This window comes from Rhodopirellula sp. SH410, from assembly GCF_055811895.1.
Map to the genome: position 1 here is coordinate 403700 of NZ_CM147949.1, position 55920 is coordinate 459619.

Sequence of the window (55920 nt, forward strand, 5' to 3'; positions counted from 1 at the left end):
GCTTGCGGTTGGTCACGATCCAGATGTAGGTGCTGATGCCCGTGTTGTAGAACATGTCGGTCGGCAAGCCGATGATGGCTTCCAGTAAATCGTTCTCCAGCACGTAACGGCGAATCTCGCTTTCCCCGCTGCCCGCGTTGCCGGTGAACAGGGGCGAGCCGTTCAGGACAATGCCAAAGCGACTGCCTCCGTCTTTGGTGGAGCGCATCTTGGAAATCAGATGCATCAGGAACAGCAGCGAACCATCGCTGACTCGCGGCAGTCCGGGGCCGAAGCGACCGTTGAAGCCGTCCTGCTCATGCTCCTTTTTGATTTCCTTCTGAATCTTTTTCCATTCGACGCCAAACGGTGGATTGGAAAGCATGTAGTCAAACTGCTTGCCCGGCAGGCCATCGTCGGACAACGTGTTGCCGTGGATGATGTTGCTGATGTCCTGACCCTTGATCAGCATGTCGGCTTTGCAGATGGCGTAGGACTCGCCATTAAGTTCCTGACCGTACATCACCAGTCGGGCATCCGGGTTCTGACCGCTCAGATGATCCTCGGCCACCGATAACATGCCGCCGGTTCCGGCAGTCGGATCGTACAGCGAACGGACAATGCCGGGCTTGGTCAGGGCGTCGTCGTCTTCGATGAACAGCAGGTTGACCATCAGGCGGATGACTTCTCGCGGCGTGAAGTGTTCCCCGGCGGTTTCGTTAGAGAGTTCGGCGAACTTCCGGATCAGTTCCTCGAATACGGTCCCCATCTGCTCATTGCTGACGACTTCAGGGTGCAGGTCGATGTTGGCGAACTTCTCGGTGACCAAGTACAGCAGGTTGGCTTTGTCGAGACGCTGAACCTGCGTGTGGAAATCAAAACACTCGAAGATGTCCCGCACCGCCGGGGAGAATGCATCAATGTAGGCGAACAGGTTCTCAGCGATGTTGTCTTGATCGCCCACTATCGCTTTTATGTCTTTAGGACACGTGTTGTAGAACAGCAGGCCAGACTTCTTCAGCATAAACGGTTCGGGATTGATTCCGGCGTCCTCGCGTTTCTGTTTCTCCTTAAGGACCGCCTCTTTAGTTGGGGCCAATACGCGGTCCAGTCGACGCAGTACCGTGAACGGCAGGATAACTTTCCCGTACTCGGACTGCCTGTAATCACCCCGCAGCAGGTCCGCGACGGACCAGATGAAGGAGGAGAGGTTTTGTTGGCTCATAAGTCAGTCGCTTCCTGCGTCCGTGTTTCGTTTGATTGCCATCATTTCGATTTCCGCGTCACCGGCCTGGCCACTGAGTCGAGGAATGCCTGCAGGTCCTTGCGACGAAACAGCCGGTAGTTGTTCACCGGATTGACCTGCACTGCAATCTTTCCCTGCTTGGCCCAGGCCCGCAGCGTGTTCTGCGAGACGCCCAGGAATTCTGCCGCCTCTGCCGTCATCAAGTAATCGCTCAGTTTCTCGCTCATCTCTTCCCCCGTCAGTGGAGTGAGACCGTCGTGGTTCTCGTCCCCCGAAGGGTAACAGAGTCTGCAAAGAAAAGCAGCTAGGGAGGACGCCGGACGATGGGGCGGGCTTTCAGTTCCGGATTTGAAGGCGGTATTGCTCCGGCACTCGGTGCCGTCATGCCTGAGGAGTGTGTCGCGTCGGTGGCAGCGAGCATGCACTCGGTCAGCTTGAACTGTCACGACCGTCGCGATTAGCGAAAGCAGCGGACTCCAAAGGTCGTCTGCGAAATCGGATGCAAGTCAGTCATAATGCAGGCCACCCTGACTAAGGACGCTGCTCATGATACAACTTCTGCTCATCCCATTATCCCTGCTCGCCATCGCGTCGACTGTTGCCGCTGAGGAACCGGACAAGCCGCAGTCAATCACTCGCATCTGGTTGACGCACAACACGAACGACTACAGCAAGATCGTCGCGAACTGGATGAGTGATCGGGCGGCCGCGTTTGCTGAAATGCTGTTGATTGTTCTCGGTGCCGCTGGTCTGATCGCGGAGAAGTTTGGTTGGTCACTCTCGGTCGCGTGCGCTGAGCCCTGCCAGGTATCCGATGTGAAAAACGTTCCGCATTGCCACGAAAATGAACTCGTCGTCTTCGCCGTCATCGTCGTCGAGTCCTTGGCCATCTGTTGCCAATCGTTGGGCCCGATTCCCCCTGGCCTAAGCAGCTTGGCAAGCAAGGGCTCCTCGACCCGTTCCGATTCGACCGGTGCATCTCTTGGCGAGAGAGGCATCCGCCCAGGTTGCTATCGAAGTCGCCATGATTGTCCCGCGACGTACTCCAGACGTTCGTCGTCCGAATCAGCCTTTTGAATACTCTCGGCAACTATCGCCAATCGTCTGCATCTCCAGTTTTCCGCATCGATCTTGCCGGTCTCTGCCGCAGTGGCACCGATACGAGTTCCGCCTTGCTACCTCTCGGTGCTCGTGAACAACGCACCGTGGGGAAGCTCCCTTCTCCGCTGCCAGGCAGATCGAATCGCGGTTTAAAATCCGGATTTTAAACCACCGGTTGCAGGCGACCGCCTGCCGAGATGGAGGTGCCCCAGACCGCGGAACAGTGACGGATCGATTCCTGGATTCCGTCATGCGTATCGATTTGCGGTCCATCCGCTGGTCACGTGATGAAAAAGCCAACTTGCTGGTTTGACTGGCCGCCTGACTTGCGGATAGCTGTCGCGTTGAACTTTGTCTTTGCACTGCGGACTGCGGACTGCGGACTGCGGACTGCGGACTGCGGACCGAGTAACGCAGCAACAGCGACGATGCTGTCGAGCTATCGCGTAGTAGTTACGAGATTCTGGTCGTGAAGGGAACAACGGGCTACTTTCCTCTAGCGGGGTGCTTTGTTCGAGAACCGTCGCCAGACCGTGGATGGAGCGATCTGGTTGGCCCGACGCACTGACTGATCTATCATTGAATCAGGCACACACCCAGTGGAAATGACCAGGAAGACCGATGATCGCGATTAACAAATCCCCAGAACCTCGCAAGCGACCCGATCCGCCATGGCCGATCGATGCCCACGCCAGTATTTTTGTGGAAGTCATCCAAGCCTCCGGTCAGCGTTTTCTGCATCCGTCGACCGTGCAACTACCTAGCCCGGATCCGTTCAGCTCTGGCGTTAGCCATCCTGATCCCATTTCGCCCTTCACTTCACCGGGACTGGGAACGGAGCCGACCTCCGAACTGACGTATTCCCTGTTTCTCAATCTCGAACTTGGCAACCTGAACCCCTTTCCAATCGCTTTTGAAACCGTGGTGATTCATTTTGATGACGGACCGGTACCACGAAACGAATCGGATGCGATTGAACAAACAACCATCTTCACCGAGAGCGGAAAGATCGTTTCCAACTTTTCGTATTCACGTGTGAATTTTAGGAAGTCTCCGTCCGGAGAAACGCCACTAGCGTTTCAGATCGAGAGTCGAGGCAACATCAGTCTGCCCGCTTTTGCGTTGGGAGCCGCTCGTGAGATTGAGAAGCGATATGCCACGCGAGTCATTCTCCAGCTCTTTCATCAAGAGGTGGCCGTTTCGCGGCCAGTCGTTGCCAGCATTCCGCACGAAGCTCCAATGCCAGTGCATGACCCGGTGCAACACGGCATCTCGCCATTCAGAGGCCTCCCGGTTCGCTTTACACAGTACTGAATACCAGCTCAGGCTGTTGGTCAGCATGCATGTGCCGTTCAGAGCCATACGCTACTTCACATTCGCACGGGATCGAAACGAGGCATCATTTCAACTCAGCTCCGCAACACCGCTCGACTAGCCATCACCACACGCCATTCTTCCGTAGCGGCCAGTGAGTTCGGCGCCCGAGCTCGGCAATCCCTTCAGCAAGGAAGCTGCACGTCGCGAAGCACGATCTACGCAGCCAGCATCGCGACGGGCGTGATGGTTCACCAGTTCACACGCTGGCTCCCAAATATTCCGATCGACGCATGCGCTAGCGTCAATCTGTTATCCGGCGATCGGCCCGTCCGCGACACTCCATTGGCAAACGCTCAAGGCATGTGCTTTCACCACGGCGCCCAGCCCATGGCAACGAGTACTTTGTCGAATTGTCAGTGTTCCAAGTCCATTCGAGGCCATGTCGCGGAGATTGTTTTTACGGAATCTGTCATTTTGGTGAACCATCCGGCCGCGAGATAGTCTATCTCTTCGAACACACAAGTCACATTCACGCCACGAGCGAGTAACGAGCTTTCTGATGTTATCAAATATTCAATCCAGTCGACTCGAACAGAGATACGAAGGCAATGCGTTCGGCGGGCAACCGCTGAATATCAATAATGCCCCGGCGTATCCGCGTCTGATGTGACACTCGCTTTCATTAGCGAACGACTTCTTCATGAAGGCTCGGTGTTACGCAGACACCTGAGCCTTTTTTCGTGCCTGCATCGAACGGGCACCCCCAACAACGAACCCAATTTGGGCTGGTAGCTGAGACGGTCTAGCGGCGGTCTGAAGAACCGCAGACGAGGATTCGAGCGCCTCCCGGCCCACTGACAAGGAATATATGCGCCGACAGCAAACGCTGCGGCGATGGAAGCAACACAACATCGGATACAGGTGCAGATGGAAGCACGCCTGGTTGGGGACCAGGAGACGGTTTTCATTTGTGGGTGGCTCCGCCACGGGGCGGTTCGACTCCGAGGTGTCCGACTTTTGAAACGACAACATGGTAGTCGAGGGCTGGTCGCCCAAATCCGACTGATGCGCGGGTCACGCTGAGTTCGATCCTCGGGGCTACCACTGACGACAACAACACGAAAGGAGAACCAGCATGCTGCCTGTACTGCGATTGAAACGCATAGCCGTGACTGAAAAAGCGGGGCTGTGGTGTAACTGGCAGCATGACGGACTTTTAATCCGTTCGGTGAGGGTTCAACTCCCTTCGGCCCCATTGGCTACGCATCGGCGTGTAGCTCAGGGGTGAGAGCGGCGTCCTTATAAGGCGACGGTCGCGGGTTCAATTCCCGCCACGCCGACTGAAACGAAACAACAACGACGACACATGGGATTGTGGCAGACAAGGTAATACATCGGACTCCTAATCCGAGCAATGTGAGTTTGATTCTCACCGATCCCACTTGAGACATTCTGAAACAAGCACTGATTGTCTAACTGCAAGACTCCTCCGTCGCGAGCGAGGTGATGCGGGTTCGATTCCGGCTCGGTGCTCTTGAACGCTTCGGCGTATTGATCTTTGACAATTTGGTTGTGATGCAATTTTGCGCCCATGATGTAGCGGTAGCCTGCTGCCTTGCCATGGTGCGCCCGGAGATGCGTAACTGTTTTTGCCAACGATGGTTGGCTCCGCTGGAAGAACGCGGATAAAGCAGCAACTTACCTTCGCTCGAAAGGATCGGGGGGACAGTAGCATGTTGTCTAAAAGGCACGTGAGGTTGAACATTAACGACCGAGAAGTGTGCCAGCTAGGCTGTATATGGGTAAAGCTGAACTGCCTGAACTCTAGTTTCCTGAGGCCCAGGCTGCCTATCGGGAATGATGTTGAAACCCGAATTTTCGATGTCGCGGGATAAGTCGTGGCTATCACGCGAACTTCCCATCGAGACGGACCCTCAATGAGAGGGACAAGAAACGAACGGAGGCCCTACGTACAGACCGAAGCGGTTACGTAACCCGGGGATCGCCTAAGGGTGGCAACACCTAAGGTGACGGAGTTCCCATAGTAGTTTGGGGTCGGACCTCAAACGAAGGGGAACAGAACACAGGGCTTCAACGACGGGGATGTTCCGTATGGAAACACAAGCTCTCGAACGATTAGAAGCACTACGCAAGCGAAATGTCGATCGCGATTGGTTGAACTCGGATCTTTACCGACTCCTCTACAGGTCTGACCTGTATGAGGTTGCCTACGAAAAGATTCGCTCCAGTCCGGGAAACATGACTGCGGGAACGGACGGAATCACACTCGACGGTTTTTCATATGCAGCCCTTGGTGGCATCATACGGCAACTGCGAGATGAGAGTTTTCAATTCAAGCCAGCGCGACGGGATTATATCCCGAAAGCCAACGGCAAGATGAGACCACTCGGGATTCCATCACCGAGGGACAAGATCGTCCAAGAGGCCATTCATATGATCCTCGAAGCGATCTACGATAGCCCCCACGGTGCCTATTTCCTGGATTGCAGTCATGGATTCCGACCCAATCGAGGTTGCCATACGGCGTTGCGGGAATTCGGCGGTAAATGGAGAGGGGTGACCTGGATCATCGAAGGAGACATCAAGTCTTGCTTTGATGAAATTGATCACCATGTCCTGATTTCGTTGCTCCGGAAAAAGATTGCGGATGAACGCTTCATCAACCTGATTTGGAAAGCCCTCCGAGCAGGTTATCTGTGGAAACGGGAACGATATCCATCGCTCCTTGGTTCGCCACAGGGAAGTATTTGCAGCCCCATTCTTGCCAACGTCTATCTTCATGAACTCGACTGTTTTGTCGAGGTATTGAAAAGGCGGCATGAACGAGGCCAGCGCCGCAAACATAATCCAGAGTATATGCAGGTTGCCAAGAAGCGGCAACGCTTGCTGAAAAAGAGCGAAGGGCAACGGACATCTGAAATCGACGAGCTTACAAAGCGACTTCGATCATTGCCGTCCAAAGTGATTGACGATCCGGATTTTGTTCGGATCAACTATCTCAGGTACGCGGATGACTGGATTCTCGGAATCATCGGTCCACAATCTCTGGCCGTTTCAATGAGGGATGAGGTTAAATCCTTCTTGAAGGATACTCTTCATTTGGAGTTGAGCATGGAGAAGACCCATATTCGACACGCCAGGACCGAGGAAGCGTTTTTCCTCGGGACCCGATTGACGATAGGGGGATCGAAAACCCAGGAAGCCAAAATCGGAAGTTGCCGGTCATCAAGTGGCCGACGCTACCGAAAGCGGGTAACCGGATGGAACCCCGTGATGAAGGCCCCGACCAGCAAATTGGTCGAGAGACTTCATCAGAAAGGGTTCTGTTCCAAAACTGGATACCCAACATCCAAGTCTGGATGGACGCTGCTCGATGCGGATCAAATACTGAACCTGTTCAACAGCATCAATCGCGGTCTGTTGAACTATTATCGGTTCGTGCATAACTTCGCTTCGCTAACACGCGTCCAGTACATCCTGCGACACTCACTTGCGATGACTCTCGCGCATAAGTATCGGATGACAGTCGGAAATGTCTTCCGGAAACATGGACAAAACTTGTGCTTTCGTTGGCAGCTTTCCAATGGGAAGTTTCGCGAACTTCAGTTCGCGGAAAACACAGACTGGCGAAAAAACACGAACGCGTTCATGGTAAACCCGGAACCCAAAGATATTTTGGGCTGGCATGTTACGCTGCGAGGCAAATCTAAACTTGGATTTCCTTGTCTCATCTGCGGGTGTGAAGAAAACGTGGAAATGCACCACGTTCGACACATTCGCAAGATGGGTGATCGAAAGCCAACCGGTTTTCGATCCGTAATGCGGGCACTGAATCGAAAGCAGATTCCAGTCTGTGCTCCATGCCATCAGAAGATCCATAACGGTGACTACGATGGCATACGCCTGACCGATCTTGCTTACGACTTCAAAGCCCAACCGACGTAGCTGTGTTTGGAGAGCCGTATGCGGTGAAAGCTGCACGTACGGTTCGGAGAGGGGTGGTTGATGTTCCGCGAACTTAACGCGGACTTGGCCATCTACTCTACGCGGAAGTGTGGGTTCGACTCCCACTGGGCGCTTTGCAGAATCCGGTGTGGCCCAATGGTAAGGCGGCTCCCTGTTAAGGAGACGAGTGATGGTTCGAGTCCATCCGCCGGAGCTTGACTGTCGCCGAACACTCCGTGGTCGGTTCTAGAATGGACGGCCACCGAGTGTCCGGCGACTCATGTGTCCTTGGCCGAGCGGCAAAGGTTCCGGACTTCCAATCCGGCTAGGTGGGCTCGACTCCCGCAGGACTCTCTTTTGTTCTGAAAAACTCTCTCTCCGGCGCGTAGTCGCGACGTGAGCCTTTGAAGCTCGCAGGTTGGGTTCAATTCCCGGACGGAGTGCTTTGCAAGTTTGATGTACGCCGGAGTAGCAGTTGTTGGTCGCAGCACCTCGCTCTGCCCAGTAACGATTGGACAGGCGAGTTCATTGGTTCGATTCCAGTCTCCGGTGCTGTGGCCAGATCTGGTGTTGGTTTCCAGAGACTCACTGTGTATGAGTTTGTCGCCGGTTCAATTCCGGTTGGTCACCCTCGCGTGAACATTTTCGGTGGCAATTTCCTCTGGGAAGGAAGCTTGATTGTCTATCAAGTCGCTGCGGGTTCGACTCCCGTTGCCATCGCTTTCAAGAACGCCGCATTCGACTACTGGCTAGGTCGGCTGCTTCTCAGGCAGCAGGAAGGAGATCGAAACTCCTATGCGGTACTCGCTTCGATCGAAGCAACAGAACGGCGTGGTAGATTCTGATGGCAGAATCGTCTGGTTTTCATCCAGAAGTCCGCGGGTTCGATTCCCGCTCACGTCACTGCGTCGCGATCACGCAATACGGAAGTCACCCGGCCGGAAGCAAGGCCTGCCGCCTACCAAGTGGGAGGATGAAGGCAAGGGCCACGGTAGTGAACCGCTTGTCTTAGGAACAAGTGCTTGCGGGTTCGACTCCCGCCCTCAGTACTTCGCCAACTCGTCATGCAGCCGGCAACTTTCCAAGGTACAAGAACGAGCGAACAAGCATGACGACAACGCCAATTCCATAGGTAGCCCCAACGATGCCAGCGTAGACGCCCAAATCCAAATTGGGAATCAAGAACGCGCCAGCAGAAACAACGATTCCTGCGACACCGACCCAGATCATTTGCCAAGCAACGTACACGTTCGCCGGGTACCAGATGTTTGGGTTGCTTAACGTACGACGCACGCGAAAGCCATACCAACGATTCGGTGGGACTTTGCCATAAACGAACGGAAGACTCAAGCCAATGAGAAGTGCACCGACGACGAGAAACAGAAACAACAGGGCAGTGATCATCGAGTTTGTCCGAAAGGTTTCGATCCATGATACCAAAAGCGAGACGATTGCTTTGGTCACCCATCAAATGCGAACAACGATGCGGGTGAGCCAGGCTCATCCGGGCCTCATAAGCCTGGACCGTCGGGTGCGACCCCCGAACCCGCTACTTCAATGCGACAACAACGCGGATGGGCCAGAGCTCAGCCCGGCCTCATAAGCCAGGACCGCCGGGTGCGACCCCGGATCCGCTACTTCATTCGGCCGGGTACGCAAACTGGCAAAGCGACGAGGTCGAGAGCCTCGTGACTTTGTGGGTTCGACTCCCACCTCGGTCATAAAACACGATCGCGTGGTCCAGCGGGCTAAGACGCCTGCGTGACAAGCAGGAGACAGATGGTTCGATTCCATACATGATCACTTTCAAAGATGGGGAGTGTGGGAGACAGGGAGTCTGGGAGAAACCGTGCACGATTCACTTTGACTTCTAGACTCCCCATCTCCCTGACTCCCTTACTCAGAAGCGGAAGGCAGCCGGATACGGTTTGCCGGGCCGCGCTGCTAACGCGTGCCACCTTCGGGTGATGAGGGTTCGACTCCCTCGCCTTCCGCTTGTTTGAAACGGCTCGATGGTGAAACGGACATCATCTCTGGCTTCTAACCAGAAGTTCCGGGTTCGATTCCTGGTCGGGCTACTGATGGAAACAAAGCCAGCCGACGTGGCTCGATGTAGAAAGGCACCGCTCTTGGCTGTCGTTTTTTTTTGGCGTGACCCATGCTGGTGCGAACCCAGTCGTCGGCTCTTGTGACTATGAATGATGAAGACAATCAAACGACTCGCGGGTGTGCTGGACAGCATGGCAGTCTTCGAAACTGTCGGACCAGGTTCGATTCCTGGGCGAGTTACTCGGCTCTGAACCAGAGCCGAGATCGAATGTTCTCGGAGTGTGCCGGGTTCGATCCCCGCCAGCGGACAAGTGTTCGCGAGTAGCTCAGTAAAAACGTCTGGCCAAAACTTCGTCGCCACCCGCACACGATTGACTGCCCAATTGGACTACATCACCTCGACTGTCGTGGGTTCGAGTCCCACCGAAGTGAACCTTGCGTTCGCTTCGTAGCTCAGTTGGTAGAGCATCGAAACGTCTGATTAACAAACTTCGTCAATTGTTTTTACAAACAACACCAGAACAAGGCGACTGCCGGTTCGGAGTACATAGGTAGAGCGCGTCGAGCGATCGACGAGGCCGCGGGTTCAAGCCCCGCTCGGTATCCGCAAGGAACGCCGGTAGCTCAGAAAGAAACCTCCGGCCAAAAACTTCGTCGCCCATCGTACACGACTAACTGCCGTTTCGGAGTACATCTTAATTCGGAGGTTGCGGGTTCGATTCCCGCCGGCATTGCCAAGCGGTGCCGTAGCTCAATTGGATAGAGCATCGAAGTGATTCTGATTCAACCACTTCGTTAGTCGCGTTTTCCCCAATCGTCTCGAGAGATCGAACTATGCGTGTTTTACATTCCTGTTTCGCCATTACGACCGGCCGCGAGTAATCCAAACTCGCTGCCCGACAGAGAACACACCTGCACAATTCAATCTTTCAACGACTACGGAAACATGAAAACCACAACCGAAAGCCGATCGAAAACCGTGACAACCGTCGCGGCCAGGATCGCAGGCGAAGACATCGCCAAGGGTGACTACATCACCATCCTCAGCGAGATCATCGAACTGCCCTCCTTCCTCTGGAGCTGCTCGGGTATCTCGCTACCAATCGACGAACCCGTTCGGACTCGCTACCTGCCGCGTGCAGTCGGTGAGCCGCACAAAGTCGTCGCCGTTTGCTTGCCATTCGTCTATGCGAAGCGACCCAAGGGAAACCTGATCGCCTTCGACACGCGACAGCAACAACTCGTCCGGCTCGACCGAGATAACGGCCGTTCCCTTTGGAAACAAATGCGAAAAGTTGCCAAGAAGAAAACGAAATAGTAAACGCACACGATCGACTGCCGATTCGGAGTACATGCTTCAGGAGCCGGATGTCGTGGGTTCGACTCCCACCGCCCCAACTGCTTTTCAGGGATCGCAGGGGCGTAGCTCAGTGGTAGAGCGCCGTAAATTCTCTGGTCACAACTTCGTCGATCGCGTTTTTTGCATCACAACCTTCTGGCAAACCAAACGCCGCGAGCGTTCTGCCCTGACTTCGTTGGGCGAATGCATCGCGGCGACAAGACACACTCGACTGCCGGTACGGAGTACATGGCAACGACCGAAAGGTTCAGCGAGTTCAAATCCCGCCGCGTCCGCTTGGCAACATTCGGACGTGATCTCTGTCCACCCATTCGTCGAGTGTGTTCTTCGATTCACTTCGTGGAGCCAGCAGCGTGCCGGTTCCACTGCATTTCCGTAGGAGGTCACGATGGCCAACAAGTCTCTCTTCCAAAGCATCACTAGCGTTCTTCCACGAGCGACCGTCGTCAACGAAGCCGGCGGCCCAGCGTACAAGTCGTCCGCGAAGCACGCGCTCGCGCAAATGGCGGCGACCGGCACGTTCGGCAACGTCTACTACGCGTCCGCGCAAAACCAACTCGACGCAATGCGAAAACTGATCGACGAGATTGACGACAACGAGTTCCTGGCAAAGCTGGCTGTCTATTCACGTGAGCGTGCTTACATGAAGGACATGCCGGCAGCGTTGTTGGTCGTACTGTCGACGCGAGATACCAAGCTCATGCACCAAGTCTTCGACCGAGTCGCGGACAACGGCCGCGTTCTACGCACCGTTTTCCAAATGACTCGTTCGGGACAGTTCGGTCGCAGGGGCCTGTCGTCCTCGCTGCAGCGTGCATTCCAACGTTGGCTGAACGACGCGTCTGTTGGCAAGTTGCTCTCAGCTTCGATTGGAAACGATCCAAGCCTGCGAGACATCTTGAGAATGGCACGTCCAACGCCGAAGGATGACGCGCGTCGAGCGTTGTTCGGATGGTTGACCGACAAGCCAGTCGAAAAGTGGGCACCAGCAACAGCTGACCACCTGCCTTCGACGGTTCAGTCGTTGGTCGCTTACCGCGCAGCCGATACGGCCGAAGCCCAAACGTTGATCGCCGGCGATTTGCAAGTTCGATGGGACTTGCTAGCCGACGCAGCCAAGGGACCGTTGGTTTGGAAGGCGATTGCCCGACAAATGGGAGCGCAAGCACTGCGAATGAACCTCAACACGCTCTTGCGTCACGACGTGTTCAGTGTGGCCGAACACTCCGTGGTCGGTACTGTGGGTGAAATCGGCCGCGGAGCGTCCGACCACAATATGATCGACTACGTGGCCGGCCAACTGGCTGACCGCGACGCGATCGCTCGCAGTCGTCAGTTCCCGTACCAGTTTCTGGCGGCTTACATGAACGCATCGGACGAGGTTCCAGCCAAGATCAAGACGGCGTTGCATGACGCTGCCGAGATCGCGTGCGGAAACGTGCCAACACTACCGGGACCAGTCATCATCGGACTTGATACTTCAGGTTCGATGTCGAGTCCGGTCACGGGTAGCCGAGGCCGTGGAGGAACGTCGAAGATGCGATGCGTTGATGTTGCGGCACTGTTCGCAGCAGCGATCGTGCGTCGCAACCCAGACAGCGTCGTCATTCCATTCGACACGCAGGCTTACAAGGTCAAGGTCGATCCAAGCGATTCGATCTTGTCACTGTCAGCACGCTTGTCGAAGTACGGAGGTGGAGGAACGAATTGCTCGTTGCCATTTGTCGAAGCCAATACGCGTTACGCCAAGCAAGCCTTCGCGGGCATCGTTCTGGTCAGCGACAACGAAAGCTGGATCACCTCTGAACGTCCTTTTGGTTACGGCCAAAACGGCTCAACCGGCGTGATGACCCAATGGGAGAAGTTCAAGACGACCCAGCGAGCACACGGCATCGCCGATCCAAAGCTCGTCTGCATCGACATCCAACCCTACGGAACCAGCCAGGCACCGGAGCGAGACGACATTCTGAACATCGGTGGCTTCAGTGACGCCGTGTTCAACGTTGTCTCATCGTTCCTGGAAAACGACGCATCCCGCTTCGTCCGCGAAGTCGAATCCGTCGAACTGTAAGCCGAAAGGGGAACCGAAATCCAAAACGCCCGCGGAGGAGCAATCCCCGTGGGCGTTTTGTACTGATGGGTCGGATCAGCGCCAGATATCGCTATTTCGTCTAGGAGGCGTATAATCGGCTTAGAAAGGTAAAATATGAATATCGATCTCACCACTCCCGCGTTGCTATTCTCAACAATATCACTGCTTTTGCTTGCCTATACCAATCGGTTCCTTGCCTTGGCAACCGTCATCCGCACGCTGCACCGACAGTACCAAGAGACACCGGATCCAGTAGCTGCGGCACAAATCGAAAACCTGCGCCGACGCGTGAACTTGATTCGGGACATGCAGACTCTCGGCGTCGCTAGTCTCCTGTCATGCACAGTATGTATGGGGCTGCTGTTTGCTGGCTTGGTTTTCTTCGGTAAAGTCATCTTCGCGATCAGTCTCGTACTGATGGTCGGATCACTTACCATTTCTTTGATTGAAATCCGCATGTCCGTCGGTGCGTTGAATCTGCAACTAAGCGATATGGAAAAATAGACGTAAGTCCGATTCATCCCGAATCTCGCTCGACAACCTACCGCGGAGGAATCATCGAACACGAATCGTGCTGCTCCATGCCGACATGCGGATAGTAACTGGCCGCTCCGGGAGCCGCCAACAGAATCAAACGAGTGGCCAGCCCGACGTGCTCATGAGTCACGCGAATCAGCTCCCGACCGATCCCCTGGCCCTGGTGAGCCACATCAACTGCCAAGTCCGACAGATAGGTGCAATATGCAAAATCGGTGATCGCTCGCGACACGCCAACCAGCGTCCCATCTTCATCTCGCGACGTTACGACCAAGTCAGCCCCCGCCAGCATCCTCGCGATCCGAGCCACATTTTCCACCGGCCGCCGTTCCGCTAGCGTCGATCGTCTCAACACGTCGATGAACTCCGCGGGCGTCAGATTCGCTTCGATCTCGCACCCGAAGGACTTTCGCCAGGCCGTCACAACGATCATCCGCTGCGGCGGCGATGCCGATACCACCGCCGCGATCGTCGGCGGCATTGTTGGTACTGGCGTCGGTGGTTAGGGTGTTCCCGAAGATTGTGTGGATGCGAACATCTGTTTCGTTCATGGATCAGCTCGCTGCGAGATCCGTAGTCGAAACATCCGACTACTTCGAAAGCTTCTTCTTGGCCGTAGTCAGCCCTTTGGAGATCGTGTCCGCTGACTCCGTTGCGTCCATGCCAGCAAGCACCATAAACGCTTCGCTGAGCACTCGTTTTGTTTCCGCAACCGAGATAGCGGTCTTGTCAGTGTCCACTCGGCGTGACACTTCATTGTAAAAGTCAGTCAGTTTCATCGAATCAATCCAATCTTGGAGAAGTTTGCCAGTCGAACTGGCGTGAGAATATCGAAGTTATTGCCAAACGAACTGCTGCCGCCAACCCATGGGCAACCTCGCAATGGTGAACTTCACACTCAGTGTAGCGAGTCATGCGAACCGGTGGCTGCCGTGCCGCACACGCTCACGATTGATCGCTGTCGCCTGCTTCAAGGTAGACCCAAGCGGTCGGTGTTGCTCCGAGTTCCGACGTGCTGCCTCTCGGTGCTCGTGAACAACGCCCCTTGGGGATGCTCCCATCTCGGCTGCCCGGCAGATCGAAGAGCGGTTTAAAAGCCGGATTTTAAAACGCCAATTGCAGGCGACCGTCTGCCGAGACGGACGTGACCCAGACAGCGTACGCGTGACTGATCGAGTCCGGGATCCTGTCATGCGTAACTGGACACGCTTTCGACTGTTGCATCGCCGCTGGTCGCCGGAGTCAATGCTCTGCATGGCCGGGATCGGGGCAATAGCAAAAGCCTGCGACCCCTTTGGGGATCGCAGGCTCCGTTTCAGCTATCAGAGACTGCCGCTCAGACGGTTCGACTGCAGGCGTCTGCCCGGTTCAAGGTGTGCTGGCAGTACTCCTTTCAAAAGTACGGCATAGCCCCTCGAGCATCGCGTTTGAAGGCGAGGTGCTCGTGGAGCTCTTGCCGTTAGCATCGATCGCTTCACCAATCCTATTACGACGCGTGCTCGATTACGCGCACATCGATTCACCGTCGCTGGAATCCGTCTGCTTACGACTTAACTCTTCCAAGCGTTCGGCTACCTCACTTTCAAACTCCTTGAACTCGATTTCTCGTTGATTCAGCCGGGCTTCGTCATCTAAGCATTCGGCTACTCCGTCCCGATGGAATTCTTGCCGCGTTCTCATGGAACTCCAAGCTGAATCTAGCTGCTTGCGTTCGGAGGCAAGCTCTTGGTGTGCTTTGGCAATCTGCTCATCGACGGAGAGCGTTTCTCCTTCTTCCGATTCAAAACGAACCCCGTCGCTGGCCAAGGTTTCAAACACTTCCTCTGAGGCTCGCCTTCTCGCAGCTTCGTTGGGAAATTGGACACGAATAGTCCCGCGGCCAAAAGCCTTTTCGAAGTCTTGAAGTCTCACGCATGGTTTGGAGAGGGTCGCGATATCGCGTTGGATTCGTGTTACAAATCCATCGTGTTTGGCGATAATGCCTAGCAAGGTTCGTTCGATGCGACCGACTCCGTCACGTCTTTCGTGTTCTCGCGGAACACTTCTTTTCGAGTGTCCGAGTTGGAATTCATAGGAGAAGCAGCGTGAATTCTTTCCCTCGCCAAAAGGGATCGAGCGAGTCGTGTAGTCAAAACGAGTCTTTCGATCTTTGCTCTTAAACTGAATGCCTTTCGCCGACAGGTCATCGATTGCGGTCAATCGATCTTCATGGGAGAGTTTGGCAAACTGTTTTCGAAATTCTTTCTTGTCGAAATTGAAATTCCGAATTTCTTTTTTCGCGTAGTGCACGTCACCTCCTTCGCGATAGGGTTCGGACCTGACTCCATATTGGCCCCATTCAGCTGCCACCTTCTGGATTGCTGCGGTGCGACTTACTTCTGAGAAGAACATGCCGACCAGATGATCGTCGCTCCCGAATCCTTCCTGGAATCCGTGGAAGCGACTGGATGGCTTGTCTAATGGCAGGTATCCAAAGTCAGGTCCGTCGCCCTCTTTGACGACTCCGCCAAGACGACAAATCGTCGCCGCGATGGAGTCTTTCACGTCCTGCACGGCGACCATGGTTTCTTCGTGCGTCGAGAGCTTCTCTCCTTTAAAGCTGAGATAGCCTTTTGCCAGTTCATCGTGGCTGATTGTGAACACCCGCATGATGGGAGTACTGCTGTAAAGGCAGTCTGCCGCTGGGTCCAGCTCCGTGGCTTCGAGTTCGAACTCCCAGAAACTCCGAAATTCGTCAACTCGTTCAGCTTCGCTCATCTTGGGGAAACTGGATTTGATTTTTCGCCAACGGCGAACGACTACGTCTTTGCTGAGTGCTGCCCGCGCCGATTGGTCTTCACGTTCTGATGGCGTTGAACTTGGATTTTGACGTTTCTCTTTCATCATGTATCTCTTCTACGGGGTTTTTGGGTACGGCGTCGCTTCAGTAGCGTACGGACCAGTCATTTCAAACCGCTCCTGCCGTTGACACTCATACCTATCGCGAGGGCGTAACACGGAATTCGAACTTGACTCCTTAAGGCCAAGACACGCCGTGAAAAGCGGAGTTTTCGATGCCGGGAGGGCTACCATGAGGGCAGATGGAGGATGGGAGGTAGGCCGATGTTTTTGCCGCTTCGGGTGTGGCGATGCTCAGGCTGCTTGAGCAATGCGAGCACCGGGAAGCTTCGCCTGACACGCTGTCAGATGAGGAACTTGCTCTTGAAGCAAGCCGAGCACGGGCGGCCGTGTTTGCTGAAATGCTGTTGAGTGATCCCGGTGCCGCTGGTCTGATCGCCGAGAAGTGTGGTTACCGCCTGTCTATGCCAGGCATATCGAAGAGCGGTTTAAAAGCCGGATTTTAAAAGGTCGATTAAAGGCGACCATCTGCCGAGACGGACGTGACCCAGACAGCGTAAGCGTGACTGATCGAGTCCTGGATCCCGTTATGCGTAGCGGATTGCCATGCGTACGAATTGCGATCTATCCGCTGGTCACGTGATAAAAAAGCCAACTTGCTGGTTGGACTGGCCGCCTGACTTGCGGATAGATCGAGCGTTGAACTTTCGCCCCACACTCTGGCCCGTGTGACGAGTGATGCAGCAGCGGCAACGAATATCATTCTATTGCGTAGTATCCGCGGCATTCTAGTTCCGGCATGAACTGGCGACCACTTTGGGAACGCAGATGCACCGGCGGTTTCGCCCATCCAGGGAATGAAAATTCCATCTGATATTTCAAGTATCTTCGCCATTACCAGAGTGCAAAAAGTCGATCCCCCAGGTCTGGTTCGCGAACGATTGAACGTCAACCGTCTCGAAGACATATCGTTTCGCGAAGCTAGCACCCTGATTGACGACCTCAAGCGTGGACCGGTCGACGTGCGGTGCTGCCTATCGAGCATCGCGTTTGAAGGCAGGGTGTCTACCTATCTCAAGCGCGCAACACGGAGACTGCAGAAAATGGAAATCGCCCTGAAATCTAGCGAAATCCGGTGCCACCGAGGGCAACGGCTATCGGGCAGGCAGCTCAATGACGGGCCGCAGGCCGATGTTGCCGCTCCGAGTGTCGGGCTCGGAACTTTGCCGCCAATAGGACGTCGCAGAGAATGGCGGATTGGAATAAACACCCAGCACAATCGCGGCGATGTGTACTCCGAAACGGAGTCCTGCATCCGCCAGATGCCGCCGATGCCACCGTTGAGTTACTTCGCCGTGGTTGTGCGAGTGCTCACTTTCACTGTGGTGATGTCTCGCGAGAGCTTGGGATCAACAGGAATCCTCCGCGTCTTTGTGGATACGGGCGAGAAGACGAGAGCCTTCGTGGTGTCAGCGAAAGTGCTTTGCATCATGTTCAGGGGAGCAATCGTGACGCGGAAATTGTTTGTCTTATTTTGAGGCGTACCGAAAGTCCATCCATTTACGAGCACCGGTTCATCGGGAAGCGGCAGGTGCTGATAGACCGGGGAGACGAGCAGGTTCGGGACACCATTGAAATTGCGATCCGCGGGCAACCCACCTCTCTGAAACGACTGCGGTAGTTGCCAGTTGACATAATTGTCAGCGAACCATTCCCACGCGTCGAGGTCGACTTTGCCTCCGAATTTGTCTACAAACTGCGTCTCGACCCGACGTGACAAAAGTGGAAATGCCATAGGCCGTCCTTCATCATTTGCCTGAGCAGCAACGATTTGAAGCCAATGTTGGCTTTTCGGTTTAACGAACTGCCATCCCGTGCCCTGTACTTCAACTGCGCCAAAATCAACAACGTAGTGCATCCAAACTTGGTACGTCTGAGCACTGTTCCAATCGATCAGCAGCGAGACTATCCCCTGAGTCCCTGCTGTTCGCGGATCACTTTCGATCTGCGGTATCGAGTAAACCGCCGGGATATCTTCCGAGTTCTCTGGTCGAAGTAGTGTCGGACGAACAGTTGTTTTTTGCGGGTCACCAACTGCGAGTGACTCGAGGGTTTGTCTCAGTCGCGGGAGGCTCGCTCGGTAGGCGGCTTCATTGGGAGCCAATCGGACGGTGTAGGCGAGTTCGTCCGTTCCCTGATCGTATGTGGGTGGCTGCGGGACCGTTGCCACCACCATATTGGGGAGTGGCGAAAAGAGTGAGCCCAATTCGTTCGAAACGCCTTGATCCGGCGGGTCAAAGCGAATTGCATCCAGCGTTGCTTTCACGTTAGAGCGTAGCTCTGCAGTTTCTCGTTCCAGGCGAGGGGCAATCTCGGTATTCCACTCTTTTGCAAGAGCGTCGTCGGCCAGCTGCTGACGTGCCTCGAACTGTCTTGTCACTTCATCCTGGACCGCAGATTGGGCAGCAATCCCATTGCCCCTATCGCGGTTGTTCGCGAGAAACACCGAGACGCCCAGCGCTACGACGACCAGAAACGCAGCAGCGTAGAGCAGCGGCCTGATCTTGGAACGCAGCAAGGGGCGTTGGATCTTCTCAAGCTGCGAAATCACGAGTGAGATGTTCTTTGGTCTGGCCCTCGGCGATTTGCGGGTCATCCATTCGGCCAGGGCTTTGAGCTTCTCAAGGGCGCGAACCTGTCTCTTGCTGGTTGAGAGATTCTGTGTTTTGGCCAGCAGATATTTCAACATGCGGCCAGCAGAGTAGATGTCGGATCGATGATCGATCGGCCCGGTTCCGTGTGCCTGCTCGGGCGACATGTAGCCAACAGTGCCAGCAGCGACGCGGGCGGCGGACTTGGCGGAATCTGCCGCCATTGCCAAACCAAAATCGATTACTTTGATCGTGCCGTCGTGCAGCCGATCGCTATCCAAGTTCCTTGGCTATTCACCCGACGAGCCCACGCCGGACCACAGCACGTTGTCGCTCACTCGCGATCGACTTCCGATGGAGATTCACAATCTCGCTTTCGAATTGATACTCAAGGCGACTGCTGATCACGGACTGTTGGCCGGCAAGACGCTGGGCGTCGACGCGACTGATTTAGAAGCCAACGCATCACTCAAAAGCATTGTCCGAAAAGACAATGGTGATGACTGGCAGGCGTACCTCCGGAAGCTGTACGCCGAAGAGACCGGGAAGACGAATCCTACGGACGAAGAACTGCGGCGATTTGATAAGGGACGCAAGTCGAAGAAGAAGGTCAGCAACGAGCATTGGGAAAGCGCAACCGATCCAGATTCCCGCATTGGGAAGATGAAAGACGGGCGTTTTCACCTGAAATACAAGGCCGAGAACGCGGTCGACTTGAAAACTAATGTGATCGTTTCAGCCGAGGTTTACCACGGTGATCGAGGCGACACGAGCACGATCCTGGATACGGTGAATGCGGCAAAAGTGAACTTGAAGAAAGCTGGTACGGACCTGGAAGTGGAAGAAGTGGTTGCCGATAAAGGCTATCACAGCGAACAGGCACTGGATGACCTTCAGAACAAATGCAACGCGCGGACTTACATTCCTGAACCGGAGCGAAAAGGTCATCGAACTTGGACCGACAAGACTCCTGAACGCGAAGCATCGTACCGACGCAATCGTCGAAATACCAAAGGCAATCGTGGCCGCAAACTACAGCGTCTTCGCAGTGAGCGAGTCGAACGCACGTTCGCTCACTTATGTGATACCGGCGGTGCTCGTCGTACTTGGCTTCGCGGCCTCGAGAAGGTGCAGAAGCGATACATGAGCGCAGCGATAGCACACAACTTGGGACAGGTCATGCGCAAACTGACCGGTGCGGGTAAACCAAGGTACTTGGCGGTGCTCGCCGAGCGAGCTTTCTCGCGGTTTGGCGTGTGTTGGGCAGACTGGGCGCCTACTGTGCGGCTCTTGAAGCCATGGACGCATCCAATTGGCATCCATACCGAATTTAAGAACGCGATCGCCGCGTGATCAGCGCCCGAAAGTTGATGTGGCGTTTTATGCAAAAATCAACGGGCTGCTTGGGGATCAAGTCAGCCCAACAAGTCTGGGACTTGGTAAAGTTCTGGTACACCGCCGCGTCGTCGCTGATCAACACTCCGGCGAACGTCCCCTTGTCCAGAATCCTGCCGAGCGTCTGGCCGTCTTTGTGAACGCCGTAAAACAACACGGGCAACTTGTCACTCAGGAAAGCCCAGACGCTGTTGATGCTCCAAGAGGTCTCGTCGGTATGCACCACCGCGCTGGGGGCCAACAACGTGCAGAGATGATCGAACTCGCTTTCCCACGCGGCAGCGAGTTGATTGAGCAAGGCGTCCGCTTGGCTCTTACGAAGCTTCAACTGTTGAAAGAACGACAAGACCGCACAAGCCTTGTCGATCGACAATCCCAGGCAGAATACTTGATAGGCCAATGCGACGATGATTTCGATTCCGAATTCACCACGACCGATCGCACCGGCAGGCTTGCCGAATCGGTTGCCCGACCGGAAGACCTCGTAAGCGACCAGCACGGCTCGTTCGTTCTCCTGTCGCCACATCACCCGGGTGTGGGAAAGGCGGCAGTCTGCGGTGGGCACACCCTCGGGGAAGACCTGCTCCGTTCGCTTGGCGAGCTTGACTTTGTCAGCGGTGCTGATGCGTCGCTGCACGCCCATCTGCCGACGGTTCGGCGAGCGTCTTGGCAGTCCTGCGACATCAGGAGCCACTGGAGGCCCCTGTGAGCGTACTGATGGGGCGGAAAGTGCATTCCTCGTCAATCGCCTCCCTGAGGCCTCCAGTGGGCTTCTCGTGGCCGGGTCGCTCTTTGCTCCCGTTCGCCTTCCCTGTTGAAGTCTGCGATACCAAAGCGTCAACCCACCGGTTTCCCACCACAGGCCTTGATGCGATCCCGCTTTCGGTTGACAAACAGGAACAACGATCCATCGGTGACGTTCTTGCCGAGCGACGTAGTGACGATGCCGGTCAGCCCGTCGAAGCCTTTTCGGAAGTCGACCGGGTCGCTACACAGATAGATTGTCGTTCCGGTAGGCAGTTCGATAACGACCGGTCCTCCGTGCCGCCGGCCGAATTTGAATTGGCATCGTGTTGCGGATCGGTCGGAACTTCGATTCGGATGCGAATCCCACCGGGCAGTTCGATGGTAGTGCAGACACGAGGCGGGTCGTCAGGCTTGGTGGCTTGCTCGGCTTCGGTGACTTGTTCGAGCTGGGCTACTTTGGGAGCGAGCATGACAGGCAGGAATGCAGTGGGCGGAATCTTTGATTTTGATCGGGCTCTACTGGCCAGCCCCCGCAGTCTGCGTCGCCAGTAATAGTAGGATGGCTGGGAAACGGCCTCGGCGGCACAGAATGCAGCGACGGTGGTGCCAGACAGATCAAAGCGCTGCAAACGCTCGTCCCAAAGTCGGGCGGTCTCGGACTTGGACATGGGTTTTCTCCGCTCAAGTGAAACGAAACAAAACCCACCAAGCTAAACTCCGCGCCTACCATGGTTCTGGTGTACGGTTACGTACTAAGACTGCCCCAAGGCAGCCGATTCCGCCAACTGGAGCCAATTCATGGCCCTGAAGCTCTCAACTGCGTCACAGGTGCTTCGGCACTGCTACTAATCCGTCAATCCGAAGTCCGCGATCAGAATTAAAGGAAATAGGCAATATGAAGCCATTGCAGGCCTTTTAACCCGCCTCTTTAGCTTTGCCAGCACAGCACCCTGGGGAAATTTTGGCACTTTGTGTTGCGCCCCTGCGATAGGTATTGGGTGTCGCAGGCGAAGACGACTGGCCAGACACGGAAATCAAGCGTGTCACGCTACGCCGTCCAAACCTGATGGACGTTTCAAACCCTCATTAAACGAAGGTAGTTTTAATGCATCAGCAACAACTCGCTGATCAACTACGGCAATCGTCGAGCGACTGCATCTCGACAGCACGTCGTCACGGATTATGGCGTGGTCGTCATCGTCATCCGTCGTCCAGCGAACACGCGACTCCCGTCGCACTGGAGGCCCCTGGATGCCTCGTCAGTCCGAACCAATGTCTGGTCTGGAGTCACACCGACGAGGGCGGCATCGACGACATCACATTAATCCCGAGAGACTACTGGGTCGCCTTAACAAAGACCCACGGTCGCCGCACTCGGCGAGGTCGTCGACGTCGAGGCGGGAAAGCACTACTCAACTCACGGCGTTCAGTACCCGCATCTCGCCCCTGGCGATTATGACGATGACGGGTTAGCGACATAGTGAAACGCCGGAGCTAACCCTCGACGGGCAGGACCCTACCTTCACGGGTCCTGCCCTTTCTTTCGGTAAGATTAGTGTACTCCATAACTTATAGTTATGGAGAGCTGGACTCGTAAGTTAGTCCATGCGCACACCCAAGAATATAGAGACGGCGTCAGCCGGTCCTCTAGATTCTAGATTTCAACCCACAGTATCTTGCCTGAAGGCTAGGTAAGATGGCACGTTTTTTTGGGGCGTGCCATATTACCTAGCCTTCAGGCGGTCAACGTCGGAGTCCTGAAGGTCGTTTAAAATCCGGCTTTTAAGATGCCTGGTTTTCGACCTTGTTTGCCACCGTCTCTATACCAACACGGATGAGCATGCGGGCATCTTAACGAGCCCACCTCTCCATAACTGTAAGTTATGGAGTACACTAATCTTACCCGTCAACTCCTCTAACCCTGAAGGCTCCCATGCGTAAGCCGTTCGACACTACTGCCCCTGTCGTTATGAAGGGGGCCATTAAGCACATATTTTCTAAACCGGAGTTTCCGGTTCTCGCCAAGACCGCGAAGGTGTGCGTTACTGACCCGTTGGTAACTGATCCTGAGCTGACCTTTGTTGATAGCACTCTCAATGCGACGTTGGCCTTGCAGTACGCGATACGCGGGCATTACTTCCAGGCGACGCAGTTCAACCTGCCGAAGGCGAAGGATTACGCCTACAACATGAACTGTCCGCCCAGTACCTTCCACGTCACTCCGTACACCAAGCTGTGCGGGAACTGCCGAGTGTGCCCTTGGTGTTTCTCTCGGCGGATGTTCAAGGTGTTTTGTGAACTGACCAAGCCGTCACTCGCGATCCGGAAGACGTGCAAGCTTGTGTTTTGGAGGCGTTTCTTCGACTCGACCGACGAGTTGCCGTTTCTCCCTTCGGCTCGTGGCCCACACGACTGGCTTGACGCCTTGGTGACCGTTCAGATGATGCTGCCGATCTTCAACACTCACACCCAATCGATTTACCTGTCCCATGTCGGGATCCAGATGGTCCCGAAAACCACTGACGATCTCTTTCCTCGGTTGAACCGCAAGAGCGGCGACAACCCGCTGACGATTGGCGAAACACCTTCGTGTACACACGCTAACATCTTCAAGGTGTTCAAGAACGTCGCGAAGGTACCTTGGATGGACCTGTACCAACCTGACAACTTCCCTCACTTCATTGACTTACTCGGTATGTTCCCGCGACAGCAGTTGTTGCGGATCAGCCGATACAAACCCTAAGGAGATCTCCGTGGAGATCGACTCACCGCCATTTCCAAAGGACTCAACGAGCCCGGAGCAACTGTTCTGGACATTGAGTGCCCTTTTTGATTGGACACTGAATCAGGAGGCCTGGGCGAACATGGAGGCGTCAAGCCTGAAAAGGCCGATGTGACGGATTGATCGAGCTTCACTACTCAAATACTCATCGAGTCGCTGCACGGATGGAGATGGGCCGGCGGTTCGGCGAGCATCATGGCAGTCCTGCGACACCAGGAGCCGCTGGCGGCCCCTGTGAGCGTCTTGATGGGCCGAAAGTGCATTCCTCGTCAATGGGGCCGATCCCTCGCCTCCCTGAGGCCTCCAGCGGGCTTCTCGTGGCCGGGTCGCTCTTTGCTCCCGTTCGCCTTCCCGTGGTCAGGAGCCCGGCCTGACGGGGCCTGAAGCAGTGCTCAGCTTCGCTCTGCGGGTGCAAAAGCGATCAGCGATGCCGCTTCGACGTAACCGTACACCAGAACCAGTTAGCGACGCCTAGTTGACTTGTTGAGGAGGCGGCGGCGGGCTCGGCGGGTGCGTTTGTCGTCACAGCCGACCGTTTGGTCCTGCTTCAAGACGTTACGCAAGTGTTCGGCAAGCGGACGCAGAGCGAATTCGACCGCCGATTCGATGTTCGCCAGTGTGCTGCGACTGGGCGTCCAGCCGCTGCCGGCGAACAGGTCCTGGTGACGATAAAACGGCAGGTGATAGAAGTGTTTCCAGGCGACGACTTCGACACCGATTGAAACATCAAAACGATCCCTTTCGACCAGCCCAGTGGGCCGCTCGGAGCTGACGACGCTTTTGGTCTTGTCGACTGGACTGGCGTATTTGGTCACGCGGACTCTCAGCTCCGGCGCGGTGAACTCGAGCGTCTCGACTTCGTCGTAGCCAATTAGGGCTAGTTCACGCTGTCGGCCCGCTGGCTGCGATCACTCGCAGTTTGCGGGCTTTTGGTTTGAGGCAGAGCGTGGGCGTGTGACGGGCGTGTAGGGCGTGTAGGGCACTACCATAGGAAACGTGAAGTTCAAAAGCGTTCACGGTTTCCATCGTGACGCCGCCGAACGCCGCGTCGTGTACGTTCCTCGGCGGATTAAACTTTTCGCGACCGGAATCAATCGAGAGCGAGCGGTTGTGGCACCCACTGCGACACTTCGAACTGGGCACGCTTGGCAACTTTTTGGCCCGCCTGCCACGCAAGTTGAGCCTGCTCGTCGCTGAAATGCGACATGTCCAAACCACACTGGTCGGCCAGCAGGCGAATCTGCTCTGCAACAACGGGCACCTGAGCCGCCGAGACGCCCACGGCCTTTTGTGCCAGCCATTGGAATCCGGTGGATGCGACATCTTTGACCGTCAGTGTCTCACCATTATCGCTTTTGCACTGATGCTCCAGCAGTTTGGCTTCGAGCTTGCACCAGCTCGATTCGCTCAAGCTGACTCGCGTCTTCCCATTGGCCCACCGCACGCGGAAACCAATCCAGTCCACGTGGTCGCCTGATGCGAGGTCGTAAACAGCGTCGTCCTGGCTCTCCTTGATCTTCATTCCGATCGCTTCGATGCGTTTTCGGAGTGCCTCGTAGCATTCGACCGCCGCCTCGTGAGTCTCACAGAAAATCGCGAGATCGTCAGCGTATCGCACGAGCACCGTGCCCGGGAAATTCTTGACCCACCAGTGATCAAGAAAGTGATCGATATATAAATTCAGACAGATCGGCGAGATGGCAAGCCCCTGCGGAATTCCGAGCTTGCGTTTCGGGTCAAGCAGCTCTTCGATCAGTCCCATCACCGGTGACTGATGCAGCCGAGATCGTAGGATTTGCAGCAGTCGTTTTTTGGGCACCGTGCCGAAGGCATCACGGATGTCGCACGCGACCATGTGGTGCATGCCATTCTTTATCAGCGACTTGGCAGCCATCACACCATGTGCGGGCGACCGCTTGGGTCGGAACCCAATGCTCAGATCGTAGAAATCAGGATCGAGCAGAGGCGTCAACAAGTTCGAAAGATTGCGTGCAACGATCCGCGCTTCGGACATCGGCACCTCGATCGTTCGGAAGCCCGCTTTGCCAGGTTTGGGAATCTTGTACTTCGTAAACTTCCCGCGTCGAAAGCTGCCGTCGAGGATCCGCTTCTCGATGTCACGCAGCCACTCCCACGGATACCAATTGGCAATGGCTACTCGCGGGTCGTCGCCCAAGATTTTCCTGCGACCGATGTCGTCGAGGGCGATACTCAGCATGCGAGGGTTGGCGACGGTACGGAGCAGCGACTGGCAGTGCTCGTGCGTCCTCTTCTCCGAGGTGCGAGCCCAGTTCTCGACATCGTCCCTGTACGACACCAGTGGCTCGACATCCTCTGAGCGGTTGCCGAGATAGTCGCGCTGCAGATAGCGGTGCCACAGCGGCGAGAGGGATTGGTAGGTCATATTCTCAATTCGCGGTGATCTGAGTGGGTCGTCGAAAAACAACCGGGGCCGAGCAAAACGGCCCAGCCCCGGCTATCGTGAAAAAATGAGGTTCTGGCGGTAGCCAGAGACAAAAGGAGAAAAATGATCGCTTCAATCTCTGAACTAATCCTTAGCCGGCTCCACACATTGAATCACGTTCAACGTGATCAATCTGTTGATAGCGGACTAAAGACCAATGGAGTCACCAACGTTGGTATTCCTCTCCATCCAGGAAATGAAAATGTTCTCCATGTTAGAGTACGTGTGATAAGTGGAATCAGAAACAAAAACTCAGACAGTTGTTCTTTTCAACACCCTCCCTCTTTGAAAGATCTGTTCAACAGACAGAGCGTTCAAAGAACCGCAAGTCTCGAAGATGATCTCGGTTCCCGAGTGTGGCTTCGATCGATGCGGTAACAGATCTAACTCTTCGGTAATCGAATGTTACCGTTGCTGGTCAAGACGATCAGCATGAGTGAGTCCAAGGGGAATGAATCAAGAAAAGCTGTCTTCTTCAATCGGTGCTTTCAGTAATTGGCCTCGTTGGGTTCACGTTCAGGGGATTGAAAGTAAATCGTTAGCCACTAGCTTCATGGCCCGCTTTCTAAAAGCCGGATTTTAAAGAGAGTTAACCAGCTTGCTAATCTTTCCGTCCATCGCCGTGATGTCCTTTTTCGCTTCAGCGACAACGATCGATCTCATGTACTGGTTTGCCGGCATGTTATTCATGCTCGCCACGAGTTTCACGAATGTCTGTTCGTCCGGTGTGAATAAGACTTTCATTAAACGGGTCGGCTTCTTCTGGTCGTTACTTCCCTTCGTTTTCATCTTCCAAGCTTTCCTTGTAATTCTTGTGCTCTCGGTGCCGTAGTGGCACATGTTAAACGCAGGTACTAAATATACCCCGTGGCTTATAACGTGGTCAACAAGATTACTACAAATGCTTTCACTAAACGTAAACCGATCGAGTGAGTCACATCGGCACTGAACTACTGCCATGTCACGTGAGAAGATCAATCGGATTCTGAGCCACAATGACGCTCACGCACCTGACACGAAGGCGAGCACTCACAATGGGATCAAGTCAGGACCGAATCGACACAGCAACTTCTTCACACTGCTCATTGCACAGTGCGATGGCGATCCTTCTTTGGCTTCTCGAGCCACCTGTTCTATCGACGACTGCAAACAGAAGAAGGTTGGTTATCGTTCCTTGCTGAGCCAACCAAAACTCCACGCATCACTCACGCGATCATCGAAAACGATCACATCGTCAACATGAACGATTCACTCACGTGACACGCACGAAAAAGGCCTGCCAGCCCTGACGCTCCCGCACGGCCGCTGCTGCACGCCAAAAAGGATCGCCAGGATCTCGCCTGAGTCGCTCAGCAGGGCTCTGCGGCCCGTTGTGGATCTCCTTGGCAGCGTGTCTGCCTGAGTCTCGTCGTTCTACCGTATGTACGTCGGATCTTGAGCACCGATCGCGTCAATCTTCGGCAGTGATCGTTGGCGGAGGCCACGGCCATTCGTCGTGATCTGTACTGCGAGTCGCACCAACACGCTTCAACCATTCTCGAAATTCGGGACTCGCCCGGCAAACGGCAATGTCAAGCGGCGTGCAGCCCGATGCGTGCACGCTGTTGACGTTCGCTCCGTGTTCGTGAAGTATTTTGGCGGACTCGAACTGGTTGTACGCACACGCATAGCTGAAGGGTGTCTCGCCATCATCGTTCTTCCAGTTGACGTTTGCGTTGAGTTCCAGCAGCACCTTCAACGCAGATAGCTTGCCACAATACGATGCGATAGTGAGCCAGCCACCCAGACTCTCATGAGCGATCATCAGGTTCGACCGAATGATATCCCGCAACGTTTCGGCGTCGTCACGCTCGATCGCTGAAGAAATATCCGAATCGATGTCGTCTTGAGATTTCATTGGTTGGTGAAGTGCCTATGAATCACGTGGTCGCCGTTCTGACCACTCCGGTAAATTTGACTTGGCAACTCAAATGCAACCGATGAGTTGTCGCGTTCCACGGTGGGCGGTTGTACAACGTCCAATCAATTGCGGTCGCGATGGATCATTCTTTGAACGTAGAGTCAGGTTATTAGAATGTCGTTTGGAAACTGGCTGTTCTCGTCTGTGAACCATTCGTCAGGATCACCACCAGCAATGTACCGGCCGTTCCATGTTCGATTGAGGTGCCCGTAAACATGGCCAAGTTGAATGCCAAAGTCGATCACACAGATGTGCTTCTCTGCAACCATTTGGTCGATCAAGTTCCCAAGATGTTCACGAGCATCTTCAAGTTGTTGAATCGTGTTCGCCCATGCGAGATAGTCTGGTTCAGCTGACAGATTGTCGTCGCCTTTGAGCATAAATCTTCCTTCACGTGATTTAGTGGAAACAGTGGGTCATGTATTCAAACCCGAGTGACTCGCTGCTCATCGGTCGGCCCGGTGAAACAGAAATAAATGGCGTTCTCGCCGGCTTCAGCACGGGCATGGTGAGCGTCACCGAAATATTCTCACCGACTCGCGAGATCGCTGAGGTGGTATTCTCGTTCGTGTCCGATACCCCGTCAACAAGAACCGAAAAAGCACTCTCCGCGGTCATCGCTCGTTACAACTGGGTTTCCACTTTAGTAAACCGATTCCTGCACGTTGCCGAGCAGGCAATGCTCGCAAGCGTGCAGTCTCGGCGATGACAGACGGACCTTCGGAAATGCGTTTTAAAATCCGGATTTTACAGATCGTTTTCGAGTATACCGCTGTCCAGAGGTCCGTCTCCTCCGCTCGCCAATCCAACGATTGTTTGGGGGCGATCTCGACCATTTCGCTTGCTGAAGATCGCCTACGGCCCAGCCAAGCTCGGCCCCCAAAACCATAGCTCGCCTGATTCACGATCCAGTTTACCGAAAGCCTTTGGCTTCATGCTGGAATGGCGTGGTGAGATGCCAAAATCCTCCGCTCCGTTGAGCCAAGACGTGAACGCATCAATGAGTAATCTCAGGCCCGCGCCAGTCATTTCAATTGTCACAGTATCAGAGTCATGCCGGACGCTCATGACCCGTAAGTCTTCACGCTTGGGAACAACCATCAGCCGCAAGTTCGACATAGCACGTTCGCGAGAACAAGCGGCGACTGTGAGCTTGCGTTGTGCTGGGCACTTCTCGCCCGTCAGTTCGTTCAGGGCATCGAGAATCGGTGAACCGGAACCCAATGAATCGTGATAGAGGCAAAGCGAAGGTTCTGTGAAGCCAAGCTTTCCGCGGTGGACCCAGAAATCGATTTCAAGATTTGCAAATGCTGGTTTTATATCAGTCTCGCCCCCATTGCCGCAGGCTTCCTATCAGGCTGATCAATCGCTTGCTTTTTCGGCTTCGGGTGAGGGATTTGCAGTCGAGCAACGTTCGCCAGCAGCGGGCCGCGACAAGCGATTCAGGTTCATCCTCTGCGAAAAAACCTTGACACGCGGTCCCGTTGCATGGTTTTTCTATTCGCAGTACTCGTGTGGTGGTTTCGGGCTATTTGTCAATCCAGGATAAAGTGCAAAAATCATACACGATAGGTAAAAGCCGTAGATGTAGCCAAGAAACACTAGATCCGATCTGGTTAAAGCATCCTTCGGCATCACGTTGGTGAGGATGATGACCGCGTCAACCACAGCGAGCACAAGTATCGCACAGCACAACGCCACAAATTGCCCAGATCGAACGATACGTCCGCATCGGTTTATGGAGATGTGCCATACGCCGACTTTGAAACGAAGAAAGAACGCGACAATCGGCAGGATGACAGCCATTACTTCGATGAGTAGTGGGATCTTCGGCACTAGCAATCTAACCGCAAATGGTAGGAGCCAGATTGCCGCTGGAACGAGCCCATCCCATCCGAGAAAACGGATGAGCCACGTCACCAGCGGATGTCGATGCGAACGCTCCATTGCAGTTGTGATGGTTTCCGGCAAATCACGGCAGATAGTGAGCTGATCACACATTCTATCAGACGCCGCAAGCCCTCCGTCTGGGCACGTCATTGTTCTGCCTTCAGCGGTATGTTGAGGCGTCGTGTTCCACTGATGAATATACCACCCGCAACCGACACGCCAACAATCAATCCGATCATCACGATTGCGGGTCCTTGTCCATTGGGCCCTGCGAACAGAAACAAGACCGCAGGAGGCAACGCGACAGCAAGTGCCGAGTAGAGGATTTGCTTTTGACGAATTGTCGGGTCGTGCGGCCAATCGCGTGACCGAATGCGATAGACCAGTCCGCCTAGGATGCACCCGGTGAGCACTACGACGAATCCAATCGGATTCTGAAGTGCGAGAAACGGTATCGAACCAACCCCACCCAGAAATCCGAAACCGGCTATGTAGAGGGCAGGTCCACGACGAGCCCGCTGAGTCGCCGAGTTCAGAGACACAAGCGTCAACTCTGCCGTCGGCGGTGCGTATGGGTTTGTTGTCACAGCAATGTCAGCGTCTTCATGAGAGTGCGTCGGCGATAACCGAGAAAGGTGATCCCAGCGAACGCGTCAAAATGGCGAAACCAACCGCCGTAGCGGTGAGCAAACTATTCCGGTTTATCGCCTCGCTAATCACCGTGTGGGGATTTGGGACGTGAGGCGATGTCATACACCGAGAGCATCAAGTCGATGCCGAGGGATGACATCACGCCCATCAACTCCGCCGGTAGCGTATTGTATTGCCCGATGGTGCCGCGAGGGAAGTTCCAAGACAGATCGCGCGTCAGCTTGCAGTCCGCGGCGACGTCGGCCAATCGCGATATCGCCGCGATGTTCGCTCGAAGGAAGGCGAGGCTTTCGTCAAGTTGAAGCGGAACAGAGTCACCGGGTGCGTCCGATATCGTTAAGTTGAACGTTGTAGTTGGGTAATGTCCGGTTGGATCAAGACGTCGCCTACGTGTTGAAGCGTGAGATTCCTTGAACGAAAGCGAGCAGTCGCTCAAGATGTTTGCGATCGCTTGACGGTTGCCGGATAATCGAAGTACAGCAGGCAGTGTCAAACTCGCAGTAAATGGGCTTCAGTCAAACAACTTGCCTTTCAGCGGTCGGTTGTGTGAAAACAGCAGGAAGCAGCGTTCTCGATATCTTCACATTGGGCATGCAGGGGAATGCCGTCACCGATCATGAGGTCGCGACAAGAGAACTACGATTTTCAGAGAAATTTGACTGCTCCGATCCAGTGCACACGGAATCGCTATTCGCCGTCTTGCGGTTTCAGAACAGTCGCGTCAGACAATACTGAGGGCTCAGCAGTGTCGTCGTCGGTGGGATGCATTTTAACGATCAAGTATTGTTTACTTCCAGCGCCGAGCACGTAAACGTCTTGCGTGACCGGCTTGAACCCGTGACATGAAAAAGAAAACTTTCATTGGCCACCGACTCAGAGGTCCGCATTTATTCTCCCCGGTGCCCACTGCCCCGTCAACAATAACCGGGGGATACACTACTTGCGGAAAAGACGGTCGCTCGCTGCCACTGCGTTCTCACGCTCGTGAACGTTTGAAATGCATCTTTCCGAGCAGGCAATGTTCGTTAACGTGCAGCCTCGACGCCGACCGCCAAACCATCAGACCAGTAGTTTAAAATCCGGATTTTAAACCACGTTTTCTGACATACCTTTGCTCAAAGAACCAACGCCAGTTGAGTCACCGATGACTCGGACTGCGTTGGACGCGACTTCAAAATACCATCGAGAACGTCCGGCCGAGCAATTCCCGTATCCAGATTGGTCGATTGTGCCACGGTGAACTCAGAGGCTCCCAGGAGCAGAGCCCCGGTCATACTTCGTCCTCCCATAAGAGGCCCCTGCCGCCATATACAGCCGACACGGCGTCGCGGAAGGAAAGGCGAAGAGTCGCTCAGCAGGGCTCTGCGGGCCCATTGCGGGGCTTCTAGCCGCATGTTCCCCGAGACACATGGCAACCGGCGGCGAATTACCGCAAACCCCCGGCAAAACATAGGCTCAGTGGAATCCATCGATCATTCGCATCCGTCGGTTCACTTGCGGTTGGCATGCTCTTCGACGAACTGCTCGATTTCGCGACCAGATTCGACGGAAAGTCCGCTCGGAACCGAAAGGGCGTCGAGTTGAATGCTGTCTCCGAGCCAAACATCCACATCAACTCTTCGCCGATCGCATTTGCAGCGACCGCTGAGCACATCTTCAAGCGGGCAGTATCTGCGAACCGACCAGTCGATCGCGAGTTGATTGGAAGCCGCAAGTTGCTTTGAAGCTTGGTCACCAAATCCAGTGGCCGGCTGTTCCTCCGGGCTGTCGACTTGTTTCGCGCCTGCGTGCAGGACGACCTTTCCAAGAGGATGACCCGCAATCTCTGCAGCGAGCGAAGCCAACTGCACGTTGAGCAGTTCAGTATCACCACGGAAATAGGCGATGTTGCCGTGTTCGGAAATCCACCCGCCAACGCATCCAGCACCAGCCTCCGTGACGTCGCGTTGTCCGTACCCCATCGTGAGTGCCTGTGCGATGGTTGCGGCAAGCAGGCACACGATCAAAGAAATGAAAAAGAGCGAGAGGCGTCGCATCGTCTTACATCCCTGCGTGTTGATGAGTGTGCGTTTCGATCGACGAGCGGTGGCGATCCAGGCATTGATGTCAAAATCGCCGTCGCTGCCGCTCGTGGGCAACAGATTGGCTATTCGCCGCTTGGAGTCTTGGAGCTTGAGGAGTCCGGCTCTCGGAGGGAATCGGTGAATTCGTCGAGAGGGAATTCGTCAAACAGCCCAGGTTCGGTTTCGTTCAGCATTTCAAGTTTCGTCGCCATCGTTCCGGGATCGACAAACAGAAGATAGATCGCCATAAACGAGTCCTCGTCGTTGTCGTCGCTAAGCTGGATCGTGAACCCTGCATCTTCCATTCGCCAAATACCCATCGTAGGGTCGTCGGCGAAGGTCGGTTGTTCATGTTCGCCGAACCGAGAATTGATTGCGGAGCGAAGCACCTCAAAAGGCTTCGACCGGTCGTAGTGGACCATTGCACCGTAACAAGCCCCGTCTTTGTAGTCGAGAACGACCTGTTTTGGTGACCAGTCTGCATTTGCCGTCGTCAAGAGCATCGGGATCGCGTCGGTCGGGGAGGAACCAAGTACCGCTTCGTTGAACAGCTGGGCACTCGCATCAGTCGAGGATTGGGCAGTAGTCATCTGATTCGGATCCCTACAGCCGAGCATGAGTGAAAGAACAAAGAGGACGAGCAGACGATTCATTCATGTACGTCGGGTAACTTGTTTGGCAGCGATCGGTCAGGTGAGAATCGAGACAACCAGCGTTGAGTGGACACGAAGTGAGACTAATTAGTATAGCGTTTTCTGGCTGGCCGAGCGTTGAAAACTCGGCAGGCCACGACGGCAGTGTCATCCCACAGGTCACCGGATGGAAGACGCACCAAGTTGACGCAAGCACGTGGAATTGCAAAAAAGTCCGTGCGGGCGACCACTGAGGTCACTCGGTCACATTTTGCGTGATCGAAGAAACCGTCTGACCCGACGAGAATGATGCCATTGAGCGGACCGTGCAAGAATGGAGCTGGCTTCGCGGCCTGTGAACCGAGCAACGGTTTGCGAACCTGAGTTCGCGTCAAGTCGGTAATATCAGGGCCGTCGATCACCCATGCACAACTGTCGCCGACACTGGCACCGAGGATGCGATCCGGGCGAAGATCGACGACTACGGCAGTCGATTCACCAGACGCCACTCGCAGGTCGAGCTGGGGCAGGAACTGCGACCAAGCGGTTGAACTGTCAATTGCTGCGTAGTTTGCTCGCGTTTCGCGGATGACCGTTTCTGCTGCAAGATGGCCGTCGCCGGTGCCGCCCGCACCATCGGCGACGACGATCACTGTGCGTTCGTCGTTCGTGATGACGTCGATACGATCCTCGCACGACTCACGATAGGCTTCGATTCGTTGTGACGTTTCAAACGACGGCATGACTGGGCATCGAGTGTTGAAGTTGACGAACGCAAAGACACAGGTAAGCGGGCGGTGAAGAGCAGGAAATGCCAAGACGCGTGACGCTGGGTGCCCTTGCAGGTCATTCCTCTGTCACGATGTGGGCCATTGGGATTCGATGGCGTGAGTTACCCGGTTTCCGTATCTGCGAACGTAGTCTTTGTTGGAGCGAGCAGCAATGGAAGCCGCATGTTCAAGTCGCTCGCGGTCAAACCGCATGGCCATTGAGAGCTGATCCTTGAATTGTTCATAAAAGTATCCTCCCAAAAGACGGTCAACGATCGCATCGACTAATCGATCGCAGTCGCCTTTAGGCGGTGGATGGTTTTTGAAGTGACGACAAAGCTTCGCACGTGCCCGATTATGCCAGTAACCAAAGCTCTCTGCGATCACGAATGCAGTGGAACTTGAAATCGCCTCCGTGTCACCGCTTTTGACATCAGCGATCAATGATTCGAGGTCGGATTTGGAAAGTGAGCGAATCCAAATTCCTGCATAAGTAGGTCGCATGGCAGTCATGTAAGCAATACGGATTCGAACCAAATAGAACCTGAAGCCAAACCATTGAGGCCAAGCGACTAAACATCGAGAAAAGCGAGATCCACAACTCGAGTGCAATTCTATGCTCGTCGACCATTTTCAAAGTGATGGACCAATCGTGCGACCCAGCAGGTTCACTAGGAGTTCATCATCTCCGCTGGAAAACGATCTGCGTGGAATCACAGAAACATCACGGGTTCCATGATACAACATGTAAAATTCGTTGTCACTCAACCATGAGTGGTAGAGCGACCACTTGAGGTTAGAATCTATCTCGATCGTCTTGAACCCAATTCCATCGTCACGAAACTCAAGTCGATATTCGTTTTTCAACTTGGGTTGGGAGCGGTAAATGAGCGAAGGCAAGATGTAGATCACATAGACAACGAGGGAAACGAGAACGACTCCTGCAAGAAGTAAGCACCAAGCAAGCGTATCCGCTCCGGGCGTGATCAAAAGGTAAACCCCAACTACGATGGCGATCACGCCGCCAACAAGGTCACGCTTTATCTGTAGTTTAGTTTTGTAGTGTCGCCTCATTGCTCGGATGTACTCGCTCCGAGTGATCGTGAACATGGTTGAAATCGATCCTGGCAATTGGCTGCCCTCTTTCAATGAACTTAATTCTCCACCGACTCGTGAGATATTCTCGCGTGTGCCGAACTGTCGGTCAACAAGAGCGGAAAAACGCATGCCTGTCGGACAAACTAACGCTCGCTGCGAAAGCGTTTCCCAATTGGTGACCGTATCTTTGCAGGTTCCCGAGCACTTAACGGGCGGGACAAGACTCCTCTACGCCGACCGCCGAACTTTCGGAAAGAGTTTTAAAATCCGGATTTTGAAGTGCATGTTCGAGCATGAGTTTGTTCACACGCGGCAATGTCAGTCGGACCCACTGGCGGCCCAGGCTACATTCTAGGCTGCTTCCGAATCCTCCGCAGGAGTTGGCAAAGCAATTTCCGCCGAAAGCGTGAGCGAACGTACCGCAGAGAGCTCGGAGATACCTAAGAACAGAGCCCAAGTGATGTTTTGTTCTCCCTTAAGAGAACCCCTGCACACCCGACACGGCGTCATGGCCAGTTAGCCCGTGACCGTCGCTTAATCTCAGCAAACACGCCACAGACCGCGATTTCGGTCAGTACCAATTGCACCGTTATCCGCTCGACGAACTGTTGGCCAGAGTTCGCTTCGACCGATCGTCAACATCACGGAAAGTGGCTCGTCGACGAACTTTGGATTCCATTGGAATTGCGTTCAGATGGCGACGAACAACTTGGATGGTGCGATGTCCGAACTGCCCAAGGTCGATCATTTCCTGAGCCAAAGCTGCCAATTCAAGATTCTGGTCGTCTGACAAGACGGACCCGGATTTCGTGAGAGCGACGTACCGATCCCGCAGCCCACTCACGCGACGCTGTTCCTTACGACATTCGGGGCAGCGAACACAGTCTGCCCCGACGTAAAAGTGGAGTGTCTCGTACCAGTACTGCTGCTCCTCTGCGAAAAAGATGAACGGCCGAGAACAGTCGCGACATCGTCGCTTGAGGTCGACGTAGTGCGTGACCGGGATTGTCGCTTTGATTTGTTGGGACGGTCGAGCTTCAATAGCAGTTTCAGGTATGCGGTCTTCCGGTGATGCCCACCATCCAAGCCGGACTTCCGAGTAAGTGCCGGGTTGAACTGTCATGCCGGTGATCCGTGGCCCCCGCCCGTAGCGAGGGTGGATTACGTAGTCCGAAAAGGCGTCTTCAGTACGCTTCATAGCATGGAATCACGTAGAGGTCACTGGGAACGTGGCATTGCAACGGAGGCGGTGAAATAGCAAAACCATCTGCGCCCACAAGCCCAGGTGTCGATGCAGATTGCGTGTCCGACCGATAATGGCACGCCGCCACGTTGGGGCGTGTGACCGCAAACCATCGTCAAACCGGATTCGTGTGGCGTGGGATTGCCGAACGGCTCCCAATAAAGCATGAAGTCCGGTTGGGCATCAATTGGGATGTCGGCGTAGGCATTTGCGTGCACGAAGAAATGAGTCTTCGTGCAATAGTGCGATCGAAGTGACGTCGCCAGGAAGTCCCAGTGATCGCCGGGAATGTCGTCAACTCGATCTGTGCGATATGACGCAAGCACGGCGTCGCCACCGCACGCGAGCCATTCATCGTGGTGCCGTTCAGATTGTCGGGCCGCGAGCCTCATTTACTCATGGTTGCCGCGTAGTGGGATCAGTCTGCCAGTTGCGCTGCGGTCAATCAACCACTCGATGACACGGCGCGAAACGGGGCCACGGTCGACATAGTCACCGTCCCCATTCCGAATCCGACGGTCCCGACAGCAATGTTCCGTCTTGGTCACTTAGCATGACAACGACAGAATCGACGTCGTCAACCGAGAATCCAATACGAACTGTTGACGTCGGACCCGTCTTTCCAGCTAAATAAATCTCAAAAGCGAATCCGCTGACCTCTGAAGCGTAATGGTCCAGCCCGCTACCGTGCCGGTGCTTGCAAAATGTCAGCCCTATAGCCGTGTAGAACGCGGCGGCTCTCTCGATATCGAAAGACCGAAGTACAATGAGGTTCACGATTGGAGATGTTGCAAACATTTTTTCGTCAAGCGGTAGTCTACTGCGGGCGGTGGCGATTGATTTGCAGACAGACGCAACTGAATGCCCCCGCCGCACCTTCACAGCCCATGCTTCGTCGCTATTGTACGCGAAGATCAAGTCTGAGCGTTACCGATTCGCGTTCAAGAACTATTGTCTCGGGAATGGGATCAGGAGCGAGCCAGACTTCGTACGGCGGGCCATCGCGTTCCGACCAAACGGTTCGATAGTCTCGGTTGGTCAAGCCGAGAACATTCACACGTGGTTGAGTACCAACGTGCGGTCCTTTTAATCGGATGACAAGTTTGCGATCCTTCTCAATCCAAACCTGCACGGGTTCGTATGGTCCGAGTTTCGCACCTTCGGGAACTGAGTATTCGGCGGTTAGGACGCCGCGAGACGTTGCGTCTTCGACCGAATACGACGACGACCCAACGCGGGCTCCATTGCAGCCGACAGTAAAGAGCACAGCGATTGTGACTGTAGTTGACGCTAGCTTCATGCCTTCCTGCTGTCGACGAACGGTAGGGTTTCCGTGCGATACTTCAGATTACCCCGGGAAGCAAGCCAAGAACAATTCCCGCAAACGAATAGGCGCCAAATCCATAGAACGCACCCAGTTCGGCAGATCGCCGTGTTCGATATGAATCGTAGGCCACGCTTGCGGCAGTCATCGGAACTACGATGAACCCGCCGAGAACGCATGTCAAAGCTGTCACCATCCGTGCATTCTCGGAGTTCGCATTCGCCGATGCGATGAATGCCAGGACGCTATCGCTCTTCCGTCATGAGCTTCAGTCCCGCCTTCTGAAAGGACTTCGCTCGCCGCTGTAGAAGCATCTTCAGAATAAAGTAGATCACGGTTGCGGCAAACGGTCCGGGGAGACCGGCGAAATACGCACCGGCTCCCTGTAGCGAAAATAACACTGCCAGAACGACGCACAGACGCCACCACGACGACGTCCGTGCTACAAGCGGTTTCGTCAAAGAATAGCCCCTTTCGTATCGAGACGGACAACGACCGACGTCAGCTGGGACGGCAATTTGCAAAATCGCGATGCCATCCTCCGTGTGCAGGGCATTGTTGTGTCCTCTTATCGCGAGACCTGGCGGTTTCCATCATAGTGGATTGAGCGTTGCCGAACAGCAACCATGTCCCAATCCATTCTATGCGGCGGCGAGAGATAGTGGCGGTAAGCTACCGACATCTGTCGTGCGACCTCGTCGAACGGAACGCCACCAAATCCAGCCCCCATCGCAGGGAAAACGACAGTTTCCATGTCAGCAAGACCTTGGGCCTTGTGTCGATAGACGGCGATGAGCGAAGCCCAGGTCGCGGCATAGACCTTGTCAGTGCCAGCAATTGAACCAGGTACACGCATCGTCGGCGAATGTGCGATGAAAGGATAGTTTGGAGTTCCGGTGGGTTCGATGAATGAAGTACCGATTGGCTGCTCGCCAAGGTATTCGTCCAATACCCTGTTCTGAACGCGTCGCATCAGGTCATCGCCGTGAAAACGGACCACCGCAGCATCGATTCCAGCGTTCATGATGCCGAACGCGTTGGCGGCAGTGACGAAGCAATCGTGTGGTGGCAAGTCCTCGAAGCGGCTTTGGATTACCGTGACACGTGGTAGTCCGTCGAAGCGTGCACGGAACGCTTCGCACATTTCCGGCTCAGGATGAATGAGCCACAAGTCGATCGGTAGTGCCATTCAGTTAAGATTCTCCAAGTGACAGAACGTTGGCCGCAACCGGGCGGCGACGATAGATTGTCCATTTCAAGATCGATCGACTTCGGTTCACGGAATAGTTATGCATCGACTGGTGAAGGCGGCCAACCCCAGAGCTTTCCGATTTCGTCAGCGAACCGCCACCAGCATCGTTTCATTTCAAAGTGCCCCCAATCGGTTGCGGAGTGCCATGATTCTACCCAAGCAGATAGCATGTAAACAGGTTGGGCACGTTGCCAGTAGACCAATTCCCGATCGGCGACTCCTGTCGCTGTTCGACCGCCGCGATAGTCAAGGAATCCAGATTCGATTCCAGCATCGAAGAACGCGTGACATATTTGTCGTGAAGGACCGAGAACCGTTATTCGATGCCGTTCCGAATTTGGACGTGAGCCACCGTAGTACTCAGTTACGTGTCGCGTCCAATCAGGCTTTCGTTCCATCTCCCATTTTGAACCGCCAGTTTGCGTCATGCGAATCGTTCGATCCGATTCACCATGACGATTTTCCGTTGGCTTGCTAGTCAAGATTCCGCGTGTTTCAAAACGCTCCAGCGTCTCGATGAGCAACGAGTCATCCAACCCGTGGGCTGGGCAATTAAATTGAAGCGGAAAAACATCGTCGAAGTACATCGACCGAACGCCGCCGAGCATAGCGACTTTGTCGAGAATTAAGAGTTCCGAATCGGTAAGGTCTGTAACGCCAGTTCGTTCAATTGGTTTTGCCATTTCATAACGGATTAGCCCGTAAACGCGAACGCCACCGATCACGCGGCGGCAACGGAAAAATGTGATATTCGAATCCGGTCGACCGTGCCGCTGACGTGCAGTGGGTTGGTTATCCCTTCGGTTTTTCGGCGTACTTACCAATCCGCTCATAAATTTGATTGGCGGCTTCGCTAGTCTGGACATAATCATAAAACAATTTGTCAGGATCGCCACCGTAGCTTACTTGGCGACCGCCGGTAAGCCGAACGTGATTTAACGGTACGTCTGAGTCTTGAATGTCAGAAATCGATACATCCCAGTCGACGTTGATGAGTGATTGAAGTTCCTCGAATGTCCATGCGTAGTGCTCGGGAACCGCAAGACGATCGTATTCGTCATGTAGGTCCTCCCATCCAGTTGGCCATTCCCCCGTAGTGCGAATGTGTTCAATGACGAACACCGCAGTCCAGTCAGACGCGTATGCTTCACGCGGGATACCAATCACCTGTTTGGCAAAGGATAAGCACATCTGGGTAAGTATTTCGGTATAACTGGCAAGCTTTTTGCACCCATGTTGAGTTGGGAATCCTTTCTGATTTGCTAGCAAATGCTCGATGGTCGAGATTGTGCGAAGCATCATGTTTCTCCCTGTTTCACGAACCGGGAGATTCAAATGGCACGCCCCTCTACAAAATTCGCACAAATTGGCTCAGTCGAGCAAAAACAGCAACTGACGGAAATGTGGAAAAGTCATCATTGCCACTATACGCGAGTTCGTGCGCACGCAATCTTACTCAGCGACCAACAGTACGAAATAAGTTCCCTTGTCGATATCTTTGGCGTGGATCGAGATTCGGTATCCAGTTGGATTGACAGATTTTCAGAAGGCGGCCCCGACGCACTTGAAGACTCCGAGCATCCCGGTGCGCCGCCGATACTCAACGCCTCAGAGCAGCAAACTCTCCGGCGACTACTTCGAAAATACCCGAATCGACCAGCCAAGGTGCTGAAAGAGCTGAAAGAAAAAACCGGCAAGGAAATCAAGCGACCCACTCTGCGAGAATACGCGAGGCGGTTTCGGCTGAGTTGGAAACGTTATCGTCGAAGTTTGCGGCAAAAACGGGATGAAAAGAAATTTCAATTGGCCAAGGAAGAGCTAGCCGAGTTTCTCGAAGAACCGGATTTGAACGTTGTTTACTTTGACGAGGCGGGTTTCTCGCTCAAAGGAGTTGTTCCCTACGGATGGCAACCGATCGGTCGACGCTACGAAATACCCGTAACCGGGGCACACGGCAGCAACGTTCAAGCGATTGGGTTTCAGGGTCAAGACGGTGAAACCCACACCTATCTCCACAAAGGCTACGTGAACAGCGAAATGGTGATTGCAATTTTCGATGATTATTGCCAAACAATCGACGGTCCAACTGTTGTGGTCCTTGACAATGCCTCAGTCCACACGAGCGGAGCATTTCAAACTCGCATGGAAGACTGGGCAGAGAAAGGACTCTACATCTACCATCTGCCGCCATACAGTCCAGAGCTGAATGCAATTGAAATGCTTTGGAAAAAACTCAAGTACCAACTGCTCCCCGCTGGCGCCTGGGAGCGCTTCAGTACACTGCTAAACACACTTACGAAAACACTCAATGAGTTTGGAGAAGTGTCGTATATGCCTACGCTTTTTAATTATGCCGAATAAATTCACCCGACGTGCTTAACGCTTCAGCGATACCGAGGACGGCAAGTACGCAGACAGACAAGGAAACGACGGTAATCAAAAGGCGTCGCATGGAACGTCGGATCGAGTAACCCTCGCTAGCGAACGGCGGAAAACACGTGCAAGCCGACCAATAAACACGACTCCCGTCCTCGCGTGCATTTCACTGGTTACGCGATTCCGCAAATTGTGCAACCGATCGAATTTCAGCAGTAGTCAAAACGTCGAAAGTAGGAAGCAAAGCAGAATTATTATGGCGACAGCGACCAGGATCCACCGTGGTATTCCAAGCGTGGTTGACTGGCGCCCATGTCTCGTTGATGGCGAAAACTCCCAAGCTTCGCCCTCGAAATTGATACCACAGTCTTCGCATTTAATTGCGTGCATGAAGATTCGTTTGCCACACTTTGGGCATCGCACTCGGGTGTCCGCATCCGCAGTTTCTCGGTGTTGATTGAAATTCAGTACGGGGGGATCGTCGTCCATCATGATGTGCAATATTAATTCGCCGTGACCAGTCGTTCAAATGCAGGCACAAGCTTGTACGAGTAACGGTCGCTTTCAGGTGACGGGCGAGTGACATGCAAAATTTCAAGAACAGGCGTCGTCGCCCGCTCGCGTGCGATTCTCTCGTTATGCGATTACAACGGGCCGAGTCTAGTATTCACTCGGCAGCTAGCGGCCGCATTTGCGCACCACGGAAAGTAAGTGTATCGCCCAGATTGCAAGTGTTCCACCAGCGAAGCCGAATGAATCGGCGAAGAACGGTAGTGTCCGGAATCGGTCTGTCACCGAACCATTTTTGTCAACGACGTCAAGCAGGCGAGGCAGGCAAAAGATCGCAATGCCGGCAATAAGCATTGAGTACAGATGCCGAGTAAGCAGCGATCGGTTGAATACCGAAGGCGAATCGCTCGCGTTGTTTGTCGAGGAGGGTTGATACGGGTTCAAGATGGGAATTCAGTCGGATGACGAGGTAACTATCCCCGGTTGGGCCAAGGACAAGAACGAGAGAAAAGCGTGACCGCCGGTTGCACCTTCGGCTGCTTCGGTGACAGGTGAGGTACTCTCGCCGATTCGACGGGGACTTATCACTGGTGCCCCCCGTCTGTCTTGGATTTAGCATGACAAGTTTAGGGTCCGATTGCAAGCAGAATCCAGCGGCACAGGTAGCGAGGGGCGAGCAGGCGCCCGCGTGCACGAGCATCATTTAGAGAGTAGGGGACTCAACCGTCGCGTCGATTAGAAGTTAAGTCCACGCTGAAAATTCGCCGTCTTCGCGATTAGCTGAAACCTCATTGAGCTCGGAGAAGTCTGGGCTCCATGGGTACCTTCGTGGGTCAACGCATGCGGCGTTAGAACAGAGCTTCAGGTGATACGTTGGGCATCAGCTTGGCAGCCAGTTCCGCAATCTCAGCATCCATTAGACGCTGCAGCTTCCATCTGCGTACTAGGCTTGCGGCGTTCCATTCGTCTGCGTACTTCGCCTCAACAAGTCGCCGGGCGTCTGAATCAACTCCTGCGGCGACGTTCGAGTAACCATTGGCGACAATCCCCGAGCGGCAAGCAATCGTCGTTCTGCGAGACGTTGGATCGTTGCCTGAATGTTTGAGCATCATTAGTCTCTGCCATAGGATCAGTGGGATTTTGTACATTTTGCGGCAGCACAACGTTGAGGTTAGGGATCAGGCCAAGCATCAGGGAGTTCCGAGTGAAAAACGTGAGAATCGATTTCGCTGAACAGCGTTGGCCGTCATTGGCCCCCGCGACCGGTCAGCCGTTTGGAAACGCGTTGTCGACGGTTGCGGGTTCGTCGCTTGGTTCATTGGCTTTCAGGCGATCCAAGTACTGGTAGATCATACCATTAGGGTCACCCCAGTATGCGTGCAAAGGCGAACCATCTGGCCTCGTCACGGGCGTTGGGTTCTGAGGATTTGCGGTGTCAAATGACCAGTCGATCTTGATCGTACGTCTCATCCGTCCCATGTAGTCGGGCTCCTCGGGGTGGCGTCCCCGCAAGAACAACTCAGGTTCACTTTCAATGGCGGACTGAAAGTCATCCCAGCTGTTGGGCCAGTCGTTGTTGCGGGAACGCATGTACCAAAGCAGCATGTCACCGGCATCCCACGCAGCATAAGCCTCAGGAATATGCCACCACACGTAGGCAACCCGGCCAACGAACCCGGCACAAAGGGAGAGGATGAACAGTCCAGCGATCAACCATGGCCGTTTGAAAATGTTCATGCACAGACCTCTTCATCCGATGAACTCGTTTCTCAGCGGTCGGCCCGGTGAGAAAGGAAACTATCCGCGTTCGCAAGGCTTTTCTCAGCCGCTCGTGAGATATTCTCGCTGGTGCCTGACCCCCGGTCAACAACAACGGGGAAAGCACTCCTTGAGGAAGGGACGCTGGGTGAACCAGACGGTCTGGGGCCTGCTTCTGAATGGTAGGAGTGGGCTTACCCGGGAGGGTCGCGACGAGCACATCAACGCTGCCGGAGAGATTCTTGAACCGGAGCGTCAAAATCCGGATTTTAAACTCGTTCTCGGGCATTGCCTCTGATCGGAGGCAACAATGCCGGTCTGGATCGCTGGCAAACCGCTCCATGTCGATTCTCGTCAAAGGAGCCCAGCGAAGCGATTGAGTTTCGGTTCAGAGTGGACAGCCATGCTGGTGAAAGAGCGGATCGAGGAAGCGAAACCGGAACTGGTGTCTATTCTCCTCAAGGACGCCGACACACCCGGCACGGTCGCTCGGCTGGAATCCCCAGGCCGCGGTTACGACAGAGGTTGTCATCACCCGAAAGCTCTATCGTGGCATCCACACCGATCAAGTTGTTCAGGATCTACTGGGCCACCAGTTCCCAGAGATGATCGATGTCCCAAGCCGCTGGCGAGACGAAGCGGTGGTGATCAGAGAAATGCCCGTTGCCACCGGAGTCGCTGGAAATAATCAGATCGGCGACATGGCGATGTCAGACTGAAAGAATCCAGCCCGTCATCAACGGGCGAAATGTTTCGAAGCTGGCTTTACTAGTGAAAGCTGGGGAGAACGTGTGAAGCAGCGTCTCGAACGAACGAGTAAGTCCATGATGGGCGGATTACCATCATTTTCCCTACGTTTTCGTGTGATGGACGAGTGTCGGGTGCGATCGCGCGGAAGGCAATCATCGGAGCAGAATCCTTAACTTGCCCTACATCGCCTCGCCGAAACTATACAAATCCGGAGGATCTTATTTACGCATTTTGGCAATACCCTGCTCGCTAATCAACCTGGCCAACCACTTTGATGCCGAAACCAGACAGGTTCGACCGGGTCGATGGCCGCTTTTAGGACTTAGCGACTGTCTTTGGCAGCCACTGTAAAAACACTTTCTGAACATTGTCGCCACGACTGCCAGGCGTTCGGGGCGTGCTTGTCGGTAAGTTCGGTCATGGGATCGCTGGCTGGTTCTGCATCTTCAAAGGAAAGGTCGCGAAGGTGCATGCCAGACATCCACTGCCAACTCGATCAGCATGTCTTGCTGATCATCAATGCCTTTCGCATCCCAACGGTCAAGTGACTGCACCTTTTGTTGATACGATTGATGCTGGAGGATTTTTCGATGACCTTTAACTCAACAATGCTACTTGCCGGGTAGCCTTGGCATTTCCGGCACTCGACCGGAGTCACCAATTTTCGACAACTATCGAATCTTGACTCTAGCACTTAAATTGGCGTTCACTAAACACCGCGCGTGCGGTACAATGTTAAGTGAGTAGATTTTGTATGACCGGGAACTTTAAAGGGTGTAGTCTACGTGGCATGGGAGAAGCGCCAAAGCGGTCGGAAGTACTTTTATCTTTGCCGACGCATGCCGGATGGCCGAGTTCATAAACAGTACTTGGGCAAGGGACTGCGGGCTGAGATGGAATCGCTGCGTTTGGAGTCGAAGGCTTTTCAAAAGCAAATTGACTCGCAGCTTCGAGAGAGAATTGTTGAGCTCGAGGCGATGGCAGAGGATTACGCGAGCTCAACGCGATTACTCTTGGACGCCCACCTTTATGCGACCGGATACCACAACCCAAAAAGCCGAGGATGGCGAAAGCGACGGAGCGTTCAGATGAACAAGTCTGCAGAGTGCGAGAATCAGGAGCAGGGAGACAGCGATCTGGAACCAGGTGAATGGGTTTCCGAACAAGTCACTCTGGATGAAGTGGTCCGCCGGTGTCGTAACGGTGATCAAGACGCGTTAGTCACGCTTCGCCGAGCGACGCAGGAGCATCCAGATCTTTTCAGCCAACATGGTCACATCGCAGCAAAGGTTCAAACGGAATGGATTCGCGCCCTGTCTGGCCATGATTTGTTCGAGCGAGAGGTGATGCTCAACAGGACCCGAGAGCTTCGGCAAGGATTGATCGAAGAAGGCACCGGCAGCTATCTGGAGCGACTGATGGTCGACCATGTGGTTGCCACGCATCTTGAACAGGGCTTTCATGGCCTGATAGAGGCGAGGTGCGTCGGTAAAGGCACTGAGTTGCCCAAGTTCGAGATTGAAGCGTCACAGCGTTCTGCTCGCCGCCATGAGAAGGCTCTCGCGGCTTTGACCACGATCCGTGCTCTTGCCCCGCGAATGGAGTCGCACGCGGAGCTGGTCAGGGAGGAACCCGCTGAAGAAGCGGCTTGCGAGCAATCCACATCTCATGCTTATGCTGAGAACAACCGTATGACAGCCGTTTTCGATAGGACGCGACATCCGGTTCCATTGAACTGATCAAGCCGCGGGCAGCCACTGCGACACCTGGTTTTGAGCACGCCTGGCTAGATGCGAAGCGTTCAAGCCTCGGGCCAATCACGACCGTTACCGGTCTGAAGGCAATCGAGCATTGGCTTTTCACTTTGCTCGATCATTCCTCCGTCGGTCGGAATGGCTTTCGAGCGAGTTCACGTTGATAATAGGATCTCACCGCTTGGTTGGCGTATGTCACAGCGGCATTGCGCAAGAACTCCGCGATCGTTATTTCGAGCTCTGCAGCAGCCATTTTTACGAGCTTGTGCTCGTCTGGCCCCAACTGAACCTTCAGGGTTACCTCTTTGCTCGTCGTCTTCTTGGCGGCTTTTTTAGGGGGCATCTCGCACCTCGATTCTTAGATACCAAATTTAATTTTTCCGAAAGGTCCATCAGGACCCTTTTGACTATTAATTCCTACGGTATACTTTGGATTGTCGATGGTCAATGCTGAGCCAGCGTTGATTTCACGTTCCGAATCGCAAGCTCAAGGATGGAGTTGTTCACCACTTTTCCCGGGGTTTTCAACATGCCTACGTCAGGTCATCAAACTGACGCCGCTCGACTCATGTCAGTCGATGCAGTGGCCGCCATGCTGGCAATTTCTACTCGACACGTTTACCGACTCGCCGATTCCGGTCGAATGCCGCGACCGGTGAAGCTCGGCGGCTCCAATCGCTGGGATCGTGACGTCGTCGAAAACTGGATCAGGGAAGGCTGTCCTGTCGTTCGTTCTGTGAAGCACCCTCGGCGACGAGGAGCGTAAAAGCGTTTCCAGAGACTCGAGTTAAACCGGCAGCCGCCGAGCAAGGGACGGCTCTGCAGCCCGGTACTTTTCTTTCCAATTCAAAACTCGTGCGTACGATAGCGGTGCTCTCAGGGCGACTGGCCAATCCAGTCACAGGGCAAGACGCACGAATTGATCAATTAAGAGGGGATATGCCCAATGGCATCCGTCAAACGAAAAACCGTTACGCGATCGCTGCCCAGCGGTGCTACGATCACGACAAAGAAACGCCCAGCTAACAAGAAAGAGCTAGAGCAGGATCCATCGACGACGACGATCATCGAAGAAATCGCTACCTGGAAGGATCGCAACGGCAAGAAGCGAATAGGAACGGTCGTCGTCGACAAGCGGGGTAAGCAACGCGTAAGAACCAAATCGGAGACCTACTACGCCAAATACCGCGACGGCGACGGCATCGTCAAGGAAGTCGCGACTGGGTGCCGGGACAAACAAGCGGCACAAGCCCGATTGGCGGAATTGGTGGCCGTGTCTGAGAAGGTACGAGGCGGTTCGCTCACTATGCGGGATGTGCAAATCGGCGATCACAGTAAGACACTGCTTGCCGATCACGTTTCCGACTACATCGCCGATCTGAAATCGCGGGGAGTGAATGCTGATCGGATCAAAACCAGCGAAACGCGATTGAAGGCGGCGTGTGCAGGCTGCGGGTTCCGATGGCTGGGAGACTTGAATGCGGAGGCGTTGCGAAAGTGGTTGCGTCAAGAAAAGGGAATATCGGCTGCGACGTACAATTGGCATGCGACGTTGTGGACGGCATTCGGGAACTGGCTGACCGGTATTCGCTTGGAGGGGAAGCGGCCTTCACAAACGGGCGAGCGTCGCTTGGCGTCAAATCCGTTCGACGGATTTGGTAAACGTGACGAAAAATCCGACCGGCGGCGGGTTGCTCGTGCCTTGTCACTTGACGAGATGCGGCAGCTACTTGCCACCGCCCAGCGTCGTCCCTTGCAAGAAGCATTGACCGTGCGACGAGGCAAAAATAAGGGGAATCAGGTTGCAAGCGTCTCTGACGCCAGGCGGGCGGAATTAGATCGCCTGGGGACCGAGCGAGCGTTGATTTACAAAACGCTGATTTTGACGGGGCTACGGGCGAACGAACTGCGGACGCTTCGAGTTGGCGATCTGAGCTTCGGAGATGTTCCGTTCCTGGTTCTGCGAGCGAGCAATGAGAAGAACCGCAAGGGTTCTACCATCCCCATCAAGAGCGACCTTGCCGCCGACTTGAGAGTATGGAGCGAGGGCAAGACATCGAGCGAGCTCGTTTTCAACGTCCCGACCGGGTTGCTTCGGATACTCAACCGAGATCTGATCGCCGCCGGGATCGACAAGATGGACGAGAACGAAGGCCGGATTCACCTGCACGCGATGCGGCACTCAACTGGCACACACCTGTCGGCGGCGGGCGTCTCGCCTCGCACCGCCCAAGCTGTGATGCGGCACAGCGACATCGCGTTAACGATGAACACGTACACCGACGAAAAGTTACTGCAAACATCGGCGGCAGTCGAGTTGCTGCCGGAGCTTCCGGTTAACACCAAGAGAACCGAGGCCGAAAGTTTCGTTGCCCCAGCGGTTGCCCCAGCTTCGTACAAAAGGAGTCAAAACGGGTCAAAATCTGACAAGATGGGAGTTTTATCCGATTCGGCAGGAACACCAAAAAACCCCGAAAAACACAGTGTTTTACGGGGTTCTGAGGAGTGGGCGATACAGAACTCGAATCTGTGGCCTCTGCCGTGTGAAAGCAGCGCTCTAACCAACTGAGCTAATCGCCCGTATGTGTGACATACGGTGGTTTCAGTGCTCCACTTCGTGTGGGCGGCTGCCAGGAACTCGCTCTTGGGATGCATGCTCCTGGCTCTGAAGTGGGCATGATAATGCTCTTGTGACGTGGCTGCAAGATCCGGTTGGTGGGCTCAATAGGTGGGGCGATGGCGCTCCGGTCGTGCTGGTGAACCGATTGCGTGGCGGGCAGTTCGCAAGCAGCGGGGCGGGTGGGGTGCCGTCGGTCTGCTGGGTTGGAACGGAGCCTATCCCGGTTGTCTCGAAATTCCACTATCCTAGTGCTTTTCCCAGGTTCTGATTTCTAGGTTTTGCTTTGTCCCGCCGCTACCAACTGATCGACTTTGGCAACGGGCGCAAGCTCGAGTCGCTCGCCGGACGACTGGTTGACCGGCCCAGTCCGGCAGCCGAGAACCTCTTGCCACGTCAGCCCACAGCCTGGAAAAATGCTGAAAGCCGATACGATGCGGCATCCCATTGCTGGTCCCATCGCACGGCCTGGCCGGAGCGACTGGCGATTGAGGTATCCGATCCGACTCGGCCCGAAGCGGCGGTGCTCCGGATGCCGGTCCAGCCGACGCCCTTTGGGCACATCGGTGTCTTTCCCGAGCAGATGGAAAATTGGCAATGGTTGATGCGAACGGCCCCGGCGGAGGAACTGCCCAGCTCGCCTCGCAGTCGTCAACGGCATGCACTGAATCTGTTCGCGTACACGGGGGCCTCGACCATGGCGATGGCGAGCAGCGGCATGTCGGTCGCACATGTTGATGCCGCCAAGCCCAACGTGGAGGCAGCCAAACGCATGGCCAGCACCAACGGACTGCGGGACGCTCCCGTTCGCTATCTCGTCGATGATGCCGCCGCATTCGTGCAGCGAGAAATCCGACGCGGCAACCGCTATCACACGATTGTCTTGGATCCGCCCGCGTACGGTCATGGCCCCAAGAGCAAACGCAACCCCACCTCCGCGGACAAACGGCCTGCCAAGCAAGCACAGGCGTGGCGGATAGGCCGCGACTTTCCCGATCTGCTCAAGAGCTGCTTCGAGCTGATTTCTGGACGAGCATTTCGCCTGTTGGTTACCGGCCACTCCGCCGAGATGGACCAAGCCGATGTGCTCGATCTCATCCACCGAAACCTCAGCCACCGCCGCATCGGCCGCTTGCAGCCGCACATCGAAGCCGGCCGGATGACGCTCGCCGATCCCGCCAACCGCAAGCTCGACGCTGGCTTCTACGTCCGCTGCCTCCTCACCCCGAACCCCGAACCCCGAACCCCGAACCCCGAACCCCGAACCCCGAACCCTGAACCCTGAACCCTGAACCCTGAACCCTGAACCCTGAACCCTGAACCCTGAACCCTGAACCCTGAACCCTGAACCCTGAACCCTGAACCCTGAACCCTGAACCCTGAACCCTGAACCCTCACCTTCCCTTTTTGCGGTGGCGGTGGTGCAGCATCGTGCGAGCGACGTCGAGGACCGCAAGGGCGACGATAGTGCAGAGCACCATCATGGCGCTCATCCAGCAGCCGATCCACAGCGTCCGACGGTCTGGGGTCGCCAGCGTCGCCCCGAGAACCAACACCCCACACACGAAGAACATGGTGTTGACTCGGCGTCGTGAACGCGAGCGTCGGCGGAGATAGACTTCGTCGTCCGGATCATCGCACGCGTCATGGGGCCATCCGATCTGCTCGGACCGGAACAGCCAAACCGAAAAGAACAGCAAGGTGACTGCGAGGATCAATCCGCCGGCAAACATGAGCTCGTTTTCCCAACCACAAAAGAAAGCTGAAACACTATTCGCCGGTTTCCGATTGCGCGACGATCCACTGATGGACCACCCACGTTACCGCAGCCAGGCTCAGCCCGCTACACTTATCAGCCGTATCCTCGGTGGTATGCCAGTACTGGGGGGCGCGGAAACCCGGCCGCGGATAATCGAAATCGATCAAGTCGGTTGTCGGGATTTTTGCAATTTGATTGAGCGGCAAGTGGTCGTCGCGAAGCTCTTGCATTCGCGTGCGGGGCACGAAAGCCGTCACACCCAGTTTTGCCGCCGTCCGCCAGATCGACTTGGTCACGTCTTTGGCATACCGCAAGCTGGCCCTGTCGTAGAGTAGCTGCAGCTCGCGATCGCCGACCATGTCGAGCAGCACGCCGGCGCGGTACGGCACCGGCGGTGGCGACATCAGGTATTGCTGGGCGAAATGGATCGACCCCAAGAAATAGTCGTCCGCCCCTTCGGCGAAAACGAATTCTTCGGCATCGAATAGCACCACGTCGACACCGACGTCCTGGGGCAAGTCCGCGAATTGGTGGCTCATTTCCATCAACGCCGCCACGCCGCTGGCCCCGTCGTTGGCCCCGACGAACACGCCCTTGGGATCCTTGCGATCTTGATCCGGAAACGGTCGGGTGTCGTAGTGGGCACACAGCAGGAAGCGGATGGGCCGCTCGGGGAACCAAGCCGCGACCAGATTTGCCATGTCGACGCCTTCGCCGGTCAGCGGATGGCGGATTTTTGTCTTTTGCAGCGAGACGTCTGCCCCCTGTTGGGTGAAGAATTCGGTGAGAAATGCCTGTTGCCTGAGCATCGCCGCGCTACCGGTGGGGCGCGGTCCCATGTCCACGATCGCCCGCAGATAGCCGATCGCTCGGTCGGGGGAATAGCTCGGCGGAATCGGGCGCGCGCTCAGCTCAGAGGCTCGCTCGGGCCCGTCAGCGAAGCGTCCCAGGAAGTAAACCGCGAATCCGGCACCAATGGCGAGCCCGATGACGAACAGGGGCCAGTACCGCCGCAACCGCCCGGCAAACGTCCCCCGCCGTCCGCCGCCTGCCAGTCGCTCGGGGGGGGCTGCCGGCGGAGGCTGCTGGGACGAGACTGGGGGAGTCGGCCGGCTATTTTTAAGGGATTTTTTTTGTCGCAAGTGCGTCTGATCCGAAACCGTCATCAAGAAAATCCGTTGTTTTCCGCGAATGAAATCACTTCCCGACGCCTCGTCCGGCAGCCCAGTATCACCCTAGCGAAAGTCGGACGCTTGCGGTAGAGTTTGTCTTCCTAAAAGATGGGTTCGTTTACCGCATCGGTCTTTTGGGATACGGGATGTGGCTCAGCCTGGTTAGAGCGCTGCACTGGGGGTGCAGAGGTCGCAAGTTCGAATCTTGTCATCCCGATCAACGATAAACCCCGGAAAACACGTGCTTTTCGGGGTTTTTTCGTGCTCTGACGACTGCCGTTTTATCTTGCCTATCTTGTCAGATTTTGACCCGTTTTGACTCCTTTTGTGCGAAGCTGGGGCAACCGCTGGGGCAACGAAACTTTCGGCCTCGGTTCTCTTGGTGCCAATCGGAAGCTCCGGCAGCAACTCGACTGCCGCCGATGTTTGCAGCAACTTTTCGTCGGTGTACGTGTTCATCGTTAACGCGATGTCGCTGTGCCGCATGACAGCCTGGGCGGTGCGAGGCGAGACGCCTGCCGCCGACAGGTGAGTGCCGCATCGCGTGCAGGTGAATCCGGCCTTCGTTCTCGTCCATCTTGTCGATGTCGGCAGCAACCAGGTCTCGGTTGAGTATCCGAAGCAAGCCGGTCGGGACGTTGAAAACGAGATCGCTCGATGTCTTGCCCTCGCTCCATACCCTCAAGTCGGCGGCAAGGTCGCTCTTAATGGGGACGGTGGCTATCGCCGCCGATGCCAACATGAGTCTCGAAGAGACGCTCGCTATCCATCGCACGCTTGGAAACATGGGCATCCAGGGCTCGTCGGCTGGTAGTGCCACGCGCCGGCTGCTGACGATCAGTGCCGCAGAATCCGATGCACGGCTGACTACCATATTTCCGTCTGGTAGAATAAGAACAATCGTCGACAATCGCCGCGTTTTCTACCATTGTTTTTTGCTTCATGAACGAACTTCTCCATCTATCAACCAGAGCGTTCGCGGGTTTCTTGTCGATTAGTTTGCCGCAGCTCGGTGAAAATTGGTGGCAGAAGTTTGTGGTTAGTGCGCTGAGTTTCCAGCAACAGCGAATGGTCTCGGAAAAACGCGTTAACGATCTGAAACAGTTTGACTTTGCAGCGTTGGTAAGACTCGTCGATCAGAATTGGTACGAACTTTCACGATCGCTCAATTTGCCGCGTGAAGGTCGTAGTTGGATTAAAGAACTTCAAACCATTCGGAACCGATGGGCGCACCTTTCGTCGGAGGCTGTGTCCGCGAGCGATCGTTATCGAGATGCGGATACGCTGGACCGAGTTCTCGCAATGCTGGACGCCGACGGCATCTTGCGTGGAGAAGTCGAGAAATATAAGAACAAGGCGATTGCTGAAATGTCGTCGCTGAACTCAACCGACGAAACAAGTCCAAGTTCAAATCATAGTGGTTCGATCGATGTCCCCAGTTCAACCTCAGTTGCCGAACCGGATGTTGAGCCAGAGGAAACGACAAACTCTTTTCGCGTAGGCGATATCGTTGCACTACGGTCAGATTGCTCGGTATTGGTTCCCATTATTGGCATCGACAGGAGCGGACGTGAAGTTCGATACACCGTGTTCCACGAGGGAACATCGACTCAGTACTACGAAAGCCAGCTAACGGCAGATCAGCAATCCAGTGCGGAATCCAGTTCATTGACTGCGAAGGATCTGCACGCCTATTTGACAAGTCTGATTCTGCTTTCGCCCTCATCGACGAAGCTGTTCTCTTTGCGCAGCGGGCGAGTGCAATTCGTTCCGTATCAGTATCGGCCAGTCTTAAAATTGATCCGCGCTGATCGTCCTCGATTGTTGATTGCTGATGAAGTCGGTGTCGGCAAGACGATCGAAGCGGGGTTGATTATCAAGGAACTGAAATCGCGGATGGACATTTCATCCGTGCTCATCATTTGCCCGAAGGCACTGGTTGCCGAACGCAAATGGCTCTTGGAGATGAAACGATTTGATGAACAGTTCACCGCTCTGGACGGACCAACACTTCGACATTGTATTCAGGAAACAGATCTCGACGGCGAGTGGCCGCAGCAATACGAGAAGGCGATTGTCCCGTTCTCGTTGTTTGACTCAAACTTGCTGTTCGGAAGTGAGGGGAAGAGTCGCAGGGCAAAAGAAGGCTTACTTTCCCTCGATCCACCACCAAAATTCGATTTAGTGATTGTTGACGAAGCTCACCATTTGCGAAATCCGCAAACGTTCTTGCACCAAGGGGTTCGCTACTTTTGCGAGAACGCCGAAGCTGTCGTTTTCTTGTCGGCGACCCCCGTGCAGCTCGGCAGCGAAGATCTGTTCACCCTGCTAAACGTCTTGCGTCCGGATTTGGTTATCGACCATGCCAGTTTCAATCAGATGGCCGCGCCCAATAAACCGATTAACGCGGCGGTAAGTGAGTGCCGTACCGCAGGAGATGGCTGGCAAGGCCGAGCAGTTGATCATTTGCAGGAAGCCGCTGAGACCCAATGGGGCAAGCTGTTCCTTCGCGAGTCGCCTGCATTTCAATCTGCGTTCGACCTACTTCGCAGCAACGAAATCCCAGACCATGATCGCGTCGCGGTCACTCGGACGATCGAGGAACTCTACACATTCAGTTCGCTTATCAATCGAACCCGGCGGCGTGACATCGGCGAGTTCACGGTACGAACGCCTGAAACGCTCAATGCCCCGTTCACCGTCGGGCAACAGGAGCTTCATGACAAGTTATTGGAAACGATCGCGAACATTCTGTCCGCGTCACATGGTCAGCAGAATGTCAAGTTCATGATGACTACCGTTCGCCGACAAGCGGCGAGCTGTTTGTACGGACTCAAACCGCTCTTGAGCGACATCCTTCGAGGAAAGCTGAGAGACTTGGAGATTACGGACGAATCGGGTGAAATTCCAAGTGCGCTTGAGCCTGCGCTATTGTCTCAAATCAAAGCGAGCGTCGATGAGATCATTTCGCTGGCCGAGAATCTCGATCCCGATGATAGAAAAGCCGACGAGTTACTCCGAGTACTCCGCGACAAGGGCAAGATGCCCAACAACAAATCACTCCTATTCACCACGTTTAGGCATACGCTGAGCTATCTCGCTGGCCGCTGTGAACACGAGGGATTGCGGTTCGGCGTGATCCACGGCGGCATACCTGACGAGGAACGTGCTGATCTTCGCAAGCGATTTTCCTTTGACAAAGAGCGTGATGATGCGATTGACGTTCTTCTTTCGTCGGAAGTGGGATGCGAAGGTTTGGATTTCCAGTTCTGTGACTTGCTCGTCAATTATGACTTACCCTGGAATCCAATGCGGATCGAGCAACGAATCGGTCGCATCGACCGCTATGGGCAAAAGAGCAATTCCGTTGCAATTGTCAACTTGATCACTCCGGGAACAGTGGACGCTGAGATCTATGAGCGATGCTTGCTTCGCATCGGCGTGTTCAACCACTCGGTCGGCGGCAGTGAAGAAATACTCGGCGAGATCACCGGCCAATTGCGAAGTATCGAAGAGAGCTTCGCATTGACGCCTGAGCAGCGCGAGAGGCAGTTGGCGCAGTTGTCCGATAACGGTATTCGGCGGATCCAAGAAGAGCAAACCTTGGAATCGAAGCAAGCCGAGCTATTCGGTTTGAATGTACCGAACCAAACGTGGGAACAGGAGATTGAGGAGGCTGAGTCGTTCTGGCTTTCTGCGGAATCGTTGCAGAAGACGGTAGAGGCCTACCTTGCCAGTAAAATCGATTCGTGTGGAGAATACGTCTTGGGCGAGAAACCGCTCAAGACGCTTCGACTCAATCAAGAAGCTCGCGCCG

At 54.8% G+C, this 55920-nt stretch carries 54 protein-coding genes, 19 tRNA genes and 3 pseudogenes (2 of these 76 only partly in view); 38 read left to right on the forward strand and 38 right to left on the reverse strand.

Annotated elements, in window-relative coordinates; genetic code table 11:
• Both SH410x_RS01515 and SH410x_RS01520 read right to left on the reverse strand, forming a co-directional pair.
• On the reverse strand, positions 1-1204 hold the 5' portion of the coding sequence (locus SH410x_RS01515; protein ID WP_473674026.1) for a type I restriction-modification system subunit M. 539 nt of this gene lie to the left of the window's left edge; 1204 of the gene's 1743 nt are visible here — the first part of the coding sequence; it begins with the start codon at positions 1202-1204; the stop codon falls past the left edge of the window.
• Between the two features lie 41 nt (positions 1205-1245).
• Positions 1246-1452, reverse strand: coding sequence for a MerR family transcriptional regulator (locus SH410x_RS01520; protein WP_473674028.1), 207 nt, complete (start codon positions 1450-1452; stop codon positions 1246-1248).
• Positions 1453-1771: 319 nt separating this feature from the next.
• Between SH410x_RS01520 and SH410x_RS01525 the strand changes: the two genes are divergently transcribed.
• The 15 genes from SH410x_RS01525 to SH410x_RS01595 all read left to right on the forward strand — a co-directional run bounded on the left by SH410x_RS01525 (position 1772) and on the right by SH410x_RS01595 (position 8655).
• Entirely contained in the window at positions 1772-2302 is a 531-nt protein-coding gene (locus SH410x_RS01525; protein WP_473674030.1) for a hypothetical protein, read from the forward strand.
• A 645-nt stretch (positions 2303-2947) separates the two neighbouring features.
• The gene (locus tag SH410x_RS01530; protein ID WP_473674032.1) at positions 2948-3640 is read left to right on the forward strand and encodes a hypothetical protein; all 693 of its coding nucleotides are present in this window, start codon (positions 2948-2950) and stop codon (positions 3638-3640) included.
• Positions 3641-4425: 785 nt separating this feature from the next.
• Positions 4426-4497 (forward strand) — tRNA-Phe (locus tag SH410x_RS01535).
• A 58-nt stretch (positions 4498-4555) separates the two neighbouring features.
• Positions 4556-4657 (forward strand) — tRNA-Pro (locus SH410x_RS01540).
• 168 nt (positions 4658-4825) lie between these two features.
• Positions 4826-4898 (forward strand) — tRNA-Lys (locus SH410x_RS01545).
• 12 nt (positions 4899-4910) lie between these two features.
• Positions 4911-4983: transfer RNA gene (locus tag SH410x_RS01550), tRNA-Ile, on the forward strand.
• 28 nt (positions 4984-5011) lie between these two features.
• Positions 5012-5084 (forward strand) — tRNA-Arg (locus SH410x_RS01555).
• A 20-nt stretch (positions 5085-5104) separates the two neighbouring features.
• Positions 5105-5176: transfer RNA gene (locus tag SH410x_RS01560), tRNA-Ala, on the forward strand.
• Between the two features lie 579 nt (positions 5177-5755).
• Positions 5756-7609, forward strand: coding sequence for a group II intron reverse transcriptase/maturase (locus tag SH410x_RS01565; protein ID WP_473670484.1), 1854 nt, complete (start codon positions 5756-5758; stop codon positions 7607-7609).
• A gap of 142 nt (positions 7610-7751) precedes the next feature.
• Positions 7752-7823 (forward strand) — tRNA-Asn (locus SH410x_RS01570).
• A gap of 68 nt (positions 7824-7891) precedes the next feature.
• Positions 7892-7963, forward strand: a tRNA-Gly gene (locus tag SH410x_RS01575).
• 108 nt (positions 7964-8071) lie between these two features.
• Positions 8072-8161, forward strand: a tRNA-OTHER gene (locus SH410x_RS01580).
• Positions 8162-8256: 95 nt separating this feature from the next.
• Positions 8257-8329: transfer RNA gene (locus tag SH410x_RS01585), tRNA-Asp, on the forward strand.
• A 108-nt stretch (positions 8330-8437) separates the two neighbouring features.
• Positions 8438-8512, forward strand: a tRNA-Glu gene (locus tag SH410x_RS01590).
• A 79-nt stretch (positions 8513-8591) separates the two neighbouring features.
• Positions 8592-8655 (forward strand) — tRNA-Leu (locus SH410x_RS01595).
• 16 nt (positions 8656-8671) lie between these two features.
• Here the strand turns inward: SH410x_RS01595 and SH410x_RS01600 are convergent.
• A complete protein-coding gene (locus SH410x_RS01600) occupies positions 8672-9013 on the reverse strand; it encodes an SdpI family protein (RefSeq protein ID WP_473674034.1) in 342 nt (113 codons plus the stop codon).
• A 241-nt stretch (positions 9014-9254) separates the two neighbouring features.
• On the opposite strand from SH410x_RS01600, the gene SH410x_RS01605 reads away from it, so the two are divergent.
• The 8 genes from SH410x_RS01605 (at position 9255) to SH410x_RS01640 (ending at position 13614) form a co-directional block, all read left to right on the forward strand.
• Positions 9255-9330, forward strand: a tRNA-Leu gene (locus tag SH410x_RS01605).
• A gap of 8 nt (positions 9331-9338) precedes the next feature.
• A tRNA-Val gene (locus SH410x_RS01610) sits at positions 9339-9412 on the forward strand.
• 105 nt (positions 9413-9517) lie between these two features.
• A tRNA-Ser gene (locus tag SH410x_RS01615) sits at positions 9518-9603 on the forward strand.
• A gap of 12 nt (positions 9604-9615) precedes the next feature.
• A tRNA-Arg gene (locus SH410x_RS01620) sits at positions 9616-9687 on the forward strand.
• A gap of 139 nt (positions 9688-9826) precedes the next feature.
• Positions 9827-9898, forward strand: a tRNA-Arg gene (locus SH410x_RS01625).
• Positions 9899-10604: 706 nt separating this feature from the next.
• Positions 10605-10976, forward strand: a complete 372-nt coding sequence (locus tag SH410x_RS01630; RefSeq protein WP_473674036.1) for a hypothetical protein — start codon at positions 10605-10607, stop codon at positions 10974-10976.
• Between the two features lie 430 nt (positions 10977-11406).
• Positions 11407-13089 (forward strand): TROVE domain-containing protein, encoded by a 1683-nt coding sequence (locus tag SH410x_RS01635; protein WP_473674038.1) that lies wholly within the window; start codon positions 11407-11409, stop codon positions 13087-13089.
• Between the two features lie 135 nt (positions 13090-13224).
• Positions 13225-13614: a DUF2721 domain-containing protein gene (locus tag SH410x_RS01640; protein WP_473674040.1), complete on the forward strand. Its 390-nt coding sequence runs from the start codon at positions 13225-13227 to the stop codon at positions 13612-13614.
• A gap of 37 nt (positions 13615-13651) precedes the next feature.
• On the opposite strand, the gene SH410x_RS01645 is transcribed toward SH410x_RS01640, so the two are convergent.
• A complete protein-coding gene (locus tag SH410x_RS01645; protein ID WP_473674042.1) occupies positions 13652-14080 on the reverse strand; it encodes a GNAT family N-acetyltransferase in 429 nt (142 codons plus the stop codon).
• Here SH410x_RS01645 and SH410x_RS01650 point away from each other — a divergent pair.
• Positions 14031-14147 (forward strand): annotated as a pseudogene (locus SH410x_RS01650) (ADP-ribosylglycohydrolase family protein); the annotation flags it as partial. The gene SH410x_RS01645 and the pseudogene SH410x_RS01650 sit on opposite strands and share 50 nt — an antisense overlap.
• A gap of 90 nt (positions 14148-14237) precedes the next feature.
• Here the strand turns inward: SH410x_RS01650 and SH410x_RS01655 are convergent.
• From SH410x_RS01655 to SH410x_RS01665, 3 genes are all read right to left on the reverse strand, one after another.
• Positions 14238-14426: a hypothetical protein gene (locus SH410x_RS01655; RefSeq protein ID WP_146405612.1), complete on the reverse strand. Its 189-nt coding sequence runs from the start codon at positions 14424-14426 to the stop codon at positions 14238-14240.
• A 724-nt stretch (positions 14427-15150) separates the two neighbouring features.
• On the reverse strand, positions 15151-16530 hold the full coding sequence (locus SH410x_RS01660) for a hypothetical protein (RefSeq protein WP_473674044.1): 1380 nt from the start codon (positions 16528-16530) through the stop codon (positions 15151-15153).
• A gap of 1300 nt (positions 16531-17830) precedes the next feature.
• Positions 17831-19417 (reverse strand): protein kinase domain-containing protein, encoded by a 1587-nt coding sequence (locus tag SH410x_RS01665; protein ID WP_473674046.1) that lies wholly within the window; start codon positions 19415-19417, stop codon positions 17831-17833.
• Here SH410x_RS01665 and SH410x_RS01670 point away from each other — a divergent pair.
• Complete coding sequence (locus SH410x_RS01670; RefSeq protein ID WP_473674048.1) at positions 19389-20489, forward strand: transposase; 1101 nt, start codon at positions 19389-19391, stop codon at positions 20487-20489. The genes SH410x_RS01665 and SH410x_RS01670 overlap by 29 nt on opposite strands.
• Here the strand turns inward: SH410x_RS01670 and SH410x_RS01675 are convergent.
• The 3 genes from SH410x_RS01675 to tnpA form a co-directional block, all read right to left on the reverse strand.
• Positions 20467-21225: an IS66 family transposase gene (locus tag SH410x_RS01675; protein WP_473674050.1), complete on the reverse strand. Its 759-nt coding sequence runs from the start codon at positions 21223-21225 to the stop codon at positions 20467-20469. The genes SH410x_RS01670 and SH410x_RS01675 overlap by 23 nt on opposite strands.
• A gap of 143 nt (positions 21226-21368) precedes the next feature.
• Entirely contained in the window at positions 21369-21557 is a 189-nt protein-coding gene (tnpB, locus tag SH410x_RS01680) for an IS66 family insertion sequence element accessory protein TnpB (protein ID WP_473677223.1), read from the reverse strand.
• Positions 21482-21946: an IS66 family insertion sequence element accessory protein TnpA gene (gene tnpA / locus SH410x_RS01685; RefSeq protein WP_473674052.1), complete on the reverse strand. Its 465-nt coding sequence runs from the start codon at positions 21944-21946 to the stop codon at positions 21482-21484. The genes tnpB and tnpA overlap by 76 nt, the downstream gene beginning before the upstream one ends.
• Positions 21947-23211: 1265 nt before the next feature.
• Between tnpA and SH410x_RS01690 the strand changes: the two genes are divergently transcribed.
• A complete protein-coding gene (locus SH410x_RS01690) occupies positions 23212-24021 on the forward strand; it encodes a hypothetical protein (RefSeq protein WP_473674054.1) in 810 nt (269 codons plus the stop codon).
• Between the two features lie 500 nt (positions 24022-24521).
• On the opposite strand, the gene SH410x_RS01695 is transcribed toward SH410x_RS01690, so the two are convergent.
• The 3 genes from SH410x_RS01695 to SH410x_RS01705 all read right to left on the reverse strand — a co-directional run bounded on the left by SH410x_RS01695 (position 24522) and on the right by SH410x_RS01705 (position 27313).
• Positions 24522-24875: an IS66 family transposase gene (locus tag SH410x_RS01695; RefSeq protein ID WP_473674056.1), complete on the reverse strand. Its 354-nt coding sequence runs from the start codon at positions 24873-24875 to the stop codon at positions 24522-24524.
• 275 nt (positions 24876-25150) lie between these two features.
• Positions 25151-26464, reverse strand: coding sequence for a reverse transcriptase domain-containing protein (locus SH410x_RS01700; protein ID WP_473674058.1), 1314 nt, complete (start codon positions 26462-26464; stop codon positions 25151-25153).
• 639 nt (positions 26465-27103) lie between these two features.
• Positions 27104-27313, reverse strand: coding sequence for a hypothetical protein (locus SH410x_RS01705; protein ID WP_473674060.1), 210 nt, complete (start codon positions 27311-27313; stop codon positions 27104-27106).
• 303 nt (positions 27314-27616) lie between these two features.
• On the opposite strand from SH410x_RS01705, the gene SH410x_RS01710 reads away from it, so the two are divergent.
• Positions 27617-27784: a hypothetical protein gene (locus SH410x_RS01710; protein ID WP_473674062.1), complete on the forward strand. Its 168-nt coding sequence runs from the start codon at positions 27617-27619 to the stop codon at positions 27782-27784.
• Between the two features lie 190 nt (positions 27785-27974).
• On the opposite strand, the gene SH410x_RS01715 is transcribed toward SH410x_RS01710, so the two are convergent.
• Positions 27975-28421 carry an ankyrin repeat domain-containing protein gene (locus SH410x_RS01715; protein ID WP_473674064.1) on the reverse strand — a complete coding sequence of 149 codons (447 nt, stop codon included), beginning with the start codon at positions 28419-28421 and terminating at the stop codon, positions 27975-27977.
• 164 nt (positions 28422-28585) lie between these two features.
• A complete protein-coding gene (locus SH410x_RS01720; RefSeq protein WP_473674066.1) occupies positions 28586-28864 on the reverse strand; it encodes a hypothetical protein in 279 nt (92 codons plus the stop codon).
• 38 nt (positions 28865-28902) lie between these two features.
• Between SH410x_RS01720 and SH410x_RS01725 the strand changes: the two genes are divergently transcribed.
• Positions 28903-29193, forward strand: coding sequence for a hypothetical protein (locus SH410x_RS01725; protein WP_473674068.1), 291 nt, complete (start codon positions 28903-28905; stop codon positions 29191-29193).
• A 146-nt stretch (positions 29194-29339) separates the two neighbouring features.
• Here SH410x_RS01725 and SH410x_RS01730 read toward each other — a convergent pair whose 3' ends face one another.
• From SH410x_RS01730 to SH410x_RS01770, 9 genes are all read right to left on the reverse strand, one after another.
• Entirely contained in the window at positions 29340-29708 is a 369-nt protein-coding gene (locus SH410x_RS01730) for a hypothetical protein (RefSeq protein ID WP_473674070.1), read from the reverse strand.
• A gap of 273 nt (positions 29709-29981) precedes the next feature.
• A complete protein-coding gene (locus tag SH410x_RS01735) occupies positions 29982-30485 on the reverse strand; it encodes a hypothetical protein (protein ID WP_473674072.1) in 504 nt (167 codons plus the stop codon).
• A 35-nt stretch (positions 30486-30520) separates the two neighbouring features.
• Positions 30521-30961 carry a hypothetical protein gene (locus tag SH410x_RS01740; protein WP_473674074.1) on the reverse strand — a complete coding sequence of 147 codons (441 nt, stop codon included), beginning with the start codon at positions 30959-30961 and terminating at the stop codon, positions 30521-30523.
• 125 nt (positions 30962-31086) lie between these two features.
• Entirely contained in the window at positions 31087-31272 is a 186-nt protein-coding gene (locus SH410x_RS01745; protein WP_473674076.1) for a hypothetical protein, read from the reverse strand.
• Between the two features lie 1243 nt (positions 31273-32515).
• Positions 32516-33163 carry a hypothetical protein gene (locus SH410x_RS01750; RefSeq protein WP_473674078.1) on the reverse strand — a complete coding sequence of 216 codons (648 nt, stop codon included), beginning with the start codon at positions 33161-33163 and terminating at the stop codon, positions 32516-32518.
• A gap of 8 nt (positions 33164-33171) precedes the next feature.
• Positions 33172-33678, reverse strand: a complete 507-nt coding sequence (locus tag SH410x_RS01755; protein ID WP_473674080.1) for a hypothetical protein — start codon at positions 33676-33678, stop codon at positions 33172-33174.
• 146 nt (positions 33679-33824) lie between these two features.
• Complete coding sequence (locus tag SH410x_RS01760) at positions 33825-34463, reverse strand: protein phosphatase 2C domain-containing protein (RefSeq protein ID WP_473674082.1); 639 nt, start codon at positions 34461-34463, stop codon at positions 33825-33827.
• Positions 34464-34577: 114 nt separating this feature from the next.
• Entirely contained in the window at positions 34578-34934 is a 357-nt protein-coding gene (locus tag SH410x_RS01765; RefSeq protein WP_473670701.1) for a hypothetical protein, read from the reverse strand.
• A gap of 189 nt (positions 34935-35123) precedes the next feature.
• Entirely contained in the window at positions 35124-35717 is a 594-nt protein-coding gene (locus tag SH410x_RS01770; protein WP_473674084.1) for a YcxB family protein, read from the reverse strand.
• Here SH410x_RS01770 and SH410x_RS01775 point away from each other — a divergent pair.
• Positions 35716-35943 carry a hypothetical protein gene (locus tag SH410x_RS01775; RefSeq protein WP_473670705.1) on the forward strand — a complete coding sequence of 76 codons (228 nt, stop codon included), beginning with the start codon at positions 35716-35718 and terminating at the stop codon, positions 35941-35943. The genes SH410x_RS01770 and SH410x_RS01775 overlap by 2 nt on opposite strands.
• A gap of 501 nt (positions 35944-36444) precedes the next feature.
• Here the strand turns inward: SH410x_RS01775 and SH410x_RS01780 are convergent.
• From SH410x_RS01780 to SH410x_RS01800, 5 genes and pseudogenes are all read right to left on the reverse strand, one after another.
• A pseudogene (locus SH410x_RS01780) lies at positions 36445-36786 on the reverse strand (zinc-ribbon domain containing protein); the annotation flags it as partial.
• Between the two features lie 437 nt (positions 36787-37223).
• Positions 37224-37379, reverse strand: a complete 156-nt coding sequence (locus SH410x_RS01785) for a metallophosphoesterase (RefSeq protein WP_473674086.1) — start codon at positions 37377-37379, stop codon at positions 37224-37226.
• Positions 37324-37629: a VOC family protein gene (locus tag SH410x_RS01790; RefSeq protein ID WP_473674088.1), complete on the reverse strand. Its 306-nt coding sequence runs from the start codon at positions 37627-37629 to the stop codon at positions 37324-37326. Before SH410x_RS01790 ends, SH410x_RS01785 begins: the two co-directional genes overlap by 56 nt.
• Positions 37630-38400: 771 nt before the next feature.
• Positions 38401-38616 (reverse strand): hypothetical protein, encoded by a 216-nt coding sequence (locus tag SH410x_RS01795; protein ID WP_473674091.1) that lies wholly within the window; start codon positions 38614-38616, stop codon positions 38401-38403.
• Positions 38617-38723: 107 nt separating this feature from the next.
• Positions 38724-39344, reverse strand: a complete 621-nt coding sequence (locus SH410x_RS01800; protein ID WP_473674093.1) for a macro domain-containing protein — start codon at positions 39342-39344, stop codon at positions 38724-38726.
• A gap of 515 nt (positions 39345-39859) precedes the next feature.
• Here SH410x_RS01800 and SH410x_RS01805 point away from each other — a divergent pair.
• Complete coding sequence (locus tag SH410x_RS01805) at positions 39860-40036, forward strand: hypothetical protein (RefSeq protein WP_473674095.1); 177 nt, start codon at positions 39860-39862, stop codon at positions 40034-40036.
• 163 nt (positions 40037-40199) lie between these two features.
• Here SH410x_RS01805 and SH410x_RS01810 read toward each other — a convergent pair whose 3' ends face one another.
• Positions 40200-40706 (reverse strand): hypothetical protein, encoded by a 507-nt coding sequence (locus SH410x_RS01810; RefSeq protein WP_473674096.1) that lies wholly within the window; start codon positions 40704-40706, stop codon positions 40200-40202.
• Here SH410x_RS01810 and SH410x_RS01815 point away from each other — a divergent pair.
• Complete coding sequence (locus SH410x_RS01815) at positions 40677-41768, forward strand: IS630 family transposase (RefSeq protein ID WP_473674098.1); 1092 nt, start codon at positions 40677-40679, stop codon at positions 41766-41768. The two genes, SH410x_RS01810 and SH410x_RS01815, sit on opposite strands and share 30 nt — an antisense overlap.
• Before the next feature lie 1373 nt (positions 41769-43141).
• On the opposite strand, the gene SH410x_RS01820 is transcribed toward SH410x_RS01815, so the two are convergent.
• Together SH410x_RS01820 and SH410x_RS01825 are read right to left on the reverse strand one after the other, a co-directional pair.
• Positions 43142-43402: a hypothetical protein gene (locus tag SH410x_RS01820; RefSeq protein WP_473674099.1), complete on the reverse strand. Its 261-nt coding sequence runs from the start codon at positions 43400-43402 to the stop codon at positions 43142-43144.
• A 157-nt stretch (positions 43403-43559) separates the two neighbouring features.
• On the reverse strand, positions 43560-44030 hold the full coding sequence (locus SH410x_RS01825) for a hypothetical protein (protein ID WP_473670729.1): 471 nt from the start codon (positions 44028-44030) through the stop codon (positions 43560-43562).
• A 1610-nt stretch (positions 44031-45640) separates the two neighbouring features.
• Between SH410x_RS01825 and SH410x_RS01830 the strand changes: the two genes are divergently transcribed.
• A complete protein-coding gene (locus SH410x_RS01830) occupies positions 45641-46540 on the forward strand; it encodes a hypothetical protein (protein WP_473674100.1) in 900 nt (299 codons plus the stop codon).
• Between the two features lie 133 nt (positions 46541-46673).
• On the opposite strand, the gene SH410x_RS01835 is transcribed toward SH410x_RS01830, so the two are convergent.
• Entirely contained in the window at positions 46674-46898 is a 225-nt protein-coding gene (locus SH410x_RS01835) for a hypothetical protein (RefSeq protein WP_146405835.1), read from the reverse strand.
• Positions 46899-47123: 225 nt separating this feature from the next.
• On the opposite strand from SH410x_RS01835, the gene SH410x_RS01840 reads away from it, so the two are divergent.
• Both SH410x_RS01840 and SH410x_RS01845 read left to right on the forward strand, forming a co-directional pair.
• Positions 47124-47321: a helix-turn-helix transcriptional regulator gene (locus tag SH410x_RS01840; protein WP_473677224.1), complete on the forward strand. Its 198-nt coding sequence runs from the start codon at positions 47124-47126 to the stop codon at positions 47319-47321.
• An 89-nt stretch (positions 47322-47410) separates the two neighbouring features.
• Entirely contained in the window at positions 47411-47581 is a 171-nt protein-coding gene (locus SH410x_RS01845) for a hypothetical protein (protein WP_473668423.1), read from the forward strand.
• A gap of 10 nt (positions 47582-47591) precedes the next feature.
• On the opposite strand, the gene SH410x_RS01850 is transcribed toward SH410x_RS01845, so the two are convergent.
• Complete coding sequence (locus tag SH410x_RS01850; RefSeq protein ID WP_473674102.1) at positions 47592-48065, reverse strand: hypothetical protein; 474 nt, start codon at positions 48063-48065, stop codon at positions 47592-47594.
• Positions 48066-48272: 207 nt separating this feature from the next.
• On the opposite strand from SH410x_RS01850, the pseudogene SH410x_RS01855 reads away from it, so the two are divergent.
• Positions 48273-48782 (forward strand): annotated as a pseudogene (locus tag SH410x_RS01855) (tyrosine-type recombinase/integrase); the annotation flags it as partial.
• A 279-nt stretch (positions 48783-49061) separates the two neighbouring features.
• Here SH410x_RS01855 and SH410x_RS01860 read toward each other — a convergent pair.
• A tRNA-Val gene (locus SH410x_RS01860) sits at positions 49062-49135 on the reverse strand.
• Between the two features lie 323 nt (positions 49136-49458).
• On the opposite strand from SH410x_RS01860, the gene SH410x_RS01865 reads away from it, so the two are divergent.
• Positions 49459-50457, forward strand: a complete 999-nt coding sequence (locus SH410x_RS01865; RefSeq protein WP_473674104.1) for a class I SAM-dependent rRNA methyltransferase — start codon at positions 49459-49461, stop codon at positions 50455-50457.
• A 109-nt stretch (positions 50458-50566) separates the two neighbouring features.
• Here the strand turns inward: SH410x_RS01865 and SH410x_RS01870 are convergent, their stop codons facing one another.
• Positions 50567-50905 (reverse strand): hypothetical protein, encoded by a 339-nt coding sequence (locus SH410x_RS01870; protein WP_473674106.1) that lies wholly within the window; start codon positions 50903-50905, stop codon positions 50567-50569.
• Between the two features lie 37 nt (positions 50906-50942).
• On the reverse strand, positions 50943-52097 hold the full coding sequence (locus SH410x_RS01875) for a M28 family peptidase (protein WP_473674108.1): 1155 nt from the start codon (positions 52095-52097) through the stop codon (positions 50943-50945).
• Positions 52098-52245: 148 nt separating this feature from the next.
• Between SH410x_RS01875 and SH410x_RS01880 the strand changes: the two genes are divergently transcribed.
• Positions 52246-52320 (forward strand) — tRNA-Pro (locus SH410x_RS01880).
• A gap of 81 nt (positions 52321-52401) precedes the next feature.
• On the opposite strand, the gene SH410x_RS01885 is transcribed toward SH410x_RS01880, so the two are convergent.
• Positions 52402-52977 (reverse strand): hypothetical protein, encoded by a 576-nt coding sequence (locus tag SH410x_RS01885; RefSeq protein ID WP_473674110.1) that lies wholly within the window; start codon positions 52975-52977, stop codon positions 52402-52404.
• A gap of 68 nt (positions 52978-53045) precedes the next feature.
• Here SH410x_RS01885 and SH410x_RS01890 point away from each other — a divergent pair, with 68 nt between their 5' ends.
• Positions 53046-55920, forward strand: the 5' portion of a protein-coding gene (locus SH410x_RS01890) for a helicase-related protein (protein ID WP_473674112.1). It continues 728 nt past the right edge of the window; 2875 of the gene's 3603 nt are visible here — the first part of the coding sequence; its start codon is at positions 53046-53048; its stop codon lies beyond the right edge, outside the window.

Bases quoted from the DNA above. Each gene is read 5' to 3' on its own strand.
- SH410x_RS01520 (WP_473674028.1), bottom strand. From the start codon at position 1,452: ATGAGCGAGAAACTGAGCGATTACTTGATGACGGCAGAGGCGGCAGAA.
- SH410x_RS01525 (WP_473674030.1), top strand. From the start codon at position 1,772: ATGATACAACTTCTGCTCATCCCATTATCCCTGCTCGCCATCGCGTCG.
- SH410x_RS01530 (WP_473674032.1), top strand. From the start codon at position 2,948: ATGATCGCGATTAACAAATCCCCAGAACCTCGCAAGCGACCCGATCCG.
- SH410x_RS01565 (WP_473670484.1), top strand. From the start codon at position 5,756: ATGGAAACACAAGCTCTCGAACGATTAGAAGCACTACGCAAGCGAAAT.
- SH410x_RS01600 (WP_473674034.1), bottom strand. From the start codon at position 9,013: ATGATCACTGCCCTGTTGTTTCTGTTTCTCGTCGTCGGTGCACTTCTC.
- SH410x_RS01630 (WP_473674036.1), top strand. From the start codon at position 10,605: ATGAAAACCACAACCGAAAGCCGATCGAAAACCGTGACAACCGTCGCG.
- SH410x_RS01635 (WP_473674038.1), top strand. From the start codon at position 11,407: ATGGCCAACAAGTCTCTCTTCCAAAGCATCACTAGCGTTCTTCCACGA.
- SH410x_RS01640 (WP_473674040.1), top strand. From the start codon at position 13,225: ATGAATATCGATCTCACCACTCCCGCGTTGCTATTCTCAACAATATCA.
- SH410x_RS01645 (WP_473674042.1), bottom strand. From the start codon at position 14,080: ATGATCGTTGTGACGGCCTGGCGAAAGTCCTTCGGGTGCGAGATCGAA.
- SH410x_RS01655 (WP_146405612.1), bottom strand. From the start codon at position 14,426: ATGAAACTGACTGACTTTTACAATGAAGTGTCACGCCGAGTGGACACT.
- SH410x_RS01660 (WP_473674044.1), bottom strand. From the start codon at position 16,530: ATGAAAGAGAAACGTCAAAATCCAAGTTCAACGCCATCAGAACGTGAA.
- tnpA (WP_473674052.1), bottom strand. From the start codon at position 21,946: ATGTCCAAGTCCGAGACCGCCCGACTTTGGGACGAGCGTTTGCAGCGC.
- SH410x_RS01690 (WP_473674054.1), top strand. From the start codon at position 23,212: ATGCGTAAGCCGTTCGACACTACTGCCCCTGTCGTTATGAAGGGGGCC.
- SH410x_RS01700 (WP_473674058.1), bottom strand. From the start codon at position 26,464: ATGACCTACCAATCCCTCTCGCCGCTGTGGCACCGCTATCTGCAGCGC.
- SH410x_RS01705 (WP_473674060.1), bottom strand. From the start codon at position 27,313: ATGAAAACGAAGGGAAGTAACGACCAGAAGAAGCCGACCCGTTTAATG.
- SH410x_RS01715 (WP_473674064.1), bottom strand. From the start codon at position 28,421: ATGAAATCTCAAGACGACATCGATTCGGATATTTCTTCAGCGATCGAG.
- SH410x_RS01720 (WP_473674066.1), bottom strand. From the start codon at position 28,864: ATGCTCAAAGGCGACGACAATCTGTCAGCTGAACCAGACTATCTCGCA.
- SH410x_RS01725 (WP_473674068.1), top strand. From the start codon at position 28,903: ATGTATTCAAACCCGAGTGACTCGCTGCTCATCGGTCGGCCCGGTGAA.
- SH410x_RS01735 (WP_473674072.1), bottom strand. From the start codon at position 30,485: ATGTGTGATCAGCTCACTATCTGCCGTGATTTGCCGGAAACCATCACA.
- SH410x_RS01755 (WP_473674080.1), bottom strand. From the start codon at position 33,678: ATGACTACTGCCCAATCCTCGACTGATGCGAGTGCCCAGCTGTTCAAC.
- SH410x_RS01760 (WP_473674082.1), bottom strand. From the start codon at position 34,463: ATGCCGTCGTTTGAAACGTCACAACGAATCGAAGCCTATCGTGAGTCG.
- SH410x_RS01775 (WP_473670705.1), top strand. From the start codon at position 35,716: ATGCCTGTCGGACAAACTAACGCTCGCTGCGAAAGCGTTTCCCAATTG.
- SH410x_RS01770 (WP_473674084.1), bottom strand. From the start codon at position 35,717: ATGCGTTTTTCCGCTCTTGTTGACCGACAGTTCGGCACACGCGAGAAT.
- SH410x_RS01790 (WP_473674088.1), bottom strand. From the start codon at position 37,629: ATGTTTGCAACATCTCCAATCGTGAACCTCATTGTACTTCGGTCTTTC.
- SH410x_RS01800 (WP_473674093.1), bottom strand. From the start codon at position 39,344: ATGGCACTACCGATCGACTTGTGGCTCATTCATCCTGAGCCGGAAATG.
- SH410x_RS01805 (WP_473674095.1), top strand. From the start codon at position 39,860: ATGACGATTTTCCGTTGGCTTGCTAGTCAAGATTCCGCGTGTTTCAAA.
- SH410x_RS01815 (WP_473674098.1), top strand. From the start codon at position 40,677: ATGCTCGATGGTCGAGATTGTGCGAAGCATCATGTTTCTCCCTGTTTC.
- SH410x_RS01810 (WP_473674096.1), bottom strand. From the start codon at position 40,706: ATGCTTCGCACAATCTCGACCATCGAGCATTTGCTAGCAAATCAGAAA.
- SH410x_RS01820 (WP_473674099.1), bottom strand. From the start codon at position 43,402: ATGCTCAAACATTCAGGCAACGATCCAACGTCTCGCAGAACGACGATT.
- SH410x_RS01825 (WP_473670729.1), bottom strand. From the start codon at position 44,030: ATGAACATTTTCAAACGGCCATGGTTGATCGCTGGACTGTTCATCCTC.
- SH410x_RS01830 (WP_473674100.1), top strand. From the start codon at position 45,641: ATGCCGGATGGCCGAGTTCATAAACAGTACTTGGGCAAGGGACTGCGG.
- SH410x_RS01835 (WP_146405835.1), bottom strand. From the start codon at position 46,898: ATGCCCCCTAAAAAAGCCGCCAAGAAGACGACGAGCAAAGAGGTAACC.
- SH410x_RS01840 (WP_473677224.1), top strand. From the start codon at position 47,124: ATGTCAGTCGATGCAGTGGCCGCCATGCTGGCAATTTCTACTCGACAC.
- SH410x_RS01870 (WP_473674106.1), bottom strand. From the start codon at position 50,905: ATGTTTGCCGGCGGATTGATCCTCGCAGTCACCTTGCTGTTCTTTTCG.
- SH410x_RS01875 (WP_473674108.1), bottom strand. From the start codon at position 52,097: ATGACGGTTTCGGATCAGACGCACTTGCGACAAAAAAAATCCCTTAAA.
- SH410x_RS01885 (WP_473674110.1), bottom strand. From the start codon at position 52,977: ATGGTAGTCAGCCGTGCATCGGATTCTGCGGCACTGATCGTCAGCAGC.